General features: G+C 41.5%; 44 protein-coding genes (2 of these 44 running past the window's edge). 19 read left to right on the plus strand and 25 right to left on the minus strand.

What is annotated here, in order from left to right:
- The 7 genes in view from DBR40_RS14065 to DBR40_RS14095 are tightly spaced (at most 51 nt apart) and all read right to left on the minus strand, a layout consistent with a single transcriptional unit that may run on beyond the window.
- A protein-coding gene (locus DBR40_RS14065; protein ID WP_124560382.1) for a sensor histidine kinase crosses the window boundary here: on the minus strand, positions 1-1,041 show its 5' portion. The gene continues 225 nt to the left of window position 1, outside the view; the window shows 1,041 of its 1,266 coding nt (coding positions 1-1,041); the start codon lies at positions 1,039-1,041; the stop codon falls past the left edge of the window.
- Positions 1,025-2,398 (minus strand): sigma-54-dependent transcriptional regulator, encoded by a 1,374-nt coding sequence (locus DBR40_RS14070; protein ID WP_124560383.1) that lies wholly within the window; start codon positions 2,396-2,398, stop codon positions 1,025-1,027. Before DBR40_RS14070 ends, DBR40_RS14065 begins: the two co-directional genes overlap by 17 nt.
- Before the next feature lie 20 nt (positions 2,399-2,418).
- Entirely contained in the window at positions 2,419-3,603 is a 1,185-nt protein-coding gene (locus DBR40_RS14075; RefSeq protein ID WP_233603892.1) for an ABC transporter permease, read from the minus strand.
- An 18-nt stretch (positions 3,604-3,621) separates the two neighbouring features.
- A complete protein-coding gene (locus DBR40_RS14080) occupies positions 3,622-4,857 on the minus strand; it encodes an ABC transporter permease (RefSeq protein WP_124560384.1) in 1,236 nt (411 codons plus the stop codon).
- A 9-nt stretch (positions 4,858-4,866) separates the two neighbouring features.
- Positions 4,867-5,532, minus strand: coding sequence for an ABC transporter ATP-binding protein (locus tag DBR40_RS14085; protein ID WP_124560385.1), 666 nt, complete (start codon positions 5,530-5,532; stop codon positions 4,867-4,869).
- A gap of 51 nt (positions 5,533-5,583) precedes the next feature.
- The gene (locus DBR40_RS14090; RefSeq protein WP_124560386.1) at positions 5,584-7,044 is read right to left on the minus strand and encodes a TolC family protein; all 1,461 of its coding nucleotides are present in this window, start codon (positions 7,042-7,044) and stop codon (positions 5,584-5,586) included.
- A 3-nt stretch (positions 7,045-7,047) separates the two neighbouring features.
- Positions 7,048-8,295 (minus strand): efflux RND transporter periplasmic adaptor subunit, encoded by a 1,248-nt coding sequence (locus DBR40_RS14095; protein WP_124560387.1) that lies wholly within the window; start codon positions 8,293-8,295, stop codon positions 7,048-7,050.
- 251 nt (positions 8,296-8,546) lie between these two features.
- Here DBR40_RS14095 and DBR40_RS14100 point away from each other — a divergent pair, with 251 nt between their 5' ends.
- The gene (locus DBR40_RS14100; protein ID WP_124560388.1) at positions 8,547-8,810 is read left to right on the plus strand and encodes a CBU_0592 family membrane protein; all 264 of its coding nucleotides are present in this window, start codon (positions 8,547-8,549) and stop codon (positions 8,808-8,810) included.
- On the opposite strand, the gene DBR40_RS14105 is transcribed toward DBR40_RS14100, so the two are convergent.
- Positions 8,778-9,404, minus strand: coding sequence for a TetR family transcriptional regulator (locus DBR40_RS14105; protein ID WP_124560389.1), 627 nt, complete (start codon positions 9,402-9,404; stop codon positions 8,778-8,780). The genes DBR40_RS14100 and DBR40_RS14105 overlap by 33 nt on opposite strands.
- Before the next feature lie 190 nt (positions 9,405-9,594).
- On the opposite strand from DBR40_RS14105, the gene DBR40_RS14110 reads away from it, so the two are divergent.
- The 4 genes from DBR40_RS14110 to DBR40_RS14125 are packed head-to-tail and all read left to right on the plus strand — an operon-like array spanning position 9,595 to position 16,816.
- Positions 9,595-12,807, plus strand: a complete 3,213-nt coding sequence (locus tag DBR40_RS14110; RefSeq protein ID WP_124560390.1) for a SusC/RagA family TonB-linked outer membrane protein — start codon at positions 9,595-9,597, stop codon at positions 12,805-12,807.
- Between the two features lie 36 nt (positions 12,808-12,843).
- Positions 12,844-14,634, plus strand: a complete 1,791-nt coding sequence (locus DBR40_RS14115; protein ID WP_124560391.1) for a RagB/SusD family nutrient uptake outer membrane protein — start codon at positions 12,844-12,846, stop codon at positions 14,632-14,634.
- A gap of 4 nt (positions 14,635-14,638) precedes the next feature.
- Positions 14,639-15,559 carry a metallophosphoesterase family protein gene (locus DBR40_RS14120; protein WP_124560392.1) on the plus strand — a complete coding sequence of 307 codons (921 nt, stop codon included), beginning with the start codon at positions 14,639-14,641 and terminating at the stop codon, positions 15,557-15,559.
- Between the two features lie 18 nt (positions 15,560-15,577).
- Complete coding sequence (locus DBR40_RS14125; protein WP_124560393.1) at positions 15,578-16,816, plus strand: alkaline phosphatase family protein; 1,239 nt, start codon at positions 15,578-15,580, stop codon at positions 16,814-16,816.
- 84 nt (positions 16,817-16,900) lie between these two features.
- Here the strand turns inward: DBR40_RS14125 and DBR40_RS14130 are convergent, their stop codons facing one another.
- Genes DBR40_RS14130 through DBR40_RS14160 form a run of 7 tightly spaced genes read right to left on the minus strand, consistent with a single transcriptional unit; the run spans position 16,901 to position 23,832 of the window.
- The gene (locus DBR40_RS14130) at positions 16,901-18,250 is read right to left on the minus strand and encodes an alkaline phosphatase family protein (RefSeq protein ID WP_124560394.1); all 1,350 of its coding nucleotides are present in this window, start codon (positions 18,248-18,250) and stop codon (positions 16,901-16,903) included.
- Between the two features lie 4 nt (positions 18,251-18,254).
- On the minus strand, positions 18,255-19,466 hold the full coding sequence (eboE, locus tag DBR40_RS14135; protein WP_124560395.1) for a metabolite traffic protein EboE: 1,212 nt from the start codon (positions 19,464-19,466) through the stop codon (positions 18,255-18,257).
- A complete protein-coding gene (locus tag DBR40_RS14140) occupies positions 19,463-20,638 on the minus strand; it encodes a 3-dehydroquinate synthase (RefSeq protein WP_124560396.1) in 1,176 nt (391 codons plus the stop codon). Before DBR40_RS14140 ends, eboE begins: the two co-directional genes overlap by 4 nt.
- Positions 20,639-20,666: 28 nt before the next feature.
- The gene (gene eboC, locus DBR40_RS14145) at positions 20,667-21,551 is read right to left on the minus strand and encodes a UbiA-like protein EboC (RefSeq protein WP_233603893.1); all 885 of its coding nucleotides are present in this window, start codon (positions 21,549-21,551) and stop codon (positions 20,667-20,669) included.
- Between the two features lie 4 nt (positions 21,552-21,555).
- Positions 21,556-22,542, minus strand: a complete 987-nt coding sequence (locus DBR40_RS14150) for a TatD family hydrolase (protein WP_124560397.1) — start codon at positions 22,540-22,542, stop codon at positions 21,556-21,558.
- 27 nt (positions 22,543-22,569) lie between these two features.
- On the minus strand, positions 22,570-23,427 hold the full coding sequence (locus tag DBR40_RS14155) for an EboA domain-containing protein (RefSeq protein ID WP_199748345.1): 858 nt from the start codon (positions 23,425-23,427) through the stop codon (positions 22,570-22,572).
- 27 nt (positions 23,428-23,454) lie between these two features.
- Complete coding sequence (locus DBR40_RS14160) at positions 23,455-23,832, minus strand: transmembrane 220 family protein (protein WP_124560398.1); 378 nt, start codon at positions 23,830-23,832, stop codon at positions 23,455-23,457.
- A gap of 235 nt (positions 23,833-24,067) precedes the next feature.
- Between DBR40_RS14160 and DBR40_RS14165 the strand changes: the two genes are divergently transcribed.
- Positions 24,068-25,948: a gamma-glutamyltransferase family protein gene (locus DBR40_RS14165; RefSeq protein ID WP_124560399.1), complete on the plus strand. Its 1,881-nt coding sequence runs from the start codon at positions 24,068-24,070 to the stop codon at positions 25,946-25,948.
- Between the two features lie 2 nt (positions 25,949-25,950).
- Here DBR40_RS14165 and DBR40_RS14170 read toward each other — a convergent pair whose 3' ends face one another.
- The 4 genes from DBR40_RS14170 to DBR40_RS14185 form a co-directional block, all read right to left on the minus strand.
- Positions 25,951-26,433, minus strand: coding sequence for a hypothetical protein (locus DBR40_RS14170; RefSeq protein ID WP_124560400.1), 483 nt, complete (start codon positions 26,431-26,433; stop codon positions 25,951-25,953).
- A gap of 346 nt (positions 26,434-26,779) precedes the next feature.
- Positions 26,780-27,868: an acyltransferase family protein gene (locus tag DBR40_RS14175; RefSeq protein WP_124560401.1), complete on the minus strand. Its 1,089-nt coding sequence runs from the start codon at positions 27,866-27,868 to the stop codon at positions 26,780-26,782.
- 122 nt (positions 27,869-27,990) lie between these two features.
- Positions 27,991-28,602, minus strand: coding sequence for a hypothetical protein (locus DBR40_RS14180; RefSeq protein ID WP_124560402.1), 612 nt, complete (start codon positions 28,600-28,602; stop codon positions 27,991-27,993).
- Between the two features lie 15 nt (positions 28,603-28,617).
- Positions 28,618-29,367 carry an AAA family ATPase gene (locus DBR40_RS14185; RefSeq protein WP_233603894.1) on the minus strand — a complete coding sequence of 250 codons (750 nt, stop codon included), beginning with the start codon at positions 29,365-29,367 and terminating at the stop codon, positions 28,618-28,620.
- A gap of 182 nt (positions 29,368-29,549) precedes the next feature.
- Between DBR40_RS14185 and DBR40_RS14190 the strand changes: the two genes are divergently transcribed.
- Positions 29,550-30,446: a LysR family transcriptional regulator gene (locus tag DBR40_RS14190; RefSeq protein WP_124560403.1), complete on the plus strand. Its 897-nt coding sequence runs from the start codon at positions 29,550-29,552 to the stop codon at positions 30,444-30,446.
- 70 nt (positions 30,447-30,516) lie between these two features.
- The gene (locus DBR40_RS14195) at positions 30,517-31,467 is read left to right on the plus strand and encodes a YeiH family protein (RefSeq protein WP_124560404.1); all 951 of its coding nucleotides are present in this window, start codon (positions 30,517-30,519) and stop codon (positions 31,465-31,467) included.
- 580 nt (positions 31,468-32,047) lie between these two features.
- On the opposite strand, the gene katG is transcribed toward DBR40_RS14195, so the two are convergent.
- Positions 32,048-34,312, minus strand: a complete 2,265-nt coding sequence (gene katG / locus DBR40_RS14200) for a catalase/peroxidase HPI (protein WP_124560405.1) — start codon at positions 34,310-34,312, stop codon at positions 32,048-32,050.
- Positions 34,313-34,662: 350 nt separating this feature from the next.
- Between katG and DBR40_RS14205 the strand changes: the two genes are divergently transcribed.
- Both DBR40_RS14205 and DBR40_RS14210 read left to right on the plus strand, forming a co-directional pair.
- On the plus strand, positions 34,663-35,352 hold the full coding sequence (locus DBR40_RS14205; protein WP_124560406.1) for a DUF4397 domain-containing protein: 690 nt from the start codon (positions 34,663-34,665) through the stop codon (positions 35,350-35,352).
- A 213-nt stretch (positions 35,353-35,565) separates the two neighbouring features.
- A complete protein-coding gene (locus DBR40_RS14210) occupies positions 35,566-38,202 on the plus strand; it encodes a TonB-dependent receptor (protein ID WP_124560407.1) in 2,637 nt (878 codons plus the stop codon).
- A 115-nt stretch (positions 38,203-38,317) separates the two neighbouring features.
- Here DBR40_RS14210 and DBR40_RS14215 read toward each other — a convergent pair whose 3' ends face one another.
- Together DBR40_RS14215 and ligD are read right to left on the minus strand one after the other, a co-directional pair.
- On the minus strand, positions 38,318-39,088 hold the full coding sequence (locus DBR40_RS14215) for a Ku protein (protein ID WP_124560408.1): 771 nt from the start codon (positions 39,086-39,088) through the stop codon (positions 38,318-38,320).
- A 241-nt stretch (positions 39,089-39,329) separates the two neighbouring features.
- On the minus strand, positions 39,330-42,020 hold the full coding sequence (gene ligD / locus DBR40_RS14220) for a DNA ligase D (RefSeq protein WP_124560409.1): 2,691 nt from the start codon (positions 42,018-42,020) through the stop codon (positions 39,330-39,332).
- Between the two features lie 651 nt (positions 42,021-42,671).
- On the opposite strand from ligD, the gene DBR40_RS14225 reads away from it, so the two are divergent.
- The 3 genes from DBR40_RS14225 (at position 42,672) to DBR40_RS14235 (ending at position 46,026) form a co-directional block, all read left to right on the plus strand.
- Positions 42,672-45,113 carry a sugar-binding domain-containing protein gene (locus tag DBR40_RS14225; RefSeq protein WP_124560410.1) on the plus strand — a complete coding sequence of 814 codons (2,442 nt, stop codon included), beginning with the start codon at positions 42,672-42,674 and terminating at the stop codon, positions 45,111-45,113.
- Positions 45,114-45,246: 133 nt separating this feature from the next.
- Positions 45,247-45,615: a response regulator transcription factor gene (locus DBR40_RS14230; protein ID WP_124560411.1), complete on the plus strand. Its 369-nt coding sequence runs from the start codon at positions 45,247-45,249 to the stop codon at positions 45,613-45,615.
- A 69-nt stretch (positions 45,616-45,684) separates the two neighbouring features.
- The gene (locus DBR40_RS14235) at positions 45,685-46,026 is read left to right on the plus strand and encodes a hypothetical protein (protein WP_124560412.1); all 342 of its coding nucleotides are present in this window, start codon (positions 45,685-45,687) and stop codon (positions 46,024-46,026) included.
- Between the two features lie 73 nt (positions 46,027-46,099).
- Here the strand turns inward: DBR40_RS14235 and DBR40_RS14240 are convergent, their stop codons facing one another.
- From DBR40_RS14240 to DBR40_RS14250, 3 genes are all read right to left on the minus strand, one after another.
- Positions 46,100-46,453 carry a hypothetical protein gene (locus tag DBR40_RS14240; protein ID WP_124560413.1) on the minus strand — a complete coding sequence of 118 codons (354 nt, stop codon included), beginning with the start codon at positions 46,451-46,453 and terminating at the stop codon, positions 46,100-46,102.
- A 65-nt stretch (positions 46,454-46,518) separates the two neighbouring features.
- Entirely contained in the window at positions 46,519-46,752 is a 234-nt protein-coding gene (locus DBR40_RS14245; protein WP_124560414.1) for a hypothetical protein, read from the minus strand.
- Between the two features lie 27 nt (positions 46,753-46,779).
- A complete protein-coding gene (locus DBR40_RS14250) occupies positions 46,780-48,651 on the minus strand; it encodes a chloride channel protein (protein WP_166211366.1) in 1,872 nt (623 codons plus the stop codon).
- A gap of 189 nt (positions 48,652-48,840) precedes the next feature.
- On the opposite strand from DBR40_RS14250, the gene DBR40_RS14255 reads away from it, so the two are divergent.
- The 6 genes from DBR40_RS14255 to DBR40_RS14280 form a co-directional block, all read left to right on the plus strand.
- Positions 48,841-49,542: a Crp/Fnr family transcriptional regulator gene (locus DBR40_RS14255; protein ID WP_124560415.1), complete on the plus strand. Its 702-nt coding sequence runs from the start codon at positions 48,841-48,843 to the stop codon at positions 49,540-49,542.
- A gap of 204 nt (positions 49,543-49,746) precedes the next feature.
- Positions 49,747-51,273, plus strand: a complete 1,527-nt coding sequence (locus tag DBR40_RS14260) for a PAS domain S-box protein (RefSeq protein WP_124560416.1) — start codon at positions 49,747-49,749, stop codon at positions 51,271-51,273.
- A gap of 587 nt (positions 51,274-51,860) precedes the next feature.
- Positions 51,861-52,934 (plus strand): RICIN domain-containing protein, encoded by a 1,074-nt coding sequence (locus tag DBR40_RS14265; RefSeq protein ID WP_158674053.1) that lies wholly within the window; start codon positions 51,861-51,863, stop codon positions 52,932-52,934.
- A 338-nt stretch (positions 52,935-53,272) separates the two neighbouring features.
- Positions 53,273-53,905, plus strand: coding sequence for a class I SAM-dependent DNA methyltransferase (locus DBR40_RS14270; RefSeq protein WP_158674054.1), 633 nt, complete (start codon positions 53,273-53,275; stop codon positions 53,903-53,905).
- 297 nt (positions 53,906-54,202) lie between these two features.
- Entirely contained in the window at positions 54,203-57,508 is a 3,306-nt protein-coding gene (locus DBR40_RS14275) for a SusC/RagA family TonB-linked outer membrane protein (RefSeq protein WP_199748347.1), read from the plus strand.
- Between the two features lie 22 nt (positions 57,509-57,530).
- Positions 57,531-57,671 carry the 5' end (the start) of a RagB/SusD family nutrient uptake outer membrane protein gene (locus DBR40_RS14280; RefSeq protein WP_124560419.1) on the plus strand. The gene runs 1,638 nt beyond the window's last position, so only the first 141 of its 1,779 coding nucleotides appear in the window; the start codon lies at positions 57,531-57,533; its stop codon lies off the right edge, out of view.

A 57,671-nucleotide genomic window follows, 5' to 3' on the forward strand; every position in this document is an offset into this window, starting at 1 on the left:
CAAAATAAATCCACCGTTTTCAATTGCTTCAATTGCATTTTTTATAATGTTAATCAACGCTTGCTCCATTTGTTCTACATCGGCCATGATCAGGTATGGTTGATCAGGGAGGTTGAATTTAAAGCTGACCTGTTTTTCATTTGCCTGAAAAAACATGAGTTCGGAAACCGATTTAAGTAGGCCTACGATATCAATCTGTGCTTTTTTGGCCATGGGTATTTTAACCAGATCGGCAAAATTGCGCATAAACATATTCAGGTTCTGGTTCCTGTCGACTGCAATTTTAAGTGCGCTCTTCAACTGGTCGTCGGCTTCGTTTAGCCATAAATGCTGTTGAGCCAAAGCAGTGTTCATGATGGAATTTACCGGACCAACGGTGTTGTTTACTTCGTGCGCCATCATGCGGATAACCTTACTGTAAACATTTTTTTCGGCCTCAAAAATTTCAGCGGTAACTTCCTCCATCATTACAAAAATACGCTCAAAACCCCGGTCCATAAACCTCGATTTTTGAATCTTAAAGGTATGTAAACCATCCATACGGATCGTTCTGGCAGTTCCGGTGTCCATATCCTGAATATGATTCGATAACAAGCCTGGATTAACCTGCAACACCGCTGTGGCTTTGGGGTTAATCTGCTTAATCTGTCCATCAAAATCAAGCACAATAATGCCTGTTGGTGAAGTCTGGATAAGTTTTTCAAGAAAAAAATGCTGTTCCTGTTGTCTAGTGCGTTCTTTCCGCAATTCATCTATCATGCGGTTATACACATCCACCAGTTCATCTACCTCTTTTTTGCCTGTAAATAAAAATTTGACGTTAAAATCCTGGTCTTTTATGGCTGAAATACCCTGTCTTAAATAAGTAAGCGGCAGGATAAGCTGCTTGTAGAGATTGAGCGAAATTAATACCGAAATGATGATAAAAACCTCTGTAAGCATGAAAACAACCTTATTATCCTGAAAGATAAAAAAGCTCATGACCAGGCAAATTAGGTGCAGGATAACCAGAAACAGGATGTATTTAGTCTTCAGTTTCATTAAACGGAATTTGATATTTTTCCAGGCGACGATAAAGTGCATTTCGGGTAATGCCCAGCGATGCAGCGGCTTTGGTAATCCTGTTTTTATGGAAATTCATGGCTTGTTTAACCATTTCTGCCTCCATTTGGTCGAGAGTCATGGTGCCCACCCCCGGAAGTTTTACCTGTTCGTTTTTTAATGGCGATAAATTTAACTGGGCTTTGAAATCCTCTGGGCCCAATTCTTCGTTTCTGCTAATTAAAACCGTTCTTTCGACCAGGTTTTTTAACTGGCGGATATTGCCAGGCAAAGGCAACCGCTGCAGCCAGCGCATGGCCGCCCCTGAAACCGTTAAATCGGGGCGGTTATAAATTTCTTTCATGTTATTGATAAAGAAATTTACCAGCAAGGGGATATCTGTAGCGCGTTCCCTAAGCGCAGGCAAATGAATGGTAATTAAATTAATACGGTACAAAAGGTCTTCCCTGAAAAAGCCTGCGTTCACCATTTCGTTCAGGTTTTTATTGGTGGCGCAAACTACACGGGCATCAACGGTTTTGGTACGGCTGCTACCTAAAACCTCGTAAGTTCTATCTTGCAGTACGCGTAATAACTTTACCTGACTTGCCGTTTCCAGATCGCCGATTTCATCTAAGAAAATGGTTCCTTTATTGGCCATTTCAAAGCGGCCTACCCTATCAAAGCGGGCATCAGTAAAAGCTCCTCGCACATGACCAAACATTTCACTTTCGAATAATGAGGCAGAAATACCACCCAGATTTACCTTAACAAAAGACTTTGCAGCACGCATACTATTTTCGTGTATGGCCTCTGCAATCAATTCCTTTCCGGTACCGCTCTCGCCGGTAATCAAAACCGAAGCGTTGGTTCCGGCTACACGACCAATGGTTTCTAAAATATTCAGCAGGCCTGTATCTTCGCCAATAATTTGTTTAAAATTGTATTTTTTATCCAGCTCCTTGCGTGTACGCGATAGTGGCTGTTGCTGGTTGAGCTGAAGCAGGGTTTTTACCGACTGGAGCACATAATCGTTATCCCAGGGCTTATTGATAAAATCGTTTGCGCCAAGCTTCATTCCCTGTACTGCCAGTTCGATACTTGCCCAGCCCGTAATCAGGATGATTGGAACCGCTGCATCAAAATTTCTGATTTTTTTAAGCAGTTCCATCCCTTCTTTTCCCGAGGTATCGATCGAAAAGTTCAGGTCAAGGATAATGAGTTCGGGACTTTGCGTTCTAATAATTTCAAAAGCCTTAACCGCTTCATCTGCGATAAGCACTTCATTTCCTGCACTTTTTAACAGCAACGAAAGCGAAGTCCTTACCGCAATATCATCATCAACAATTAATATCATATACGAAGTTAAGATAAGTATTATTCTTCATGCAATGCAATAGCAGGATGAATACCTGCAGCTTGTTTGCCGGGATACAATGAGCAGGCAAAAACCAGCAGATAAATAAACAAAATGGACAGCAGCATGGCCACGATATACACACTTGCCGGAATATTGAAAACGCTGAGCAAAGGAAACTGAATGGCAAAAAAGCAGCCTATTATCAACGACATGGTAGCCAAAATCATGGCCTCCATCACCAATTGATACGATACGGAACTGCCACTAGCCCCTATGGCACGTCTCAGGCCGATTTCGCTTTTTCGCTTATTGATATTGTACCATAGCACACCGAATAAGCCCAATGCCACATTGATAATGAGAAAACCAGCAATGATGATAAAAATGACCATCGGAATAATGGTAACTTCATTTTTAGCATCGCGCATTTCGCTCAGGTGCTGTATTTCAACCGAATTTTTCATGGTGTTGGTCATGATTTTATACAGTTGGCTTTCGAAAGTAGCATCGGCACCATCGCGCACTTTAACGAGGATGTTGTGGTTATTTCGTAAGTATCCGGTATCTAAGCGGCTAAACATAGCATTGCCAGCTGGCCAGAAATCGCCGTTTGCTTTGATATCCTGTACCACACCAATCACTTTCATTTTCTCTTTATCTTCGTAATCGCCAATGAGTTTACCTATGGCATTCCCCTCGCCAAACATCTGCTTCTTCAGTGTTTCGTTAATGATGAGGTTTTTGTTTTTGGTTACGGCATCTTCTGGTAAAAACCATCTGCCTGCAATCAGGGTAATGTTCCATACCTTTTTATAATCTGCTCCTATTACATAATTGTTTACATAACCGAAACGCTTCCCGTTTAAATGCAATCCAGTAGTCATGGTACTGTTAGCGTATGGAAAATTTGAACCAGAATAGCTTACCTCTTCAATCTGGGGCATAGCCTTTAGCGAGTTATACAAATTATCGTAAAAGATGCTGAGCGAATCGCGGTCTTTAGTTAACAAGCCGTTATCGTAACTGATTGACCATACTTTTTTATAGGCAAAGCCCAGTGGTTTGCTGTAATTCTGGTAATAATAGGTAAGGAAAGAAAATACCGCGAATATCACAATAAAGGAAACGAGTATTTCGGAGAGGAACAGGAAATTCTGTTTCCGTTTGTTCCATATTAATTTAAATAAATGTCTGAACATCATAATAGCTTCTATTTGGGATTATTGCGCTTTAAGTGCTTTAACTACATTAAGTTTCGACATTCTCCAGGCAGGGTAAACGCCAGAAATTAAACCAAAAAATATGCAGGCAATAAAACTGTAAAACAATACGGTAAAATTCATGCTGAGGCGCATGTTTGAAATGATATTTGCACCGTTGATGAGGTAAATAGCCAGCAATGAAAGTACAAAACCAATCAGGCCACCTAAAAAAGTCAGGATCATATTTTCGACGATAAACTGGTAAACAAGGGTTTTAGAAGAAGCCCCAAAAGCCTTACGCACACCAATTTCTGATGAACGTTCCATAATGCGGGTAACGTTAATGTTTACCAGGTTAATGGTTGGCAACAACAAAAAGAGCAATACAAAAATACTCATGATGGAAACCACCCTGGTCGTACCGTTATTTGCACCATCGCCTGCTATCCTCCGGGTCATTGAAGCAAAAAAGGGATCTGCGTTGCTGTACACCTTATCAAAATCTTTGGGTACTGGTACCCTCCGCATCATTTGTTGAAATTCCTTTTGCATTTTAGGCACATCAGCTTTGCTTTTGGCGAGCAATACCGCGTTATATGGTCCCATTAAATCGGGTTTATTGTAATTTTCAGTCGATACGGTGTATGGCAGATACATATCGCCGCTTAAGCTGTTCACCGTTTTAGATACATTGGCCACTACGCCAATTACTCGATAATTAATGTTATCAGCCGATATATACTGTCCCACCACATGGGTTACATCGCCAAAATAGTCCTTTCGGGTTTCTTCCGAAATAACGGCTACCTTATCAGCATTATCGATTTCCTTTTGTGAAAAGGGTTTACCTTCCAAAAAGCGATATTCGAGTACATTCCAGTAATCGGCATTGGTGTATTTATAGGCAATAACTATCTTTTTATTGTTTACGTAAGCGTTTGATGCTTTGGGATTAGATGAAATCGCCATTTTATCTACTGTTTTCAAGGTTGAAACATAATGTTTGAAAAAGTAAAAAGATACGTCGCTACGGTTCATCCAGCCTTCTTTGGTATTTTTATATTCCATGCTACCCACATAGAGCGAGCGTTCGCGTTTCAAATCGGGATAATCGGGACTTAAAACTTTATCCATAAATGCAGTAGTAACCATTAAAATAGTTAGCGTAAAACTGATTCCGAATAAGCTGATGAAGGTGAAAAATTTCCTCCTTTTGAGTACAGCTATGGCGATTTTAAAGTAGTTTTTTAACATAGCGGTATTTTATTGAACCTGAGAACCATCGAAAAGGCGAACCAAACGATGTGTTTTGTGTGCCATATTTTCATCATGCGTAACCATCACAATGGTAGTACCCTCGTTCTGATTGAGGTTAATCAGGATATCCATAATCTCATTCCCCATAGCACTATCTAAGTTACCTGTAGGCTCATCGGCCAAAATAATTTGCGGATTACCTACAATTGCTCTGGCAATGGCAACGCGCTGCCGCTGACCACCGGAAAGCTGCGTAGGAAAATGTTTTAAACGATTGCTCAACCCTACCTTTTCTAAAGCTGCAGTAGCCAGTTTTTTCCGCTCTTTAGCTGATGAGTTGCGGTACAACAAGGGTAATTCTACATTATCAAGCACTTGTAAATCGTTAATGAGGTGGTAGCTTTGAAAAATGAAACCCAGTTTTTCGTTACGGAACCGGGCCAGTTTCTGGTCTGAATAACTGCTGATATCCTGACTATCGATCTGTATATTGCCTTTTGAAGGTTCATCAAGCAAGCCCATAATATTGAGCAAAGTACTTTTACCACAACCAGAAGGCCCCATAATGGATAGAAACTCGCCCCTGGCAATGTCGAGGTTAATGCCATTTATGGCCAGCGTTTCTACCGTATCAGTGCGGTAAACTTTTTCGATGTTCTTTAAGCGTATCATAATGTTTGATATAAAATGGATGATGTAAAATGTAAGGTTTTAAATATTTATTTAATAGGTGATTTTTTTATTTTGCTCAAAATCGTAAAGGGATAAATAGCGCAGTTGGTAATATGCGGCCCAGAAATCGCGCAGAGAAGAAACGTAATCGCGTTTGGCACGGTCGTTTTCCTGGAAAGCAATGCTGAGATCGGTAATACTCAAATTTCCCAATACGTAGCGCTCACCGGCTATTTTGTATTTTTCTGCAGCAATTTTTTCGGCTTTATCCGTCAGTTGTATTTGCTCTTTCATCATATTAAAAAGGGTAACCTGTGTAACAATCTGCTGTTTAAAGGTTTGCTTATCCTGCTCAACGGCATAAATGGTAAATTGCTCATTGGCCTGTGCAGTTTTGGTACGCGATTTAGACCTGCCCCAATCCATTACCGGAATAGAAAGCTGCAACTCTACAGATTGCTGGTTTTTGGGCGAACGATACACATCAAAGGCATTTGTTGCCGCATTTGAATAACCCAAATTAGCTCTCAAAGTGGCTTTCAAGCCATTTTCGCCTTTGGCCTTAGCTACATCCCTCCTGGCTTCGGCCAACCTGCGTACAAATGCAATGGCATCCGAGCGGTTTTCGTAAGCCTCGCTCAGTACCTTTTCTGAAGCTACACTCATTTGCGCAACCACGGCCGGCATATTCAGTTTGATCCGGTCATCGCCCTCAATGCCGGTGTAACTTCTTAGGTTCAATGTTGCAATTTCTACATCGCGCTTGGCTGTACCTACCGCCTTTTGGGCATTCAAAACTTCTAATTGCAGCTGTAAGATTTCATTTTTAGAAATTTTACCCAGTTCAAATTTGGTATCTGCAATGGTTAAAATTCTCTGGGTATTGGCGTAATTCAGTTCGGCAATATCGAGGTTAACCTGCCCCAAAAGCAAATCGAAAAAGTATTCGGTTACGGTAACCGATATTTTCTCCTGGGTTTCTATAAAAGCCTGCTTGCTTTCGTTAAACTTCAGGGGTTCAATTTTTTTGTCCCACTTTAAAGCATTAAACTGCAACAAGGGTTGCGTATAGCCCAAACCGTACGGAATACCATTGTAAAGCACGTTTTTACGGTCGAAATCATCGAAACGCTGCAATTGTGTAGTGCCGTAAATGGTACCACCGGTTGCTGCAATACTTTGGCTAAAATTTAAAGTAAGCGATGAATTATCGTAGTGTACAGGCTGAAAAAGAATGCTTCCGTTGGGCTGCTGCACCTGGGTATAGGTTTTGGTATAGCCAGGCAATACACCTTCTAAGGCTAGCTGAGGCTGGTAATTGGATTTAAATGTGCGCCACTCCCAATATTTGGTTTCTTTAACCGTAATGGCCTGCTTGGCAGCAATGGAATTGGCTTTAGCCATCGCTACCACCTGGGGCAAGGTTAACCTTAGCGTATCGTTTTTAGGGAAGGCAAAAACCCCGAAACCGATCCACCACAACAAAGGCATCATTAAAAACTTCTTTGTCATAACTTAATTGCTAATGGTTACTGTTTTAACATTTTTGTACTCACCCATATCTGAAGTAATTACTTCGTCACCAGCTTTTAAACCACTTAAAATTTCTACATAATCGAAGTTACTCAGTCCTGTTTTAACGGTTCTGCGTTCGGCAATACCATTTTTGAGCACAAAAATTTCCTGCAGGTCGGTGCCGTTAAATGCCGGACCATTGGCCATCCTCAAAACGCCATTACGTGTAGCTGTAACCAAAAAAACATCTACTTTTTGGTTTGGTCTTAACACCTTGCTATCTTTTTGGTTCAGCTGGATATCGAACGAAACAATTGCATTGTTTACTGCAGGTGAAATATTGACAATTGAGCCCCTTAACTGCGTATCGCCTATACGAATAATAGCCGTCATGTTGTTGTGGATTTTATCCAATAAATTATCAGACATACTACCAGCAACCTTAAAACCACTTAAATCGGCAATGCGAACCAATGCATCGCCTTCGTGCACTGCTGATCCAATATTTTTATTTACCCAGGTAATTACACCCGGTCTTGTGGCAATTAAATCGGCCAGATCGAGCCTGCGTTTCAACGCATCGAGGTCATTTCGTTGAATAGCCAAAGCGATTTCTGCCTCCCTGATCTCAATTTTCATCGTTTGCTGTTTGCTCCTGATTTCATTTTCGAGCTGTAACTTTTCGAGTTCGGCAACTTTAAGTTCCAGTTCGGCACGTTCTACATCTTCTTTTGTACCACCTCCTGCTTTAAGCAATCTTTTGGCCGAAGAAACTCCATCGGTAAGGTTGCTGATCCGCAATCGCTTGATGCTATTATTGGATTTGATATCGTAAAAACTTTTCTCGAGATCGAGTTTCAGCTTGCGGATCTCGTTTTGTTTCGATTCCATCTGGAACTGAAGTTTATCATAATCTGTCTGACTCACAGATTTATCGAGGGTTAAAATCGACTGGCCTTTGGTAACCTTATTACCGGCATCCATTAAAACTTTTTTAATCGATGCATTAATCGGACTGGTTAAAACTTCTTCAAATTCGGGCAGTACCTCACCGGTAGCGTTAATGGTATTTTCGATGATACCAACTTCTACCTTTGCTGTAGTAATATCGGCAAGGGTTAAAGCAGGTTTAAAATAAAACCTAACCCACCAAATGCAAGCTATAATTACCAGCAGGATGATACCGACAATCAGGTATTTTTTCTGCTTCTTTTTCGCTAAAACTTCTTCGGCAATGAGTGTGTCCATCTAAATATTTTTAGCACATCCATTACAAGCACAATACCAAAGTTAAAACACTGAAAAACAATTATTTGAAAATTATTCAAAAACAAAAAATGCCCGATATCGAACATTTTGTTTCATATCGGGCAAAAAGAGTTGGATGAGTTTTTTAAGAATACTGCATTTTAACATACAATCATTATTCTCCAATAATGTATTTAAATAGCCTGCACTGCTAAGGGTAATTTGTTATATTGGCCGCAATTTTTAGCGATATGACAAAATTAATCATGACCTGTATAGGCTGGCTGGGAGTACTATTTTGTACTTTAGGCTACCTCTTATTAAGTTTAAAAGTAATAAAAGCAGAATCGTGGACCTTTCAGTTACTTAATGTTGTGGGCGGCCTGTGCCTGGCACTAACTGCACTTGATACGAGCGACCTGCCTAATGCAGCGGCCAACCTGTTGTGGATGACCATTGGCGTTTATGCGCTTGGCCGACAGTTAACCAGCAGAAAGCGCACCAACGAGGCTTAACTGTTCTATCCCCAAAATCTGATAAGCCTTATGTTTATAATAGCCAAGCCTTTCGGTATAGGCTTTCTTATCGCTTTCCAACGAGAGGTAAAAGTATGCCCCATCTACCAGTACGAAAATCAGATCTGCCGTAGTTTGCGGATTTTTAATTGAGGTTAATCCTTTTGCATTACAAACCTCAATCATATCTGCCAATCCTTTGCGCAACGAGTCCAGTATTAATTTATATTTCGCTTTGATCTTTTTCTCCCTAAAAGCCAGCGCGTAAAAAGTATAAAACAACCCATCATCAAAAAGCAGGTTCCATTTTTTAGAAAACAACATTTCTACCGTTTTCTGGAGGTCTTCCAGTTTCGGTTCGCCTTTATCTTTAATGGTGTAAATAAGTAAATATCGTTCCAAAATATAGTCGATCAGTGCATAACTGAGGTCTTCTTTAGTTTTAAAATAATGAATAATTAAACTTGGGTTAATATCCATTACTTTGGCAATTTTGGCTATAGAGCTATTTTCGTAGCCTTCCTTTTTGGCAACTTGATAAAATACTTTGATGATTTCCAGTTGCCTTGTCTCTTTTAGGCTTTTCCTTCCCATACTGCTGTTAATTTAATGGGGCAAACTAACCAAAGTAGTAGAATTCCACAAATTTATTTTTTCAAATAAATTAAATGAATGTTCAATCAATATATTAATTTAGTTTTAACTTAACCTTAATATGATATGTTCAATTTAGCGGCCGCCAAAAAACAACTATCACATTTAAACCAAACAATTATCAAGCAAAATGAAAAAAAAACTATTATGGATTTTTGCGCTGCTGATTTTATCGGCCAGCGCCTTTGCCCAGGGTATTACCGTAAAAGGGGTAGTCTCTGATGCAAAGACTAAAGAAACCCTCCCTGCCGTAAACATTTCGGTAAGAGGAACAAATCAGCACCTCGCTACTAATGGCAATGGTGCTTATACAATTAACGACCTGAAGGCAAATGCTATTCTGGTTTTCACTTACATTGGCTATAAACAGCAAGAAATTGCATTAAACGGGCAAACAAAAATAGATGTAGCCCTAATGCCCGATTACGCTAACCTGGATGAAGTTGTAGTAGTTGGTTTTGGCACAAAGAAAAAAATCAACATTGCCGGTGCAATCGATCAGATTTCGGGCAAGCAACTCGAGTCAAGGCCGGTAACTAACGTACTGCAAGGTTTGCAGGGAATTAGCCCGGGTTTAAACATTACCTATGCCGGTGGTGCGCCAGGCTCGCTACCCAATATCAATATCAGGGGATATACTTCAATTAACGGTGGTTCTCCATTAATTGTAATTGATGGTATTCCGGCTACAAGCAACGACGATATGTTACGCTTAACCCCTTCTGATATTACGTCGTTTACCGTATTGCGCGATGCAGCTTCGTCTGCTATTTATGGTGCCAGGGCAGCTTTCGGTGTAATTTTAATCACCACCAAACAAGGCGCTGCTGGTCGTAATGTAATTAGCTACAATACTTACCTGTCATGGGCCAAACCAACTTTATTGCCTAAGCCTGTAACCGACCCTTACATTTTCTCGAGGGTACTGGAAACAGCAACAGATAACACCCCATGGGATTATGTTAATTATTCTGACGAATACTACAAGTGGGCTAAAGAAAGATCAGACAACCCATCCATCGCTGATACGCGCCTCGATCCGAAAGACCCTACAAAATGGGCTTATATGGGTAGTAACGATTGGTACAACTATTTTTTTAACAATCAGAGTTTATCTAAAAGCCATACCCTTACTTTTTCGGGCGGTGCTACTGTAAATAACAAGCCTCTAACCTATTATCTATCGGCTGATTATGCTAAAGATAATGGTTTAAACAAATTAACGGCCGATTACTGGGACCGTTATGGCTTAAGATCAAAAGTAGGTTTCTCACCAATTTCATGGCTTAAGATTGATAATAACCTGAATATTTACGAAACCAAGCGGGCGTTGCCAAACTCAAGCATTACCGACCTTTATTACCTGATGCCTACCGATGTGGCTACAAACCCCGATGGTACCTGGGCCAATACATCAGCCGGGAGGTTGGCAGCAAGATTGGTAGATGGTGGAAACAATCTGCAGAATATGTTCGGTTTCCAGAACATTACGAGTGCAACTGCCCTCTTTTTAAATGGCGACTTACAGGTAAATGGCGATGCTTCGTTTAAACGGGAGCTTTGGAAAAACCATTCCGACGCCAAAAGGTACAAAATCGGTTACGGTCCGAACGACATCCGTGAAGAAGGTGGAAATGGTTCGGTAAGCGAAAGCAATGGCTACTTGTATTACAACGCTTTTAACTTATATACCACCTACAAAAAAACAATTGGCGATCACTTTTTTAGTGCCATGGCGGGTTTTAACAGTGAAAACTACCGTTATTCTACAGTATATGCCTCAAGAGAAACACTCCTCTCCTCATCATTACCATACCTTTATCTAACTAGCGGTACTGCTTCTGCATCTGCCGGATATTCTGCATATGCTACCACCAGTGCATTTAGCCGGTTAAACTATACCTATAAAAACAGGTATATATTAGAAGCTACCGGTCGATACGATGGTTCATCGCGTTTCCCTGTTGAAAGACGCTGGGGATTCTTCCCATCGGCTTCTGCAGCCTGGATAGCCAGTAACGAAGAATTCTTTAAACCACTGTCACCAGCATTTAACACTTTTAAACTGCGGGCTTCTTATGGCGATTTGGGTAACCAGAACGTAGGCGATTTTGATTACATCCAATCGTTGGCCACAGGTACCACAAGCTATCTGATTGGCGGTGCTGGGCAAAACCAAATCATTAATGGCGCTCCAGGATTAAAAGTAGATCCGCAAACCTATACCTGGGAGAGGGTATCGACCCTAAACCTGGGTACTGATATCGGGCTGCTAAACGATAAACTTTCCTTTACTTTCGATTACTACATCCGCGATACAAAAGGAATGTTAGCTAATGGACAGGAGCTACCGGGTGTAATGGGAACCCCACCACCACGTCAAAATGTTGCCAATCTGCGTACCAAAGGATGGGAACTTTCGGTATCGTACAGAGACAAATTTATTGTTGCAGATAAACCTTTCAATTTCGAAACCAAAATATTCCTTGCCGACTCTAAGGCCAAAATTACCAAATTCAAAAACGACCAGAACTTGTTTTCAAACCGTTACTATGAAGGACAAACCCTTGGTGAAATATGGGGACTGGAAAACGATGGTGTTTTCCGCAGTAAAGCGGAGATTGCCGCTTTAGATGAATCAGCCATTATTCCATGGGGTGCATTATCTATTGTAGAAGGCTGGCCAAAATATGTAGATCAGGATGGCAATAAGAAAATCGAACGTGGCTTAAGCGCCAACGATCCGAAAGATTTAAAAATAATCGGTAATAGTGCCGACCGCTATACCATTGGTGCAAACCTGAATATGGACTGGAACGGTTTTGATATTTCGGTATTCTTACAAGGGGTATTGAAAAGAGACTTTTATCCGCACCACTACCTTTTCTGGGGGCCATATCAGCAGCCTTATGCAAACGTATATCCATGGAACCTTGATTTTTACCGTGGCGCAGCAGATTCTCCCGAGCAACGTGCAAAACATTCGGCGGCTTATCTGGCAGCTGGCCTGGCCGATGCCAATACCGATTCGCAATACCCTGTATTACAATCGTGGCTTGCTGATGCCAACTACGGTGCTGGATTGGATATCCCGCAAACCAAATACTTGTTAAACGGTGCTTACCTGCGTATCAAAAACGTATCATTGGGTTATACCTTCCCTGCTAAATGGACTAAAAAAGTAAGCATTAGCCGTTTGCGCTTATTTGTAACGGCCGATAATCTTTACGAATTCTCTACAATCAAGAAATTTATCGATCCTGAAGCAGTTAACCAGGGCCCATCAGCCTGGGCTTACCCATATCAACGCAGATATGCTGTTGGTCTAAACTTAGATTTTTAATCCTTTAAGATCCACCTCATTTCAAATCATAGCAAAATGAAAAAATACATATATATATTGTTTATTGGCCTTGCCGGTACATTTGCTGCCTGTAAAAAAGGCGAGCTTGACCGCTTTCCGCAAATATCCATTTCGCCCAATCTTTTCTTTAATACAGAAGCAGATCTTTCCCTTTATGTAAACGGTTTGTTATCGCAACCCGATCGCAACAGTTACCTGAACGATCAGAGTACCGATAACGTAGCCACTACAGCCGCTGTTGAGGTTAAAAACATCATGTTAGGTAGTGCGAATGCCCAAAACATTACAACCGGCTGGAGCTGGGGCAGATTGCGTAACATCAATTACTTTTTAGAGAATTTTAAGAAAGCACAGGTTACTGGTGCGATTAAAAACCATTATGCCGGTCTTGCCCGTTATTATCGTGCAGAGTTCTATCTCGATAAAATAAAGCGCTTTTCGGATGTACCCTGGTACTCGGGGACTTTAGAGCCTGGGGATGAAGCACTCTACAAGCCTCGTGATCCGCGTGCGCTAATAGCCGACAGCATTATGGCTGATTTAGATTTCGCCTATAAAAATGTTAGGGAAAGTGTACCTGTTGGTACCCCAGGCAAATGGGCTGTGGCTACTTTATACACCCGTGCGGCTTTATACGAAGGTACTTATCGCAAATACCATAGCGAATTAAACCTTAGCGGTTCTGCCAATACATTTTTACAAACCGCTGCCAGGGTTGCAGGCGAAATTATAGCAGCCAAAAAATTCAGCATTTACAACACTAACCGCCCTGATCAGGATTATGCAACTTTATTCGCGAGCCAGGATTTAACCGGAAACAGTGAAGTGATTTTAGCCAACATTTTCGACCTGAGCAAAAGTAAAGGACAAAACGTAAACGGGGTGGTATTTGGCGATTATGAGCAAGCTCCGGCCAAAGACCTCCTGCTTACCTACCTGATGAAAGATGGTTCGCGTTTTACTGATATAGCCGGTTATGCGCAAAAGAGTTTTGTTGATGAGTTTAAAAACCGCGATCCCCGCATGTCGCAAACGATGGTATACCCGGGCTGGACCAGGGTACCTGATGCAACGCCTTACATCCAACGTTTAAACAAAAACTTTACTGGTTACCACCAGCTAAAAGGTTATGTAAACAGTACTGATAACAACATCTTAAATGGTGTCGATTTCCCGGTTTACCGTTATGCAGAGATCTTGCTTAACTATGCGGAGGCACTTGCCGAACTGGGAACGTTAACACAATCAGATTTAGACCAATCGGTAAATTTACTGCGGAAAAGAGCGGGTATGCCAAACCTTGACATGGGAGTGGCAAACGCGGGACCGGATGCTTTTTTACAGCTTCAATACCCTAATGTTACAGCCAATGCAGGCGTAATCTTCGAAATCAGGCGTGAACGTAGAGTAGAATTTGCTTTCGAAAACTTAAGATATGACGATCTGATGCGTTGGAAAGCGGGTAAATTATTAACCAAAAGTCCCGAAGGCATGTACTTTGCCGGCTTAGGTAAATATGATCTTACCGGCGATGGTGTAGATGATATTATTTTAATCGACAGAACTGCTACCGTTCCGGCAGAAGAACAAAAAGAGAAAAATTCATTGGGTGTAAAACTGGTATATTACCGTGCCGGAACCATTGGAACTGATGCTACTGTGTACCTGAAAGCTGGCAACAGCGGAGGTAACATTGTAACTGAAAGTGTGATCAGGAATTTTGAAGAGCCTAAATTCTACTACCGTCCTATTCCACAAAAAGAAGTTATCCTAAACCCTAAACTTAAACAGATTTTTGGCTGGTAAAACCATGGATATAAAAAGAAGAACATTATTAAAAACTGTAGGATTGACTGCCGGTGCATTAGCAACCGGCAGTCTTCCTGCTTTTGCTACAGAAAATGTAAGCGAAAACAAAAAGGATAAAAAACTGGCACTTAGTGTGGCACATATTACCGACGTACACATCCGTCCCGGCGATAATGCTCCTGAACGTTTTAAGAGTTGCTTAAAACAGATTATCAGCAAGCATAAACCTGATTTTTTCTTAAACGGAGGTGATTCTATTAACGATGCCTCGTACGATAATGTAGTACGCGATCAGGTTACCGAACAATGGGCCATATGGGATGACTGCCTTAAAGGTATAGAAAAACATGAGGTTTACAGCTGTATTGGCAATCACGATCCCTGGTGGAAAGCACCGGCAAAGACTGATGAAATGTACGGCAAAGATTATGTAGTTAAACGCTTAAAGATCCCAAACCGTTATTATAGCCTTTCGAAAAAGAACTGGCATTTCATTATTCTGGATGGTAACAACAGCAAAATATCACTTGATGATGAACAGTACAACTGGTTGCGGCAGGAGCTGGAAAAATTACCAGCGGCTACCCCTACGGTAATCATGTCGCATTATCCTATTTTGGGTACCACACAGGTATTGGTAGGTGGAGGTCATTCGGATGCCAAAAAGCTAAAGGATCTTTTCTATAAACACCGCGATAAAGTTAAAATCTGTTTAAGTGGCCATAACCACCTTTCCGATCATACCGCATACAACGGTGTGCTTTATTGTTGTAATGGTGCAATGAGTGGTTTTTGGTGGGGTAAAGGCGATGCCGAATCAGCTGGCCCGGGTTATTATCTGGAAACGCCTCCGGGATACGCCATGTTAAAACTATATACTGATGGCACTGTAGAAAACACCTATTATCCTCACTCCTTTTAACATTTAAGCTAAAAAAATATGAAGCGCTTAAAGATTGTTATTTTTACTACCTGCATGGGTTTATCAACCATTGTAAATGCACAACAGCGTCAGCAGAAAGTGGTTTACATCATCGCTGATGGCATTCCTGCAGATGTGATAGAACGTGAAAACCTGCCTAATTTTAAAAAGATCATCACGGCAGGTGCTTACTCACGCATGCATGTGGGAGGCGATAAAGGCACCTATAACGAAACACCAACCATCTCGGCTGTAGGCTATAACAGTTTACTTACCGGTACCTGGGTAAATAAACACAATGTGCTTGATAACGATATTAAGGCGCCTAACTACAACTATCAGCATATTTTCAGGGTGTTCAAAAACCAGTATCCTTATAAAAAAACAGCTATATTTTCGAGCTGGACCGATAACAGAACGAAATTGCTTGGCGATGGACTTGCTGCTACCGGCAACTTTAAGCCTGATTATGCTTTTGATGGCTTTGAACTGGATACTGTACGCTTTAAGCACGACAAAAAATCGGCTTATATGCATCAGATTGATGAAGAAGTTATCAAACAGGCTGCCCATACCCTGCAACAAAATGCTCCGGATCTTTCATGGATTTATCTGGAATATACCGACGATATGGGGCACCGCTATGGAGATAGTCCTGAGTTTTCTAATGCCATAGCACTGCTTGATGCGCAGGTAGGGAAAATTTGGGATGCAATTAACTATCGCCAGCAGAAATTTAAAGAAGACTGGTTAATTATCATCACTACCGATCATGGACGCGATGAGAAAACCGGGCGTGGTCATGGTGGGCAATCAGACAGGCAAAGATCTACCTGGATGGTTAGCAATTACAAAAATCTGAATACCTATGCGCAGTATTTTGATCTGGGTGTGGTAGATATTATGCCTTCGATAGCCCGTTACCTCCATGTACAGCTACCCGAAAGTGTTTTACAGGAAATTGATGGAATACCATTTATCGGTCCTGTTTCTTTGGCTAACCTTAAAGTCAATCCTATGCAGAAACACCTCGATATTAGCTGGAAGGCGCTCGAAAAGAATGGAAAGGTAAAAATATGGCTGGCTACCACGAACGAATTTAAAACAGGTGGGAAAGACAATTACCATTTACTGGCGACTGTGGATCTCAACCAACAGCACTATTTTGCCGATTTGAAAGATTATTCGTCTACCTTTTATAAAATTGTTGTAGAGGGCGCGAATAATAGCCTGAACAAATGGATTACGGTTAATTAGGAAAAAAGTATCAAGTATTGAGTTTCAAGCAAGTCTAATCGATCTTCAATACTTGATACTTACTACCTGATACTAATAACTCCCCTACAAAGTCAAACTATCCCATATCACCTGGTAAACATCTACCGGCGTTAAAGCTTTATCGATCTTGTTAGGCGTAACCAATACGGGCTTGAATTCTTCTTTGGTGTTTATCCTTCCGTGCGATCCTTTAATTAAGGTAGCATCCAGCGGAATCACATCCATCACGTACCTGAAGCCTGCCTTTTTTCTCAGTAATTTATAACCTGCACGTAATTTTGAGGTCATAAACATTTCAACCGGATCGTAACCTGGTTTTTTATGAATATCAACCACCCTGGCATAGTCAGGAGCTTTGGCATCATCTAACCAGAAATAATAGGTAAACCAGCTGTTTTCATCGGCCATGAGTACCAGGTCGCCGGAGCGTTCGTGGTTAATGTGGTGCGTTTGTTGTGCTGCTTTATCAAGAACCAGTTCTATACCCGGAACGTTTTTAAGCAAAGCTTTTACCTGTTCGGTAACCGATTTATCATTAATGTATACGTGCGCAATCTGATGGTCGGCTACTACAAATGCTTTTGAAGCACCAGCATCGAGCAATTCCAAACCACGTTCTTCACGGATTTGAATCAAACCATTCTCCCTGAACAAACGGTTAAGGTGAATGGGGTTATTTACCGGTGCAATACCATACTCGGAAAGTAAAATTACGCGTGCACCTTTATTTTCGTAAAAAGCAACCAAATCGGCAACCACCTGATCTATCTCCTGCAATTCAGTACCGATTTTAGCTTCATCCGGACCAAACTTCTGTAAGCAGTAATCCAGATGCGGCAAATAGATCAGCGTTAGTGTTGGGGTGTGCAGGTTTTCGGTTTCCATAGCTGCATCGGCAATCCATCGGGTCGATTTAATATTAGCCCCTGGCCCCCAAAACTGGAATAAGGGGAATTGCCCTAATTTCGTTTGCAAGTGATCGCGTAGTTCAGCAGGTTGCGAATAACAATCGGGAAGTTTACGTCCATCGGCCAGGTAATTTGGTCGCGGGGTTACCGAATAATCAACAGTCGAATACATATTGTACCACCAGAACATATTGGCACAGGTAAAATTAGGATCTTCCTGTTTGGCTTTATCCCAAATCTTTTCGCCCTGAACAAGTTTGTTCGATTGTTTCCAGAACTTTACTTCACTTTCTGCATGGTCGTACCAACCATTGCCAACAATACCATTATCTGCAGGGTATTTCCCTGTCAAATAAGCCGATTGTGCAGAAGTAGTAACTGCAGGCAGCAAAGGTGCTATTGTGGTTAAATGTTTTTCAGCAATATATTTCTGTAAGAAAGGTGTATTTGCGCCAATAACTGACTTAGATAAGCCTACAATATCGATTACAACTGTTTTATGCATGTTTTTACTGTGCTAATGTGTTTTTTACCCAATCGAGTTCGCGGATAATAGATTCGTTTAAAGGTGCCTTCAATTGTGCAGGCAGTACCTCCCAGGTATAAGTTTCTACCTCGAGATGATTGGTAAAAGGATTGTTCTTTTGTAATGTTAACACTGCACTGATATCGGCCTGGGTAGATTGAATTAAACCCATCTCCTCCACAAAGATTGGCACATGGAAATGCGCGCGCCACTCTTGTACCTCTTGCCTGCCAGCATCGGCCAATGCATTTGACAAATCAGGATAGCGAATTAAACTTCCATCATTCTTTTGTGCAATTACCTGATGCAGGTAAACCGGTTCATCAAAACCAGCAAGTGCATTTAATACTGCTGTTCTGTCGGCACCAGCTTCAGGCAATTTTGCCTTTAAAGCGGCACTGATCTGAATCTTACCAACTTGAATACCTTTTTCCTGTAGCTCCTGTACAATTGCAGCATGCGGTTCGTAGCCGATGGCAAAGTGACAAACATCGTAACACAGGCAAATGTGCGTTTTAATTATTTCTACAGCCTTTTCGGCAGTTAAACCAGCCTGTGCTGCAAATGCAGTTTTTCCGGCTGGTAAAAGTTCGTTTTCATACCAGTCGATAAATTCAGGACCAGATTCAAGAAAACCATCTGGTTCTGGTTCAATATCCAGGTGAATTAGTTTTCCGGTATTTTGGTATATTTTATTCAGCGCCTGGGCTACAGCCAAAACATGACTTGTTGCTTTAACTGTTGCTACCTGTCTTTCCGAATCCGCTTTAAACCAGGGTTTGTAACTCAATGGCGAGGTAGAAATACCCCCATCCATATTATCCGGAACCAGTTGTGCCAGTATTTCAGCTAAACGTAAGGTATAATCCAATCGTTCTGTTGTAGTCCAGTCGGGTGCATGTACCTGATCTTTAACGCGGGTATGGTGAAAGCCTCCATAAGGGAAGCCGTTCATGGTAAAAACATAAGCACCCTCAGCATCCAGCCATTGTTTAAATGCTGTTAGCTGTGCTGCTTCAAGTAATTCTATGCTGGCCAGATTAGAAAGACGCAAGCCTATGCCCATGGGTTCATCGGGTGATAAAGCTGCCTTTAGCTTTGGAAAGCTATCTTTCAGTACTGCAAAATGTGCTGACCAGCTTTCGCCGGCATATATATTGGTACAAAAGGTTAAATGACCTGAACTTAGTTTCATAACGCAGTAGCAGTTGAATGTGCAGCAGCCTGATTTTGCAACGATTCGGCCGCTTGTTTTAAGATTACAGCATCTATTTCGTGAACTTCTTCTCCTTTACCCAGCGCAGTAAGCAAGGTGATGGTAAGTTGTCCACCCAGGTGTTCTCTAAACTCTTCTAAACCTTGTAAAATAGGGCTATTATCGCCTTCTACCTGAAGTAATGGATGCGTTAATTCAAAGCCTAAAGCCTGAATTACCGCAATAACTCTTTGGGAATCTGCAGCACTTATTCTACCCGATAAGTTTGAATATACCGCATCTAATGCAATACCCATCGCCACTGCTTCGCCATGCCTGATTTCGAAATTGGTTAAATACTCGAGTTTATGTGCACTCCAATGACCAAAATCAAGCGGACGAGCTGATCCGTTTTCGAAAGGATCGGCACTACGGATGTGTTCCAGGTGTAGTTTGGCACATTTCCAGATCTGATAATTCATGGCTTCCCTATCGCGATGCGCCAGCGCTGTGGCATTGGCTTCCAACCACTCAAAAAATTCCAAATCTTTTATCAGGGCCACTTTAATCGCCTCGGCAATGCCCGAACGCCAATCGCGATCAGACAGTGTATTCAAAAACAATTCGTCGTTAAACACTGCAACAGGCGGAGAGAAAGTACCCAGAAAGTTTTTCTTATTGAAATAATTGATACCATTCTTAACTCCAACTCCCGAATCGTTCTGAGAAAGTACTGTACTCGGAATGCGGATATGTTTAATACCCCTGTGCGCAATGGTTGCCGCATAACCCACCATATCCAGCACGGCACCACCACCAATAGCTGCTACAAAAGAATGCCTGTCGATACCATGGGTATTGATGGCTTCTAAAATCCGTTCGAGATATTGGGTATCATTTTTAACCAGTTCGCCACCCGGAATTACGATAATATCCTGAACAAGTTGCGTTTGATTGTACTTATTAAAGTATTGCTTTATTTCAGCAGTTAAAGCTGTATGCGCTTCAGCTACCCCTTCATCAATTACAAAAAGGATCTTTTTTATGGTTACAGCCGGATTAAGCTGGCTTAGAAAATCACTGAATAACTTATTTTCGACAGCAAAAAGTGCTGAGGTAAAGAAAATATTATAATTGTATTGTACAGTAAAGGATTGTTGTAAATGTTCCATAATAATTGGATAATCAGGTTAAATCGGATCAGGTTACGGCAAATAATTTAGAGAGCCACATCGAAACGGGTAGCAATGCCGCAATTACAAAAGCGAGGATCAATGCATCGAAAGTTACCGCCCAGGCGGCATCCATCAAAATTAAGGATATTACCCCAGCTTTAACCGCTGCACCAATGTTTTTACCAATTGGTTGCTTAATGGCTTTAAACAATGGTTTAAAAATCATAAAGGCAAAAGGCAATAAAAACAGCAGCGACCACCATAACCTGTCGTTAATAAAAGCAAAGTAAGCAATGGCACAGATTACGATGCCATATAACAAAGCAGCCAGGTATAAATTCTTAGCCGTACCGCCATGCACCTCTCCACGACTGGTCATCGTGATCGAGAAAATATAAATTACCGGAATAATGGCCAGGTAATAGTGACTGTAAAGCATTTCGGGTACAATACTTAAGCCTAACAAGAGGTTAAAACCACGGCATAGCCCCATGTTTAAAGGGCCAAAAAACGAATGATGCTTGCCAAATTTATTGTAAAGCAAAGCAAATATAGCCACTAAAATCGCTAACGTACCTGAATCTACACTGTTCAAAAAAGCCAGACCAATAGCTGCCAATAATAACAGGCTGCCTAAAAGCGTGGCATTTTGCAGGCTAATGATTCCGCTTGGAATAGCCCTTTCCGGACGTTCTATTTTATCGAGTTCGGCATCAAAAACATCGTTAAAAACAATACCTCCTGCGTAAAGGCAGGCAGTAGATGCGCATAAATAAAAAACAGATAACCATGGAACGGCAAAACCCGCAGTTAAAATACCAGAAATAGCAATACCAGCTAAAATATCGGCTACAGAAGTAACCACATTTGCCGGGCGCATGATGCGCAGGTAAACGATTATTTTTTCCAAGATACTAACTAATGATTATTGACGATTTATCTGTACGCGGTTGTTGTCCGCCACGTAAAATGGTATTGCCTTCAAATTTTACAGATTGATCGATACTTTGTGGCGCATTAAAATCAGCTTCATCAATCTGTCCGCTTTGGGCAAAGGCTGTAATCGCATTGCGGTACGTTACCATTTCGATAGCTTCGTTGCTTAAACCACGCATTTTCATTAAAGCTGCAGTTTTAGGCACAGCCAGCGGATCGCTAATGCCCCAATCGGCAGCTGAGTTAACCATAATGCGTTCAGGACCATATTGTTTTACAATCTCGACCATGCGTTCGTTACCCATTTTGGTAAAAGGATAAATTGTAAAAGCAGCAAAAAAACCTCTGTCTAATACTTCTTTTACGGTTTCTTCATTATTATGATCGATAATGATGCTGTAAGGATCTAATCCGTGCTCAATAGCAATATCCATGCTGCGTTGCGTACCTTTTTTCTTATCGCGGTGAGGCGTGTGGATTTGCACCGGAAGGCCGGCTTCTTTTGCCAGTTCCAACTGTAATCGGTAATATTTTTCTTCTGCAGCAGTTTGGTCATCAAAGCCTATTTCGCCAATACCTACCACACCTTCCTTATAAATAAACAGTGGCAAAATTTCCATTACCTGCTCCGACAGACTTTCGTTGTTGGCCTCTCTCGAGTTTAAACCAATGGTGCAATAATGTTTAATACCAAACTGCGATGAACGAAATCTTTCCCAACCGATTAAACTGCTGTAATAATCCCTGAAACTATCCAGACCCGTACGCGGCTGCCCCAGCCAAAATGCGGGTTCTATTAATGCAACTACTCCTGCATCGGCCATCGCCTGGTAATCGTCGGTTGTTCTGGAAGTCATGTGAACATGTGGATCGAAGAATTTCATGCCACTTACCACACTAATATCAAACGCTTCCGGCTCTCCCATCATCGCTTTATCTCTTTCAATTGAATTACTGCAACACATATGTAATCTATATTTTTCTTTCTAATGTTAAAATTTATCCCAGTTTAAACTGCCTTCTGCTAAAACGGCTTTAAGCTCGGGAAAAGTATCAATATAATCTTTTGCCGGTTCATAATCAGAAGCAGCAACTGCCAGTGCAATAGCGCGTTGTTCTACCTGATCGTAATGTTGTAAACCGGTTTTTAATACTTCAAAAATCTCCTCATTGGTAAACTTACCTACCAGGCGCCACAACTGCGGATTTACTTTACGTCTGGCAGCCCAACGTTCTTTAGCATAATCGGTTAAAGTTAAAGAAAGTTCGAGATTGGATCTCTCATCTAAGCCAACAATGAGGTTAATATTTTTCTCGGTAAAGAATGCTTTTAATACCAGCTGGTTCCAGGCTGCTTCATCGAGATATTGCGCAGGATAAGGATTGTTTTCCATAATGGCCTCCAATACCGAACCGATATTACTGCGGATGCCTTCGGCACAACGCTTTGCCCAAATTGCAGGAAAAGGTAAAAACGGAAGCGCCGAATACAAAGCTACAGCTTCGTTCATTTCTGCAGATAAGAATAACTGATCGATCGCAGCATATAACTTATCCCGATCGGTAGCTGGTAAATTTCCCAATAACCAAACCCTGCAAACCCTGTCGATACTCCATTGGGCTAAGTAAGCTAATCCTGCATCTTCCAGTGCCACTAACTGCAATGCTGAAAGCTGAACAATAGCTTTCCCGGTTTTGCGCGGGGCCATTACAAAGGCCTTTCCAATACCGTTTATCTGATCAGGCGTTGTTTCCCATGCTTCAAGCCAGTTCAGTCCTTCGCCTGTTAGGTTGGTTTTAATAATATCAAGTAACAGTTTATTGGCTGTTACCACATCACATGCTTTCATCTTCACGAAATTTAGGATCAATGCTTTTTAGATGGTGCCTGTGGCTACCAGATAATCAATCAGCAGTGCCCCGGTAATAATCAATAAGCCAAAAAACTCTCTGGTTTGTTCGATATAAGGTTTTGTAGCCTGCATGCTCTCTACCAAACTAGGCCTTTTATATTTCATCACCCAATCGCGCACGCCATCTTTTGCAAAAAACAGGATAGCTGCATAAACAAGATAAAAAGCCATTAAGAACAAGTAAACCAATGGATAGTACAGACCAAAAACAGCTAAGCCACAACAAATTGCAGCGCTTAAGTAAATAGATACCCACAGGTAAGGATCTTCATCGTTGAGGTTAACATAGGCAAAACCTATAAAGGATAAACAAAAGATACTGTTGAGAATTATTAAAAGCATTTGATTTTTAAAAATTTAAATCTAGTTAAATCGTTTTTTTAATACAACTGAAAGGACAAAGTTATTTAAACTCACTGTTTTTTAAACCTAGATTTGTAAAATTATAGTCTCTTTTGGCGTTGGGATTGGGCTAAACGGCTTAGGTCTGTGATATACAGCCTGCTGACCACATATTGTAACAAACATGTTTGCATTATCTTGCAGGCTTGAATCGGTCTTTTTTTACCTTAGTTTTATGAAAAAGCTTGTTCTGTTTCTTTTATGCGGCATGGTAACTGCACGCACCATAGCCCAGCAAACCCAAAAACCCATGTTGTATGGCAGTAACTGGATGGCCATTACCGGAAAACCGATGGCGGCAACTGCCGGATCGATGATTTTCCAGCAAGGGGGCAATGCTGTAGATGCAGCCTGCGCCATGCTGGCCGCTACCTGCACCATGTGGGATACGCTAAGCTGGGGAGGCGAAACACAAGCACTCATCTACAATCCTAAAACGGGTAAAGTAATTGCCATTAACGCTATGGGGATTGCGCCAACAGGTGCAACAGTCGATTTTTTCAAAAGTAAAGGTTACAATTTCCCGCCTGAATATGGTCCGCTGGCAGCTACAACACCTGGTACACCTGGTGGATTAATTTACATGCTGAGCCAATATGGTACCATGAGCCTAGGGCAGGTATTGGCTCCATCCATGCAGATGGCGGCAGGTTATGCTATTGAAGCACAGGCAGTCAACAGCATTGAGCGCGATAAAGAACGCATTAAAACCTGGCCATACAGCAAAAAAGTATTTCTAACCCATCCTGACGAAAAACGTGAAGCACCCGCAGGAGGAGAAATTTTTGTTCAAAAAGACCTGCTTAGCACCTTAACCAAAATGGTTGAAGCCGAAAAAGAAGCCCTAAAAAAAGGAAAAAGCCGTAAAGAAGCTTTAATGGCCGCGTATGATCGTTTTTACAAAGGCGATATTGCCCGTGAGTTTGTAAGAGGCAGCAAAGAACAAGGCGGCTTAATTACCATGGAAGACCTGGCCAAATGGAAACCCGTTGAAGAAGCGCCCTTAACTACCAATTACAAAGGTATTGAGGTGTACAAATTACAACAATGGACTCAAGGACCCATGCTTTTGCAGGCCTTAAATATCCTCGAAAATTTTAACCTGAAAGAAATGGGTTACAACAGTCCGAAATATATCCATACGGTTTACCAGGCGATGAATATGGCCTTTGCCGACCGTGATTTTTACTATGGTGATCCCAATCAGGCACCTACAGAACCCATGAAAGGCTTATTGAGTAAAGATTATGCCAAACAGCGCGCGTCGTTAATTCAATTTGAAAAGAACGACGATAAAATTGGTCCTGGAGATCCCTATCCTTTTCAGGGACAAAAGAACCCCTACCTTAATCTGTTAAAAAGCCGTGGTTTTGAAATTGATACAACCAAACGCAACTTTGCCCCGAAACATGATTTAGGGAACTATACGCCAAAGGAAGTATATGAAGACCGCTTATGGAGGGGAACTACTTCTATTGAGGCTGCTGATAAAGAAGGTTGGGTGGTTTCGGTTACACCAAGTGGTGGCTGGTTACCTGCCTGCATTGCCGGCAATACGGGCATTGGCATGAGTCAGCGTATGCAAAGCTTTGTCCTAGACTCTACCCTAAACCCTTTTAATGTAGTAGCGCCGGGCAAACGACCAAGGGTAACCCTATCGCCATCATTATTTTTAAAAGACGGCAAGCCCTATGTTTCGGCAGCTGTACAGGGTGGCGATACGCAAGACCAAAACCTGTTGCAGTTCTTTTTAAATATGGCAGAGTTTGGCATGACGGTGCAAAAGGCGACCGAAGCCGCTAACTTTAACACTAACCAATTGTGGCTTTCGCTTGGTGGAAGCAAAACCGCAGACAGGGCACCAAAAGCAGGACAAATTTTACTCAACAGCAATACGAAAGAGGAAGTACGCACGGCCTTAAAAAATATGGGGTATATACTCAGTTTTGGCGATCGCACCAGTGGACCAATTAATGCCATTTATTTTGACCGTGAACACGGAAGTTTATGGGGTGGCTCGAGTAACCATGGCGAAGATTATGGCATTGGCTGGTAGCTTCAATCTTTCCAGCCGAAGCTATAACTAGCTTTAACAGGATGGGCGGTAAGTTCGAAATCTTCGCTAAAATCAGCGTTAAAAAGCTTAAAACTTACCGGCCATTCATCATTAAGCATAGTAGAAACAAACTTTGAGAATATGGTTACAAAACTTCTGAAACTCACCGCCTCTTTACAAATGATCAGGTACTCATGATCTGATTTAGTAACCACTTCGGCAATTACATTTCCCCAGCGCGACAAGAGCTTTGCAGGCAGCTGATGATAGTGCTGCGATTCGATCATTTTACTGATACCCTGCAACAAGGCATCAGATAATGGATTACCACTCAATTGCTGCCATTTACCATTCCACTTTTCTAAACTCCCCAATAGTTCTCCATCTTGTACCAAACGCCATGGCTCGTTCTGCGCAAACTGAATAAGCTGATAATGGCCTGATTTTTCATCATTTTGCGTAAAGAAATAATCTAACTCGATCATAATTATTTTGTAGGGACAAACAAACCTACAAAATAAATACTAAAAATAATAGTATTTCTATCAGAATCTTTTCTCCCGAAAACGACCACCTTTCAAATCCAATTCATGAATTTTAAACCACTAAAAATACTAATATCGTTAGTTTGAGAAAATGAATCTAACTGGTCACTATCTTAATTGCATCAACGCGTTATTAAAATTACAAAAGCTTAAAACTATTCAATTTATAATTCTTATAATCAAAATATTATAAAGTTTAATTAAAATACCAGATGAATACAAACAAGAGAATAATTACCAGTCAGAAATCGATATGATGATTAAAAAAAGGTGAATATTTGGTGATTTAAGCTTTCTTAAACATGATACTTTTAAGGTATTTCCGTATAGGAAGATCGACAAAAACAAGTATACCATAAGCCAGCAAAACCAGTGCAAATGTGCCTGTAGGAATGAGCCATTGCATAGTTGCCATAGTGGGCTTATTCACTTCGATATAACTTAAAAAGAGCCAAAGAAAAGGGTAATGGATTACATAAAGCGGATAAGAAATATCGCCTGAGGATTTGCAGATTTTGGCCAGCTTTGGTTGCAGTGTAGCGCCTGCCCCCAGGGCCACTAGAAAAGGAAAATAAATTATTATCAGAAGCGGATCGATAATGGAATTTGCTTTGGAAAAAGGGACAAGAAAAACCGCCAGAAGTAAAATCCCCATTGAAACGAAACCCAGTTTTGAACGAATAATCCATTTAGAACGGTACACTAAAATTCCGGCAAGGAAAGCATACAAAACCCTGATGCCCCCGCCTAAAAAATTATCGCCACCCCACCCTACGCCGAGGTAACCTGCCTTTTGCGCCTCAAACCCTAGCATTACCGCAGCAATTGCGGTTAGGAACCACAGTACCTTATTGGGCAATTTAATGAGCAGCACCGCATAAGCAATGTTGGCAATATACTCCCAAAATAACGACCAGGTTGGCGGATTGAGGTGAAAGAGATTAAAATAACGCTCCTGCACCAGCGGATAAGGCACCATAAAGCATGAAGAAAGAAACATAATAAAGGTTTGCCCAAAACCATAAACCGCCTGAAGATTACTAAATGGATCGAAAATGAAGGCAAACACCCCAATAACGGAACCGATAATTACGAGCGGATGCAGGCGGATGAACCTGAGTTTTAAGAAAGGAATAATACCCAGATCTGCTATTTTGTGATCGTAAGCATAGGCAATAACGAAACCAGAAAGGCAGAAAAAGAAATCGACTGCCAGGTAAGCATGTGCAATAAAGTTGTCTTTGTAATCGGGAGTAGCAAACTCCATAAAATGAAAAACGACGACTGCTACCGCAGCCAGTCCTCTGAGACCATCTAAAATTTCGAAATGCTGTTTGGTTTTTAACAGGCCATTTGGTGTAGTACTTAAGTTCATTGTGTTGTGTTGAACCACAATGATAATATTTTATCGAATGAACTTAACGGCAACGTTCCAAATAGAGACAAAACCAAGAAAGATTGAGATTCTTTAGCTAATCTCCGCATTCAGTAAAAAAGCTAAGCCATCATCTGCGGCACATAGCCAACAGCAAACATATTTACAAAGGATTTAGGCGTTAATACAGCTATTTTATCCAAAACGGGAAAAGTAACAGCCTTCTCGTAACCTGCTGGTGTCCACAGGTGCAGTTGTTTTTCTTTAATGAGGTAAGGATTATTTTGATAGGACACAAAAGTTCCGTCAGGCAACGCATCCAAACTTTCGTGGTAATAAACTTTAGTTTTATCGGCTGTGATTCTTTCCTGATGGAGGATATTATCAATTTCCGTTACCGCAGTTTTTATGTTGAACTGATACCCGGGATTGCCTTTTAGCCAAAACAATTTAAAACGCTGGTGATCTGCATAGCGACATTGAAAGCAAGGCCTGTGTCCGGCTGCAAAAGCAGTGGCCTCGTCTAAAAAGAAAAGCTCAGTCCAGTGATTGGGTTGCATTACCTCGCGGTGCCTGCCCCTAAATTCGAGCACACAGGTTATCCATGCTTTAACCTTAAACTGGCGTACAATTTCTTGAGTATTGTTGTGGATTACCCCACGGTTGCCCAGCCAGCTGCCTCTATGCCTGGTTTTAATAATCTCACCAAATGGATTTACCCGGTTTTGCAACATACCTGTGTTTGAATGCTAATTGGCCAGTATTTGGGTTTCTTCTACTTCGCTTAAAGTTGTTTGCAGCTCAAATTCACTGATTAGCACATCTTTAACCAGTCGATAAGCATGATCTTTGGCTTCGGCAAAGGATATACCATATTTGCGCTCAATGATCCGGATATGCTCTGGAAAACGCGAAAGCAGTTTATCGTAGTAAGCATCCAGCACTGCGTCGCCAGGCATGGTAAAGCTTAACCTAAGTTGAAAACGCCTTAACAAAGCCGGATCGATGAATGATTCGTAATTGGTGGCACAGATTAACAGCGTATTTTCAGGGAAATAGTCAATCATCTGGATCATGGTATTAACCAGCCTGTGCATTTCGCCAACATCTTTGTCGCCCTCGCTCCTTGCCTTACCTATCTGATCAAACTCATCCAGAAAAAGAACCGCTTTCTCCCTTTTGGCCTTATCGAAAACCATTTTAACATGCTGGGCGGTTTCGCCTAAGCGGGCGCTGATTACATTACTGAGATTAAGCACAAGCAGGTTCTTACCCAGTGCAGCCGCAATGGCTTTAGCTGTAGTAGTTTTACCACAACCCGAGCTACCATGCAACATCACTTTATTATTAACCGGCAATTCGTACTGGCGCAGCTGTTCTATGTAACTATGCTCTCTGATCAGCTGGTTAAGCATGGTTCGATTATATTCGTCTAAAAACAAATCGTTTAACTGGATCTGTTCTTTATCGCTTATAATCAGGTCGGTTATGTTCATCATCCCTTTTAGGTGTTATTGTGCTGCAAAAATAAAAATAAGCACGGATTTAATCGTAAACTGCAATAAACAGGCTAAGTATTTACATATCTTTAGCATATCAGCCAGCCTTTGGGTTAATTTACATGACTAAATCACATATTTCGTTAATTTAGCAGACTGCAAAAGCATAATCCGTATTTTAGATGTTTGACTTTAGACTGAAGGTTTTTTATATCGTGGCCAAGCGGCTTAATTTTACCAGGGCTGCTGAAGAATTATTTATTACACAACCCGCAGTTACCAAGCATATACAGGAGATAGAGGCTTTTTATAAAACCAGGCTTTTCGACCGTAATGGAACGAAAATTAAAATTACCCAGGCTGGCAATATCCTTTTGAAACACGCCGAAGCGCTAATAAACATCCACCGTAATATTGATTTTGAGCTTTCTACTCTCGCTAAAAACATCAAGGGAACACTTCGCATGGGAGCAAGTACAACCATTGCCCAATATTTTTTACCTAAATATCTGGCTTCTTTCCGACAGCAATTCCCTGATATAACCGTATCGCTTAAATCGAACAACACCGAAGCGATAGAAAACCTGTTAATTGAAAATAAAATTGACCTTGGATTGGTTGAAGGGCAATCTAAACGCCCGCACATTAAATATACGCCATTTGTTCAGGATGAAATTGTACTCTGTACCAGCAATACTAATCCGATGGTCAAAAAAACCACTATTAGTCTAGGTGATCTCCAGAAACTACCCCTGGTTTTGCGCGAGCCGGGTTCTGGTTCGCTTGAAGTAGTGGCTGCTGCACTGAAAAATGCAGGTTTAAGTTTATCGCAACTCAACAGGGATCTGGAACTGGAAAGTGCCGAAAGTATAAAGGCTTATCTCCTTAATACGAATGCTTTCGCTTTCCTGTCTATCCATGCCATACTCAAAGAGCTTAAAAGTGGTGAGCTAAAGGTGGTTGATGTTAAAGGGCTCGATATTACTCGTGTATTCTATTTCATTACGCAGCAGGGCGATACGCCCGACTTGCAGGAAATCTTTATCAAACACCTCGCCTCTCATAACCTTAAGTTATAACAGATAGCAATTATTCATTTCTAAACTCTCACTGGCTTACCCATCTTTGTCGTGTAAAAACAACAAAATCATGGATAATAAAATATTGAATAAATCGGTCACAGTTAGGGAAATCATCTTTTTTGCTTTTCTTTTATTGTGTCTGATGCCATTTATCTCTTCTCCTGTTGCACTTTTAATGGGAATTGTTGTGGCGCAATCTATCGGCCACCCTTTTTTACACCTTAACCACAAGGCTACACATATCCTGCTGCAATTTTCAGTAGTTGGACTTGGTTTTGGCATGAATGTAGATTCGGCATTGCAGGCCGGCAAAAGTGGTTTTACCTTTACCATCTTATCTATCTTAACCACACTGGTTATGGGCTATCTACTGGGCAGGCTTTTAAAGGTAGACCGCAAATCGTCATTTCTGATTACAGTTGGTACAGCCATTTGTGGCGGCAGCGCCATTGCTGCCATTTCTCCGGTAATTAAAGCGCAGGAAAAACAAATTAGTGTTGCATTAGGCACCATTTTTATCCTCAATGCCGTTGCTTTATTTATTTTCCCGCTTATTGGTCAAAGCCTGCAACTCTCGCAACAGCAGTTTGGGATTTGGAGCGCCATTGCTATTCAGGATACCAGCTCGGTAGTAGGTGCAGCCAGTAAATACGGCGCAGAGGCATTGCAAATTGCCACTACAGTTAAGTTAACCAGGGCCTTATGGATTATTCCGATTGCTGTACTTAGTTCGTTGTTATTCAGGAATAAGGGGGCTAAAATCAAAATCCCTTATTTTATTGGTTTGTTTGTAATGGCTATTGTGCTGAATACGTATTTGCCTTTTGTAAAAATTATTGGAAGTCAAATCGTACAGCTTTCTAAAGTTGGTTTAACGCTTACTTTGTTTCTGATTGGCTCGGGATTATCAAGAGAGGTATTTACTTCAGTTGGTTTTAAACCCATTTTGCAAGGGCTGGTTTTATGGATATTGATTTCGGCACCGGCGTTGTTGGCTGTGCTGTATTTGTTGGGTTAAGTTTTTTCGGGATCGTCATTTGCGAAAGCGGGAATCTTAATGCTAATTATTACGTTGTTTTTTACCATGTAAGGCATTTAAGAGCATTTAGATTTACAGGACGCCTATCTGCTTTTATGGTTAAGAAAAGTGAGCTAGCATTGTTTAACGAAGTTATTCCACTTACCTACCATTGACGCCAGAATAGAAGAATCGTCATTTCGACTGGAGCAAGCCAGTTTTTCACTGGCAGCGGAATGGAGAAATCTATAGAGACAGATTTCTCGGCTACGTTGCACTACTCTCGAAATGACGACCCCTGAGGGGCTGTCACTCAAATTGATTTTTATACAATAAATTAACTCTCCGGATGACAATGGCACATAAAAATATACTTTTTACCACCTAAGACATTTAAGGGCATTTAGGCTTATATGAAACTTACCTGCCTTATATGGTGAAGAAAAATAAACTAATACTGCTTAAAAAGTCCTTCGACAGGCTCAGGATGACAATGAAGTAAGTAGTACCTAATCGTATACATAAAAAAAGGATTGCCGCATGCAGCAATCCTTCGGTATTTACGACTAATTAAAAACTGTTAAGCCAGATCAAAACGATCTAAATTCATCACTTTGGTCCAGGCGGCTACAAAGTCTTTAACTAATTTCTGTTGACCATCAGTGCTGGCATAAACTTCGGCAATTGCCCTTAGTTCTGCATTTGAGCCAAATACCAAGTCGGCACGGGTAGCTGTCCATTTGGGTTGTCCGCTTTGGCGGCTGCTACCAATATATAGTTCTCTATCCTCAGAAGTGGCTTTCCAGGCCGTATTCATATCCAACAGGTTCACAAAGAAATCGTTGCTTAGCTGACCAGGATTTTGAGTAAATACACCATGCTTAGAACCATCAAAGTTGATATCGAGCACACGCAAACCACCAACTAGCACGGTTAATTCGGGCGAAGTTAAAGTTAACAAATGCGCTTTATCAATCAACAGCTCTTCTGTAGCCACAGGTACTCTTGGATTGCGGTAGTTACGGAAACCATCGGCAGCCGGTTCTAAATAGCCAAACGATTCTATGTCTGTTTGCTCTTGTGAGGCATCCATACGGCCTGCAACGAACGGAACAATTACGCCGTTTGTGGCACGCTCTACTCCTGCATTGCCAGCCAGTACAATTAAATCGGCCAGAGAAACCTTTTTATTATCTGTTTGACCAGCATTAAAATCTTGCTGAATGTTCTCCAAAACGCCCAATACTTTTTGTAACTGGACCGGATTATTTACCTTCCAATCTTTTTGTGGTGCCAATCTTATGCGAGCGCCATTAGCGCCACCGCGTTTATCGGAACCCCTGAAAGTGGCTGCTGAAGCCCAGGCAGTACCAACCAATTCCGAGGTAGTAAGGCCTGAAGCCAAAATTTTAGATTTTAGTGCGGTAACGTCACTTTCGTTAACCAAAGTGTGATTTACTGCCGGTATCGGATCTTGCCAAAGCAATTCTTCCTGTGGCACATCGGCACCAAGATAGCGCTCGCGCGGTCCCATATCGCGGTGTGTAAGCTTATACCATGCTCGTGCAAAAGCATCAGCAAAAGCATCAGGATTTTCTAAGAAGCCTCTTGATATTTTTTCGTAAGCCGGATCGAACCTTAAAGAAAGATCGGTGGTTAACATGGTTGGCAAATGTTTCTTTGCACTATCATAAGCATCAGGTATAACGGCTTCTGCATTTTTAGCTACCCACTGGTGTGCACCTGCCGGGCTCTTGGTTAATTCCCACTCGTATCTAAATAAGTTTTCGAAGAAATTATTGCTCCATTTGGTTGGCGTGGTTGTCCAGGTTACTTCCAATCCGCTGGTAATGGTATCTGCACCTTTACCCGATCCGAAACTACTGCTCCAGCCAAAACCCTGACTGGCAATATCAGCTGCTTCAGGTTCTTTACCCACATGATCGGCAGAGGCTGCACCATGGGTTTTACCAAAAGTATGTCCACCTGCAATTAAAGCAACAGTTTCTTCGTCGTTCATGGCCATGCGACCAAAAGTATCGCGAATATCTTTGGCTGCTGCGATTGGATCAGGGTTGCCATCTGGTCCTTCGGGATTTACATAAATCAAGCCCATTTGTACTGCAGCCAGTGGTTTTTCTAAATTACGCGAATGGATATCACCATCGGCATCATCGTCGGTTACCACTACGCCATGTGCTTTATCGGCACCATCAGAGCCATGTGCATAGCGTAAATCGCCGCCTAACCAGGTTGTTTCTGCACCCCAGTAAACCGATTCGTCAGCTTCCCAGGCATCTTCGCGACCTCCGGCAAAGCCAAAGGTTTTAAAGCCCATTGATTCTAAAGCAATATTGCCGGCGAGAATCATTAAATCGGCCCATGAAATTTTATTACCATACTTTTGTTTAATTGGCCAAAGTAACCGACGCGCCTTATCTAAGCTCACATTATCAGGCCAGCTGTTTAAAGGTGCAAAACGCTGTAATCCGGCTCCTGCACCACCTCTACCATCACCCACACGGTAAGTACCTGCGCTATGCCAGGCCATACGGATAAATAAACCACCATAGTGACCGAAATCTGCAGGCCACCAATCCTGCGAATCAGTCATCAAAGTATGCAGATCACTTTTCACAGCTTCCAGATCTAAGCTTTTAAAAGCCTCGGCGTAATTAAAATCAGGATCAGAGGGATTTGATAAAGCTGAATTCTGACGGAGAATATTAAGTTTTAACTGCTTTGGCCACCAGTCGTTATTTCTGGTACCGCCACCACCTACATTGTTTTTCATGCTGCCGTTATGGAACGGGCATTTGCTGATATCGTTCGGGTCTTTTTCCATCTTTAATATTATGATTTGTTAGTTTAAATTTATGAACTGATATAAAATTAAGGGATTCCTGTCAATAATCACAATCACATAATTCTATGTGCAAATAGTTAAAATCTATTACCTTATGGAAGTGCCTCTGCCTGTACACATTCGCATAAACCCTTTGGTAAAAGTTTGAAGAAAAAACAGATGAGATACCATCAATTCCGCTAACAACTCCATTTAAGCCTTTAGCAGGTAAAATTTAAACCAAAGATTATCAGCATCTAATGCGCCCATAAACCAATCCAATCTGATTCCTTGTAGCAAAAAGATACCCGTACCCGTTTCTATGGCGAAACAAAATCCCTATCTCTATTATGAAAAAAACAGTAAATTATTTGAAGTATGTCATGGCTATAAGCCTACTAGCCCTTAGTTTTACTTCCTGCAAAAAGGACAGCAAAACTGATCAACCTGTAGCTACAACCGCTACCCTATCGTTCAACAACGGCCTCGATCTTACAGGTAAATTCGACTTCTACGTTAATGGCATTAAAAAAGCGAGCCTGGATGCCCTGCCCCACAGCGATTACAACGAAGTACCTGAAGGAAAATTAACAGTTAAAGTAAGCAACACAGGTTCGTCAGCTACACTTGCCAGTGCCGATTTTACCCTTACCGCAGGTCGCAATTATTCGGTATTTATTTGCGGTACAGCAAGCGCGCCCACGCTGGTTTTAACCGAAGATAACCTTAACGTGCCCATAAAAGACAGTGGAAAAATCCGTTTTGTTAACTTAAGTCAGGGCGCAAAGGGGCTTGATTTAAACGTGCGTGGAAAACAGCCTGTATTTAGTAACCTGGCTTATAAAAGCGCTACCAATTTCGAAAACATGGCGGTAGCTGCCGAAGTTGACTTCGACTTACGCGAAACCGGAAATAACCAGGTGCTCAATAGCCTTGAAAAGGTAAAAATCGAAAACGGAAAGATTTACACCATTATTGCAACCGGCGACAGAAGCGAAAATAGCGCCAATGTTAAAATGACCGCTATTACCAATAAATAAAGGACGTGTAGCTTATTCGAAAAGCCTAAAAAAAGAAAATCGTCATTGCGAGGAAGAACAGCTGAAAAAGGCATTTCGCAATGACGATCCTCTACTCCTGTGCATCACATCTTACTTTATCATATATCCTTTACAGAACAATCGGTAACATGTTGATTACGCGCCACAGCTTTTAAAAGCCTGTAGTGTACCTTTATAGCACACAAATGTATTATGAAGTTTTTTATTAAGTCGGCCTGGCTGCTGCTCCTGCTTGCAGGATTTTGCTTAAACAGCTTTGCCCAAAATTATTCGGTTAGGGGCATCGTGCTCGATACTGCCGGCCAGCCTTTACCCGGAGCTGTAGTTAGAATTAAATCGAAAACCGATAGTGTTGGCATCTCAGCCAATCCGGATGGCACCTTTATCATTGCCAAAATTAAATCCAAACAGTTTACCTTATCGGCTGCCTTTATTGGTTACGATACTTTTACCAAACAGTATCTGATAGAAAAGGGAAATAGCCTTACTATCGAAAACATTAAACTAAAGCCATCTTCCAATACGCTCGATGCTGTTGTGATATCGGGTGTTCCCCCAGTAAAAGTAACAGAAGATACGGTGAGTTTTAATGCCAAAGCCTTTCCGGTGAGAGAAGGTGATGCTGTAGACGAAGTACTTAAAAAACTGCCTGGTGTAAAAGTGGATAAAGATGGTAATGTAACGAGTCAGGGTGCGCCCATAACCAAAATACGGGTTAATGGAAAGGATTTCTTCGGCACGGATGTGGCAACTGCGATTAAAAACCTGCCGGCTGATATTATTAAAAACCTGCAATTTATTGATGACTATGGTGATCAGGCTAAATTAACCGGCATTAAAACCGGCGAACCCGAGAAAATCCTGAACCTGACCATCCAGGAAGATAAAAAGAAAGGATATTTTGCCCGTGCTTCGGCGGGTGTGGGTAATGCCGACCGCTATAACACCAGTATAAGGGGTAACAGCATGAAAGGCGAAAGACAACTTTCGTTTGATGCGACCTCGGCCAATGCCAATATGCGTGGCGGCGGTGGCGATGGAGTAACGACCAGAAACGCAGTTGGCTTAAACTTCAAAAATGAGTTTAGCCCTAAACTTTCGCTTGATGCCGGTTATAACTTTAACAACGACCGCAATAATACCATCAGCACCACTTACACGCAGAACATTTTACAAGATGCCGGGCAAAACATCAATCGCCTCGAAGATGCACAAAACAACAACAAGAGCGATAACTATAGTCACTGGATGGGCGGTAACCTCGAGTATAAAATTGATACGATGAACTACCTGAAGATTTCGCCAAACTTTAACTATAATACAGGCATAGGTAACAGTACGGGTGGATCGTTGGTTACACAGGATACATTATTTACGCGCCGCGAATCGACCAATGCAAACAGTTCGAATAGTTTTAGTGCCAAGGCAAATATTTTTTATAACCACAAGTTTGCGAAAAAAGGGCGTAACCTGAGCAGCTGGAGTAACATTAACTACTCTAACGGGGGCAATAACAGAAATGGGTACAACCAGTACATTAATATGCATGGCAGTAAAACCGATTCGTTAATCCAAAACCAATTAAACAATCAGGATAACAATAACTTCGGTTTAAATGTTGGCGCATCGTACATGGAGCCTTTATGGCATAAAACTTTTATCGAGCTTAACTACAGCTGGAACCGTACTTCGACCAACAATGCAAAAGAAACATACGATGTAATGGCTGGTAGTCAGGTTTTCAACCCACAGCTAAGCAATATTTATGATTATCAGTTTGTAACCAACAAAGTAGGTATGAACTACCGTTACATTGGCGAAAAGTTGAATTATACCGTTGGGATTAATGCCCAGCCGGCTGTTTTAACCGGACAGAACCTGAGCCATAATGTTAAAACCGAGAACCGCACTTTTAACCTGATCCCATCGGGTAGGTTTTCTTATAAATTCTCAAATCAGCAGTCGCTTGATGTAAATTATTGGGGCAGAAATAACCAACCAGGTTTTCTGCAGTTACAACCAATTACCGATAACTCGAACCTGCAGAATGAAATTACCGGAAACCCCGATTTGAAACCGGAATTTGTACACAGCGTTAACGCCCACTACAAACTGGCCGACTGGAGTGCAGGTAAAGTGATTCTGGCTAATTTCAGATATGAACGAACTGACGACAAAATTGTAACCACCAAAGCGCGTGTACCCGGTACAGTAAATCAGTTAACAAGCTACACCAATACCGATGGCTACTACACTATACAAGGTGATTACAACATCAGTAAACCGCTATCGGCTGAACGGAAGTTTACCATCGGGTATTCGGGTTCGGGACAATTGAACAACAACATTTCTTTTACCGACAATAGCAGGATTGAAGCGAAAAACATTTCGTGGCGACAAGAACTGGAGTTCAGGGTAGACCTGAAGGACATTACCAATTTCGAGATAGAAACCTCTTATTCTCAAAACCTAACCAGCTACACCAACACAACTTTGAGCAACCGACAATCGAACCGCTTTGAGTATGGCATTGAAGGCCGTAACTATTTCTTTAAAGATCTTACCCTGGGTTACGATTTCAGCAAGCAGATTAATAATGGATTCAATAACGGAGCCGTTCGCAATCCTACCCTGTTACACCTGTCGATGGAGTACAAATTTATGAAAAACGATATGGCAGCTATCCGTGTAGAAGGATTTGATCTTTTTGATCAGAATTCGGGCATTTCGAGAGATGTATTTGATAACGTAATTGTCGACAGGCAGGTAAACCGCCTTGGTCGCTATTTTATGTTATCGTTAATTTACCGGGTACGCAAGTTTGGTTAATTAGCCAGCCTGAAACCTGATAGCAATCTTAATATATTGTAGCCTGCCTTTATGGTAGGCTACAAATGTTTACGGGGAGCTGGTCTCACCAAATTGCATCTCCATGCATTTAGTCTTAAGCTCCTTTTTTTGCTCCTAAGCTTTCCATTAACTGCTCGTAAAGATCATCGCTAACTGCCTTTTGTGGTTTCATTTTCTTTACTGTAGCCCGCTTACCTTTGGCCTTGGCTTTAATAATTTTAAACAGTTCGTCGCTATACTCGTCTTTAAATGCACCTAAATCAAATGCCGAACTGTACTGTTTAATTAAGGCCAGTCCAACATCCATCTCTTTCTTAGTGATATTGATGTCCTCTACCTTATTAATTTCAGATAAGCTTCTGATTTCTTGCTGAAACCGGATTTTGGTAACCACGATAACATTTTCCATTGGGTGTATAACGCAGAGATTTTCGGTATTGCGCAATACAAAACGGGCTACTCCTGCTTTTTTCGATTTCACCAATGCTTTTAAAAGTAAGGCGTATGCTTTTTTACCCTGCTTTTCAGGTTCTGTATAATAAGAAGTTTCGTAATATATAGGATTAATATCCTGGATATCGACGAAATTCTCGAGTTCAATAATCTTCGTTTTCTCAGGGGCTGCTTCTTCCAAATCATGTTTATCTAAAACAATGTAGCGGTCTTTCAAGAAGTAACCTTTCACAATTTTATCAAAGGGCACCTCTTTATGTGTTTTTTCGTTAACGCGTAAAAACCTGATTTTTTCATGGTCGCGCTCATCCAGCATATCTAAATCTAAATGACTGTTTTGCACACCAGAAAATAACTTAACGGGGATATTAACCAGCCCAAATCCAATTGAACCTTTCCAGATCGATCTCATAATTATATTTTAAGCTTCAATACTAACAGTCAGGCAAAGCCGATTGTTTTGAGTTGTGGATTAGCTACAGATTAAACGATCGTCCTCCTGAACTTGTTTCAGGACCTCCCGTTTTAATGGCTCTATTTAAGGATGAAGAGATGCTGAAACAAGTTCAGCATGACGCACCAGGGCCATCTGTATCGGTCGGTGTGGACACCAACCGATAGCGTTAGGAGGTGCAGAAGACCGATAGGAAAAACTACTGAAATTGCTGCTTAGCTTTTTGAATGGCTTTTTTCAGATCGATCCCTTTGCCGAGCACACCTTTAAAAAGATCGCCTTTTTCCTTTAATCTAGCCATGGTATTAAAAATGCTAAAATCTTTCATCTTCAAGCCTGGCTTTACCTCATCCCATGCTAATGGCGTAGAAACAGTTGCACCAGGCTTTGGCCTTACCGAATACGGGCCAGCAATAGTCGCGCCTGGGCGGTTTTGCAAAAAATCGAGATACATTTTCCCTTTCCTGGCGGCAATACTACGCTCAAGTGTCGTAAATTCGGGCAAAGCAGCATGAACAGCCTCTACAACAATGCGGGCAAAAAGCTGGGTTTGCTCATAGGTGTACTTCGCTCCCATCGGAATATAGATGTGAATGCCTGTCGATCCGGAGGTTTTAGGAAAACTGGGAACGTCAATAGCATCAAGCACTTCCTTTACCTGCAACGCTGCAACAATTACCTGATCAAAATCCTGTTGATCGGGATCGAGATCAATCACACAATAATCAGGATAATCGGGCTTTTTAGCCCGCGAAAACCAGGGATTGATTTCAATACAACCTAACGATACCATCCATAAAAGCGTTGCCAGATCGTTACCTAGCAGATATTCCTTTTTTTCTCCATCGCCGGTTGAGTAAGGAAAAGTTTTAGCCCAATCGGGTGCCTTGTCTTTAACATCTTTCTGGTAAAATGGCTTGCCTTTTATGCCGCCCGGAAAACGGTTTAACGATTGTGGCCTATCTTTTAAATATGGCAACATGTATTCGGCAACATCGGCATAATAATTCAGCAAATCGCGCTTGGTTATCCCCTCACCAGGCCAGTAAACTTTAGAAAGGTGATTAAACTCGAGGGTTTTCCCTTTTATTTTAATTTCCTGTCTATCTCCTTTAGCATTCAACAATTCGCTTGAATCCATTTTTGATACCTCTTTATTCACTAATTTTTTATTATCATCTAGCTCAATAATCTCTTCAGTAGGTCCTGCTTTTTCTCTTATTACTTCTCTAGCCTTTTTATCTTCGCGCATGCCCTTGAATGAGGGATGCCTGAACACACCTTCACTGGTGATTTCGATAAATTCAACCTCAGCAACCAGTTCAGCTTTCATCCAGGTAATTTCTGCATCAGGCTGCATGCGTTGAAATCTCGAACGCTTATTTACATCCGGAACAACTTCGAACGGACTCTTTTTGCTAATGTAGGGCTCGAACATTTTCATCATCTGTTTTTGTTGCTGATCTGAAAATCCTGTACCTACCTTGCCGGCAAAGCTTAGTTTTCCTTTTTTGTACACGGCCAGTATAAGCGAGCTGAAAGATTTGGAAGTATCTTTGTTTTTGGTAAAACCTGCAATAATCACCTCCTGTCTTTTGTTGATTTTTATTTTGAGCCAGTCTTTAGACCGGTTGTTTAGGGTGTAAACAGAAGATTTACGTTTGGCCATAATTCCCTCCAGCCCTATCTTTTCGGCAGCCTTAAAAAACTCAATTCCACTGGTATCAAATACTTTAGAAAGACGGATACGATCATTAGTTTTAGGCAATATCTCCTTCAATATGGCCTGCCGTTCTACTAAAGTAAGTGCGGTAAGGTCTTTGCCTTTGTACCACAAAATATCAAAAACACAATAAATCAGCGTTCCATCGGTTTCGTTCCTCCAGTTTTGAAGCTGGCCAAAGTTCGAAACGCCCTTATCATTCAATACCAGTACCTCTCCATCTAAAACTGCATTGAGCTTCAACGATTTCAGCGTCTCGTATATGGGATAGAATTTTTCGTTAAATGATTTTTTATTTCTCGAAAGCAGCTCTACATCATGTTTGTTCAAAAAAGCAAGCGCCCGGTAACCATCCCACTTCACTTCGTATTGCCAGTCTTCATCATCAAAAGCGCTATCAACCAAAGTGGCCAGCATGGGTTTTACGTTTTTCAGCATAGCCAATTTAGGTGCATTTCGAAGCAGCTTGGCAACATCAGGTGCCACATCCTGCCCTTGATCCAAATCCTTATCTTTTTTATTCTTAACAACTTTAGCTAATTTATCAGTACTCAGCTTTTGCTCCTTCCCCGATTTCCATACTTTTTCACTCGTTTCTTCCATTACTGCCAGGGTTTTCCCCGACAGTACAGATTCATCCAGCTTAGTAATATCCTTTTTAGAAGCATATTCGTCATCATGCTTAATCAGCAGCCAGGCATGCTCGCCCATGCCTTTGGTTTTTACCAGCGCAAACTCCCCGTTTAATTTCTGGCCGTGCAAACGCACTTTAACCGAACCTTTAGCCAGCTCTTTAAGCAAATTATTCTCCTGTGCTTTCTTCCCTTTAATATCGGTTATGGTTTCGTACCAGCCCTGATCCCAAACAATCACAGTTCCGCCACCATATTCTCCTTTCGGTATAATCCCTTCAAAATTGCGGTAATCGAAAGGATGATCTTCTACCATCATGGCCAGGTGTTTAATCTTAGGATCCAGCGAGGGGCCTTTAGGTACTGCCCAGCTTTTCAAAACACCGCCCATCTCCAAACGGAAATCGTAATGGAGCCTGGAAGCATCGTGCTTTTGCACCACAAACATCAACCTTTTACTGTCTTTACTTATCCCCGCCTTAGGTTCAGTAGTCTTTTTAAAATCCCGTTTTTGATTGTACGCCTGTAAACTCATACTCTTTTGCTTAAACCAAATATTAAATTGCCATTAAACCGAAACGGCTTATCAAAGAAACCTTTTCGATCAAATAATGGTTTTTAAAATCTGATAATTCGAGCCCAGGTTAGCGCCTAATAATCTACATAGCTAAAGTAAAAATTGATTTCAAATTATTTTTTTACTTTTTTTCATCAAATGTCTTCTTAATGTCATTTGAAGTTTATATCTTGAAAACCTAAACTAAAAACTTCATGGATGACAGAACCAACCTAATCATCGGCGTATTCTCACTACTTTCTGGTTTCGGTATTTTGATCGAATTACTTCGTAACAAAGGCCGAGAAAGGCGGTTTTAAGTTTAAAGGGCCGAATAGATTTTTTTATTCGGCTCAAAAAACACTAAATTTTAAACACCGATCTACTCATCACTGGTTCAGAACTTCTCCTCTCTCTCTTAAAAACATCAACACGCTATAGGCTGTAATCTATCCAATACAAATACCCTTTTCGAGGTATTATTACCCTTTTACAGATAAATCAACTATAATTCATTAACCATCAGATCACTTGCTTTAAACAGTAAAATTGTATTTTAAATTTTAAACGTACATATAACGCTTATTATTTATATCTTCATGCTTTAACCAGGTCTAAATCCATTCTACAATGAAAAAATATGCTTATCCAGGTTTTTATTATTCAGCTGTAACCGTCTTGTTGATGCTTATTGCACTAAAATCAAGTGCACAACAAGCATTTAATGGCAATAAGGAGCTGTTTGATTATGGATGGAAATTTAATTTGGCAGATAAATCAGATAACTTCAGTACACCTGAATTTGATGACCGAAACTGGCGCGCGCGCGATTTGCCACACGACTGGAGCATTGAGGGCAGAATAGATGCAAAAAACCCAATGGGTAATGATGGTGGATACTTTCCGGCAGGCATAGGTTGGTACAGAAAAGCCTTCTCTATACCAGCGAACTGGAAAAATAAAAAGGTATCTATTTATTTTGAAGGAGTTTACATGAATGCTGAGGTTTTTATAAATGGCAAATCGCTTGGTGTTTACCCTTACGGATATTCTTCATTTACCTACGATCTGAGCCCATATTTGAAATACGGCACTAAAAATACCATAGCGGTTCGCGTAGATAACGCGCAACAAAAAAATTCGCGCTGGTATAGCGGATCGGGGATTTACCGCCACGTATGGCTCATGAGCAAAGATCCTGTACATTTCGATCAATGGGGTATTTTTGTAACTACGCCAACGGTAAGTGCCAGTAAAGCTATTGTTCGGGTTGAGGCTAAGCTAAATAACGATACCGACCAACCTAAAAACGTGGCAGTATCCATCTCAGTTTTTGATAAAAGCCACCGCAAAGCCGCAACCAAAACCATACAGGTTAAATTGCAGCCCCGCAGTTCCAACAGCATAACCGAAAATTTAGCACTGAATAATCCGCTTTTGTGGGATATAAAAGCACCAAACCTGTATTACGCAATAGTTGAGATTAAGGATAATAAAAAGCTATTAGACAAAGAAATACAAAATTTTGGTATCCGATCTATAAAATTCAGTCCAACGAAAGGATTTGAGCTGAACGGCAAAACAATAAAGCTAAATGGTGGCTGTGTGCACCACGACAATGGAAGTCTGGGTGCGGCAGCCTTTGACCGCGCTGAGGAAAGAAAGGCTGAGCTGTTGAAAGCAGCAGGTTTTAACGCTATACGTACTTCCCATAATCCACCCTCGCCGGCTTTTTTAGATGCCTGCGATAAGCTTGGTCTATTGGTTATTGATGAAGCGTTTGACGGATGGCGCACCGGAAAAAACAAATATGACTATGCTTTATATTTTAACGATTGGTCTGAACGCGATATTGCGGCAATGGTTAAACGCGATCGCAACCACCCCGCCATCATTATGTGGAGCATTGGCAACGAGATTATTGAGCGAAAGGAAGCCAAAGCAGTTGAAACAGCTAAACTACTATCGTCCTATGTAAAGAAACATGATCAGACCAGGCCAGTAACTTCGGCGATGACCACCTGGGATAAAGACTGGGAAATGTTCGATCCGCTAATGGCAGCCCACGATGTGGCCGGATATAACTACCAGTTGCACCATGCAGCTGCAGACCATACGCGGATACCCTCACGTATAATTGTACAAACGGAATCCTATCCGAGAGATGCTTTTACCAACTGGGAGCTGGTACAGCAAAACAATTATATCATCGGCGACTTTGTCTGGACTGCAATGGACTACCTTGGCGAATCCGGAATTGGGCGTTATTATTATCCCGGCGAACTGGAAGGACAACATTGGGAACGTGATTTATTTCCATGGCATGGTGCCTATTGTGGCGACATTGACCTAACCGGCTGGAGGAAGCCAATTTCGCACTACCGAAGTATGTTATACAATGACAACGAGAAAATTTATATGGCAGTAAAAGAGCCGAATCCGGCTAATGGTGTAATTAAAGAAACCATGTGGTCGGTTTGGCCATCGTGGGAAAGCTGGACCTGGCCAGGCTGCGAGGGCAAGGAAATACAGGTAGAAGTTTACAGTAAATACCCTGCTGTACGGCTGTATCTGAATAACAAGCTGATTGGAGAAAAAACAACAACCGTAAAACAACAATTTAAAGCAACCTTTCCCCTGGCCTATCAGCAAGGCCAATTAAAAGCTGTTGGAATACTAAATGGCCAGGAAAAAGAAGCTGTTATTTTAAGTACCAGCGGTCAAGCTGCACAGATAAGGTTAAAGGCTGATAGAAAAAGGCTTTACGCAAATGGGCAGGACCTTTCTTTTGTTACAGTAGAAATAGTAGACAAGCAGGGTAATATCAGGCCTGATGCAAACCATAGCCTAACTTTTAAATTATCGGGAGCAGCAACTATCGCCGCAACAGATAACGCAGATCTTAAAGACATTACACCTTATACTTCTAATACTAGAAAGCCCTGGAACGGACGTGCAATGGTGATTGTGAAAAGCTCGGATAAAGCAGGAAACATTAAACTGCAGGTAAGTTCGCCAGGGCTTCCGGATGCCTGGCTAGAACTAACTTCGATCAATAAAGGGCGTAAATAAAAGGATATTATATTAGTGTGCAACAATTATACTACTCAAAAAATTCGTTTTGTAAGCTTTCTTTGACTATATTGTAATATCCTTAAAATATTCCCGACGGACATATGGGATCTATCTTTTTCGGAGGACTGCCATGAAAAAGATATTTCTTCACGAACCCGACCTGGCTATTTTCGAAATTATTAGCCTTATATTAGCCGATGAGGGTTGCCAGGTAAAAACGCTTCCATACTGGGATGGTGACCTAGCTACCGCTGTGGTGAGTTATGGTCCCGATCTGATTATTATGGATTGTTTTCAGGACCTTCTGCGGCCTGCCCGGTTATGCAGAGTTATACGTACTTTGTGCCCTCAAACCGCACTCATTGCCTCTAGCTGTAATACAGATATAGACCTTACTTACCGAAAAATGGGCTTTGATACTTATTTGCGTAAACCTTTTGATATAGCTCGACTTATAACAATCGTTAACCGCTACACTCCTGTGGCTGCAAATTGTTAAAAACCTAAAATTGGTTAAATCATTTAGATATCTTAAGGCTTATCGCTCAAAAAATAAAAATGGATAGTAATGATTGTTTCAGGATTGTTAAATTTGCCGCCTGAAAGAACCAACCTGTTATTGGCTGGGATACCAATTATTACGCATTATAAAATGGAAGAAAACGATTTTGTTGCTATCTGGCTGGAAGAAACCGGAAACCCTGCTATCGAACGCTTATCGCAGCTAAACCTTGCTGTTGCTGCAAAAACTGCAGCCGCAATTGCCAATAATGAGTTATCAGAACAAGATCTGGCCATTGCATTGGATGTTAACCCTGATGAAATTAAAAGATGGCTTACAGGCAGACATACCTTCAGCATGACGATCATTACTGAAATAGCTGCAAAATTGGAGGCATATACAGGTTAAAACCGAAAAATACCTGAGCAGTATACACTCTGGTTCGGTAGGATAATTGATCGAAGTGAATCTATGCTTTAAACTAGCTACTCTTTGAACGAAAAAGAAACGTTTTAGTAGCTTTCAGCATTTTCGAAAAACCAACCAAAATCTCATCAACTGTCCAGTAGCGTTGCTGTTCTGCGTTTACCAACTGAATTCCTTTTAAACCAAAGGGCTTAGTGGTTACTGCCAATACCCTGATATGGGTTTCGTCGCCATCGTTATAAACCCTGCAGGATATCTCTTCATCAATATGATATTCAATATCTGTTGGCCACGGACCAGCCACACCCCAGGCGGCGGTATGGGCATCATCGGGGCTAAAGGTTAAAGTATATCCTTTGGCTTTGAGTTGCGCTATGGCTTCTTCAAGCGCATTATTGTCCGCTATCATATCATTTGGGCTGATTAATACTTTGTAAACCTGTTAATTGAAAGTTGCAAATAGCCCCATTACGATTAGGCTATCCTCGACTTTTTCTGGTGCCAGGTAGCAATATTAAAAATAAGCCCTAGTGCAATCAGCAGGCCTCCAGTAAATTCTGGCCAGGGAAACGAACGGATTCCATTGATGTTGATGGTCCAGGGGTGAGAATCGACCGGATTGATTGCATTTAGCTGCCCTCCTGTTAATAAGGTAACGACCAGCAACACTGAGCCTCCAATCATCAGGTAATAACTTGTCTTTTTCATATTCTTTAATTAAATAACATTATACCATTAAACTCTCCGGTCGGCCATCATTTTTTTGCCCTTCACAATCATCTTTTTGGCTTGCCTATCCATCGAAAGGTTTCTGCCAATCCTGCTCTCCTTCTCCTGATTTGTGCTGTAGGCCCTAACAATATCTTTATAGCTTAACAATCCCTCGAATGATGTGCCGTCTCTACCACTAACCACTGCCACAAAATCATTCCCTGTGCTGTGCATTAATTCTAAAGCTTTCCTAACGGGTTCGTTTCCTTTAATCTGCTCATCTTCTGATTTGATAATAGCTGTGATACTGGCCATATCCTCTTTTACCCATTGAAAAATATCCAACACTGAAATCGTGCCCATATAAGCTCCTGCTGTATCCCGCACCGCATATTGGTTTTCTTTAGGCGGATTTGCCACAAAATATTTCCGCACCTCGGCAATGGTATTATATGAACTGATAAAAACCGGACTACGATCCATCACCTCTGTAACGCGTAATTTTAACAGCAGATCGGGCTCATAGCTATCTGGTGTATGAATTCCCCTGCGGGCAATTTTCTCGGTCATGATGGTATTCTTCATTAAAAACACAGAAACGAGATAAGCACCAGAGCAGGCACCAAGCAATGGTAACAGCCCTTGTATTTGCTGGGTAGATTCGAGTGCAAAAAGAATACTGGTTAAATAAGCCCTCGAAGCACCGGCAAACATGGCCGACATGCCTACCAACGCCGACATCGGAATACTGATAGCTAAAGCTGGAAAAGCAGCATGCAGCAGGTAACCCAAAGCTGCGCCGGTTGCACCACCAATAGTCATTAAAGGTGCAAGTGTTCCGCCCGAAGTTCCGCTACCCAAAGCAATAGCCCACGAAATAAATTTAAACAGGCATAACGAAAGAATAACCGAGATGGAGAGTTGCCCGCTTAAGAGCGAAATGATATTATCGTAACCTACACCCAATGTACGCGGTGCGAAATAGCCCACAACACCAACTGCAAGCCCACCTATTGCCGGCCACCAGGTCCAGTGTAAGGGCAAATGCTCAAAGGCATCTTCGACAAAATAAACCACCTTAGTAAGCCCCAGTGATGCGAGCCCTACCAGAATCCCGATGAGACTGTAAATACCCAACGCTGCATTTGACGGTGCCGAAAGCACAGGCATGGGAAACACAGGTCCTGCTTCGAAAAGCAGATGGTGTCCTGCCGCTCCTGTAATACAGGCAAGTGCCACTGGTATAATTGCCCTCGGAGAAAATTCGAACAATAACAGTTCGATGGCAAGAAATACCGCGGCAAGCGGTGTACCAAAAATGGCCGACATGCCCGCAGTTGCCCCTGCAGCCAGGATAATTTTACGTTCAACAGGGCTTACAGTAAATAACTGCCCCAGCGTAGAGCCCAATGCGCCACCGGTAGCGATAATTGGTCCTTCGGCCCCAAATGGCCCGCCAGTACCAATTGCAATTGCAGAAGATACAGGTTTTAATATGGCTATTGAAGGTTTTATTTTACTTTGATTAGTAAGTACCTGCTCCATGGCTTCCGGAATACCGTGCCCCCTAATCGCTTTCGATCCGTAGAAGGCCATAAAGCCTACTATTACCCCGCCTATAACCGGAACAATGATCACCAGTAAACCAAGGTGGTTATCGGCAGGACTATGAAAACTGAAATCAAACTGCTGGTAAAAAGAAATATTGGTTACCAGGTTAATTAGCGATACCAGCACTTTTGCGATGAAAGAGATTCCGATGGCTACACCAACCGAGAGCATGGATATAAATAAAAGGCGCTTTTTTGAGCTTTTCTCTTTGTGCTTACCCATTTTAAACTTACCGAAAATGCCAAGCGCCGGCGATATTGGTATGATATTTTTTATCTTATTCATTTCATTATTTGAGAATGAGACAAAAGTAGAAATAAAAAATAAGAACAAAGCATAAAATATATTTTAAACAATATTAATAAAGAATCAATAAATAAATTAATACAATTTTATATATTATTAAATATGTTTTAAAATATTAAACACTGATAAATTAATAATTGTATTTTTGCCCTTAGCAAGACCCTGAAGATGAAAGAATGCAACAATGCCTGTGACCTAAAACGCTGTTACCTGTGCAGTCGTGTAATAGCGGACTGGCTGCCTGCGGTTTCCCAGCAGAAGAAAAACTTCCAGATCAAAAAAGGCGAACAGCTTTTTTCAGAAGGAGATGCAGTAAACGGTATCTTTTTTGTTTACTCAGGAACAATTAAAGTGCATAAGAAGTGGGATAACGAAAAGGAACTGATTATACGCTTCGCCAGATCGGGCGATGTAATTGGCCACCTTGGATTAGGCAAAAACCCCGTTTATCCGGTTTCGGCTACTGCGTTAGAAGAGGCAATGGTTTGTTTTATCGACCTCCAGTTCTTTAGATCGAGCCTACGGGTTAATCCGGATTTTACCTACGAGCTTATGCATTTCTTTGCGGCCGAACTTCAGGAATCGCACGAGCGGATGCGCAACCTGGCCCACATGTCAGTAAAAGGTAGAATTGCTAACGCCATCTTATCCTTACAATCTCAGTTTGGCACCGATACTTCGGGCGCTATAGATATTGATATTTCCCGTCAGGATGTAGCTTCCTACTCTGGCACTACATACGAAACGCTTTTCAAGATTTTTACAGAATTTAGTAAAGGCGGTAAAATTTCGGCGCAGGGCAAACGGATCAGTATTCTTGATACTCCCTTCCTTCAGCAAACTGTAGCAGCTGATAACCAGAAAAACTGATCTGCAAATGATAAGCGAAAGCATTAAAACCGCATTCATTTTTATCCGAAAAATCAGCCGTCTGACCTAAAATTTCGGTTCAGGGCAAAACGCATATAGTATTCTTGTTACAAAGGGGTAAAACCACCCGGTTTTTTAGGTCATTATGGCAACAGATAAACCGGCAATATAAATATTACCTATATTGTTTACTCATAACACAACATGATAGAATCTAATGATATTGCCGCAGTAATAAATGAACTGGAAAAACTTGCATTAGATCTCAATCTCGACAATGAAAAGTTGTTGCGTTTAAATGCAGTATTAAAAACAGCGGAAGAAAAGAACGCCATACTCCAATCCATCAACGAATCTTCCGATGATGCCATCATCAGTAAAAACCTGGAAGGGATTATTACCAGTTGGAATAGTTCAGCATCACGCATTTTTGGCTATACTGCCGAAGAAATGATTGGCGTTTCTATACTCAGGCTTATTCCTGCCCATCTCCAGCATGAAGAAACCGAAATCATTTCCAAACTACACCGGGGGATCAAAATAAATCACTTTGAAACCAGAAGAATGCGCAAAGACGGCAGTCTGGTAGCTGTATCACTCACCATATCGCCCATTCTAAATTACAAAGGAGTAATTATTGGCGTATCGAAAATTGCGCGCGATATTACCGACCGCCTTTCTGCCGAAGTAAACAGCAAACGACTGAGCGCTATAATCGAATCATCAGACGATGCCATTATTAGCAAAGACCTCAATAGTATAGTAACCAGCTGGAACGAATCGGCAGTAAGAATATTTGGTTACAATGCCGAAGAAATGATTGGGCAATCGATTCTCAAAATCATTCCTCAGGATCGGCTTGATGAAGAACCCAAAATCCTCTCCCAGCTTAGTCAAGGAATCAGGGTTGATCATTTTGAAACCATCAGGCGCCGCAAAGACGGCAGGCTAATAGATGTATCGTTAACCATTTCGCCCATTAAAGATAGTACTGGCCGGGTGATTGGTCTTTCAAAAATTGCGAGAGATATTACCGAAAAAAAGCAAGCCGACAAGAAAAAGGAAGAATTTATCGGTCTGGTAAGTCACGAGTTAAAAACGCCCCTAACCTCTTTGCGTTCTTATGTGCAGGTTGCACTGTTTAAGGCAAGGAATGAAAAAAACGAATTTATCGATAAAGCGCTTTCCAAAGCTGAGATACAAACCAAAAAAATGGAAGCCATGATCAGAGATTTTCTAAACATCTCTAAAATGGACGATGGTCAGCTCAGGTTGAACTTAAACCCATTTGATTTACCAGCACTGATTAACAATTGTTTAAGTGATGTAACAATTACTACCTCTAAGCACCATTTCAACTATATTGGCGAAGCGCATGCAATGGCCATTGGCGATGCTGAAAAGATTTCACTGGTGCTGATTAACCTGATTAGCAACGCTGTAAAGTACTCGCCTGAAGGCGGGGAAATAAGCATAACTTGCCAAAAACAGGATAAAGCGTTCACCGTGAGCGTGAAAGACAACGGAATTGGCATCTCGAAAGAAGAGCAAAAATTCCTTTTCAGAAAATTCTACAGAATCCAGTCAGAACAAACTAGAACCATCAGTGGTTTTGGAATCGGACTTTACCTCGTATATGCCATACTCGAACTTCATGGCACTTGTATTAGGGTAGAAAGCGAAATCGGAAAAGGATCAACATTTGTATTCCAAATCAAGACTGCAGATTGATATCATTCCCTTAAACAATTTCACTTATACAACGGAGCATTCCTGCCAGCAGAAACCTCAAAGTTCACAACCAGGCTAACTTCAAAGCCTATTCATTGTTATTTCCAATCAACTGGGAATAACAATCTATTCTACCTCAAGCGTTTTACTTGCCTTCCGGATAATAAACCGCAAAAAATAAGAGTTTGCCCCCTCATTTTGATCATATTCCCCCTCTACTCCGCATCTTTTTTGTAGTTAATTTGTTCGAACCAAGTATAATAAAGAATGCAATCCGGCATTAAGCACTTGCAGCGCTTAACTATGGTATCGCATTTAACATTAGCTAAATAACTACTCAAAAGCACCTATGAAAAACCTAAATGATGCGCAAAAATCTCTTGCAAACAACCGACTGAACTTTAAACCTATTATTAATAGCCTCAATTATTCAGCTTGAACATTTGGCTACTATAAAATCCCCTAAACTGTCATTATAGTCTTATTGATAAGCATAGAAGGACTCCGTTTAACCGGAGGCATATGCCTTCTTTAAATTAACCAAACGAACATTCCATATGCATGTTCACTCAACCCTACTCAACATTATGAAAACTAAACCTTCTATCCTACGCTTACTCAGTGTATTTATGCTTGGCATCGTCCTCTTTTCGGGCAGCTGTAGAAAAGACAATCTTCCGGATGCAACTACATCATCCCTTTCTTTAAAGGGCAAACTGGCAGCAATACCACCTAACGAACCACAACTTACCGTGGCTAATGGTACTTTCTATATTGTAAACCGCAAAAGCGGAAAGGTACTCGATGTAGGTGCATTTCAAACCGCAGATGGTTCTAATGTTTCTCAATATGCAGGTACTGGCGGCACCAACCAAAAATGGACTTTAACCTCGCTTTCGGGTGGCTATTATTCGATTATTGGTGTACATAGCACAAAAGCGCTTCAGGTAGACCTAGCTGGCACTGCAGATGGTGATAATGTAAACATTTCTACCAATACAGGCGCCAATAATCAGCAATGGCAATTTACCTCCATTGGCAATGGTTACTACCGCATTATTAATCGGAACAGTGGCAAAGACCTTGATGTAGCCGGCCAATCTATTGATAATGGCGCAAATGTAGACCAATGGACTTACTGGGGAGGCGAAAACCAGCAATGGTCGTTATTAACGGTTAATGCTGGTGGTCAGTTAAACTGGACGCTAAACAGCACAGGCGTACCAGCAGATGTGGTAACTCGCATTACCAATGCCATGAACGATGCCTGCGCCAGGTACAACGCAGGTGGCAACTGGCCTTCGCGCACCCTTACTGTACAATATAATACTGGTGTAGCTACTGCCGATGGCAGCACAAACGGCAACATCCGCTTTGGTGCAAATACCAGCTACCAAAACGTTCGTACTGCTATGCACGAAATTGCGCATACCTATGGCGTAGGCCTTAGTGGCGGGTGGACAACCAATACCTCAACCGGTGATTTTCTGGGCACCAATACCGTGGCACTGGTTAAAATTTTTGACGGTACCAGTGGCGCCATACATACAGGAGGTGGTCATTTTTGGCCATACGGTTTAAACTACGATAATGAATGGAGCGAAACAAATGCTTTCAGGCACGTAAAACTAGTTTACGCCATGCGCTCAGACGGCATGTAACCACACGCATTCTTCAACAGACTATAATGATATCGCTTATCAAAAAACCTGGGTACACATCTTTTTGTGCGCCCAGGTCTTTACAATGAGCAAAATGCTCATGGGTAAATTTGCTAAATAGCCAGAGCAGCGACCGTTGCTGCAGATGCGCACCGAATCATTAGCAATGTGCGAAGCAGATAAACATACCCGCACAAAAAGATTCTGACATTCTTTTTTACGTGGTTAACTTGCTATCATTCACTTGGATTTAACGTTCCAGCTAAGGTAGTTATCCTGCTATTTTTCATAACTTTATATTAATGGGTGCAAATATGGTATGCTAAATAAAGATGATGATGAAAACAGTAAAACCTGAAGAGGCTTTTGATAAATCGGCTAAAATATATGCCCAAAAGTTTATGAATGTTAGCTTGTATGCTGAGCCATTTAAAGTGTTTTGCGACAACATTACGCCCGAAGATGCCAACATACTGGATATCGCCTGTGGTCCCGGAAACATTAGCAAATATTTGCTTAATCTGAAACCTGCATACCGGATTTTGGGAATTGATCTTTCCCCAAACATGCTAGAACTTGCCCAAATCAACAACCCAACAGCACAATTTCAGCTCATGGACTGCCGTGAAATCGCTACTCTTAATCAAAAATTTGACGCGATTACCTGTGGCTTTTGCCTGCCCTATTTAACACCCGAAGAAGCTATTGATTTAATTGTAAATGTATCCGCTTTATTAAAACCAGCTGGTGTTTTCTATTTAAGCACCATGGAGGAAGATGAAAATAACAAGTCGAGATACCAAATATCCAGTACTGGCGACCGGGTGTACGTACACTATCATCGCGAAGATTATTTAACCAAAGCCCTTGGGCAAAGTGGCTTTAATACTCTAAGTTTAAAACGCTATGATTCTCCGGATAAGGATGGAGTAACCATTACCGACCTGGTATTGGTTAGCAAAATTAAATAAGCTTATTTTTCCCTACCAGATTCATCACAATAACGCCCTATTTTCCATCTAACACCTAAAAAACACCTTACAAGTTATTTAATTTTTGCGCTTTCCAGCCCGCGAACATAAAACCTATTGCCTTTTGCATCAAAATCCCGCCATTCTTGTAAAAACAAGGCAAACGCCATCAAAAACAATCCTCAATAGTTAAAGTAAATTAATATTGGGTTTATATAAGCCCTCTAGCTTTGCGCCATTAAAGGAACCATAGAAACTAGCTAAAACGCTTTAGTTTCAAAACTAATTATTAAGCTAATGAAAAAAAACTTAACAGCCATGCTGAGGTCGGTGCTGTTTGCTTCGGCAACTGCATTGCTTACCGCAGTACCTGGCGCACCTGCCATAGCCATGGCGAATCTACCCAATCTTCCTGCTGCTTTAAAAAATCAGGAACAAGGAACAATTAGTGGAAAGGTGGTTGATGAGAAGGGAGATCCCCTTCCCGGCGCCAGTATCCTCGTAAAAGAGTTAAACAAAGTTGCGCAAAGCAATCCGGATGGAAGCTTTAAATTAATCGTTCCAACGGGCACTTATACCATCCAAATCAGTTTTATCTCGTACACCACCGTTACTTTGGGTAAAGTGCAGGTAAAAGCAAGCGAAAACGCTCCTTTAAATATAACCCTAAAAGGTGAATCGGGAAGTTTAAATGAGGTGCTTGTTGTGGGTTACGGAACCCAGAAAAGAGAAAACGCCACGGGTGCTGTAGATCAGATTACTGCGAAAAAACTCGAAAACAGACCCATTACCAACCTTACACAAGGTTTACAAGGCTTACTTCCCAACCTGAATTTAAAAATGATGGATGGGAAGCCTACGCAATCGCCAAGTTACAATATCCGTGGTACTACTTCTATCGGACAAGGTGGTAGTGCTTTAATTCTAATTGATGGCTTTGAAGGCGATCCAAGCTTACTCAATCCCAACGATGTAGAAAGTGTATCTATTCTTAAAGATGCCGCATCGGCAGCCATTTATGGTGCAAGAGGGGTATTTGGTGTGGTGCTTATTACCACTAAAAAAGCCGAAAAAGGTCGTACCAGTGTAGCATTTTCAAGCAATTACGCCATTAAAACCCCATTACAGGTTCCTGATTTCGTAACCGACGGCTATACATGGGCTAAGATGTTTGCTGAGGCATTTGTAAACGGCGATGGTGCTTTCCCGCAGAATGCAAATAAAACACAGAAATTTTCGCAGGCCTATCTCGATGAATTCAAAAAAAGATCGGAATCGGGTCAGCCTTACAACCAGATAGAGATAAACCCGACCACAGGCGAGTACACCTATTATGGAAGTACGGATTACTATGCCGAGCTGTACAAGAAAAATACGGCAGCCACAGAAAATAACCTTTCGGTAAGTGGCGGTGGCGATAAGGCATCGTTTCTGGTATCGGGGCGTTTCCTTAATCAGGACGGGCTATTTAGGTACAACACCGACGATTACGACATGAAAAACATCCGTGCAAGAGGATCTGTACAGGTTTTTCCGTGGTTAAGCATTGAAAATAACGCCGATTACTCGGTTATGAATTACCACAACCCGATCAACGTTGGTGAGGGAGGTGGAATATGGAGAAATATTGCCGACGAGGGTAAGCCTACCATGCCAATTTTCAACCCGGATGGTTCGTTAACTTTTGCTGCAGCTTATACCGTGGGCGATTTTATTTATGGAAAAAACGGGATTGATACCCGTCGTCAGGTTTTTAGAAATATAACAGGTTTGAGAACTAATTTCTTTAACAACAAGTTTAGGGTAAATGCCGATTTTACCTTCCGCAATACCAATAACAACATTGAGCAAAAAAGAGTTCAGGTTCCATACAGCAATACCCGCGGGGTTACAGCCTATGTTGGTACCACCACCAACGATCTTTTGTTCGATCAGCGCGAAACCCAGTATCTGGCAACCAACATTTACGCCGAATACGAAAACAGGTTTGGTACCGACCATTACCTGAAAGCTATGGCGGGTTACAACTACGAACAATCTACCTATAACCGTATTGCAGTACAGCGAAACGGAATTATTTTCGAAGATGCTACAGATTTGAACCTGGCACTTGGCCAATCTATTACTACTGGTGGTGGTTACGAACAATGGGCTATCCTGGGTGGTTTCTCGAGGTTAAATTATGCTTTTAAAGACCGTTACCTTTTAGAAGTTAATGCGCGTTATGATGGTTCATCTAAATTCCCTGCCGATCAGCGTTATGGCTTCTTCCCTTCTGTTTCGGCCGGATGGAGGATCAATAAAGAGCCGTTTTGGCATGTTTCTGATAGGTTGATCTCTGATTTAAAATTAAGGGCTTCTTATGGCTCACTTGGAAACGGTAACATCGCATCTTATGCCTTTCAGGAAATCTTTAACATCAGCCAGTCGGGCGTTATTTTAAACGGCGTTAGACCACAAACCACCCGTATCCCGAATGTTCTTCCCGATGGATTAACCTGGGAAACTTCGACCACCAGCAACTTTGGTCTTGATTTAACCATGCTTTCAGGCAGGTTAAGCTTTACCGGCGATGCGTACATCCGCAAAACGACTGATATGTTTACTTTTGGACTTACTCCACCTGCTGTTTTCGGAGCTGATGTACCCAAAGGAAATTATGCCAACTTAACTACCCGTGGCTGGGAGCTTTCGTTAACCTGGAACGATAAAATCGGTAAATCGAAGCCTTTCAATTACAATGTAAGGTTGACCTTATCGGATAGCAAAACAAAAATAGATAAGTACAATAACCCCGATAAATTACTGAGCGATTATTACGAAGGACAAACACTGGGCGAAATATGGGGCTACGAAACCGAAGGCTTCTTTATTGATGATGCAGACATTGCTTCGCATGCTAAACAAGATCCGCAAATGAGAGCCTCGCCCACCGGTAAATGGTTCCCTGGCGATATTAAACTAAAAGACCTTAACGGCGATGGCTTTATCAATGTGGGCGAAAACAAGGTAGGCAGATCAGGCGACCGGAGAATTATCGGAAATTCTGCTCCGAGATATCTGTATGGTGTAAGCCTTGGCGCCGACTGGCATAATTTTTCTTTCTCTGTTTTCTTTCAGGGAGTTGGCAAACAGCAGTGGTACCCGAGCACCGAAACAGAAATGTTCTGGGGCCAGTACAACAGGCCGTACAACAATATACCAACCTTCCATCTGGGCAATATGTGGACACCGGACAATACCGATGCTTATTTCCCCAGAACGATGTCGAGAGCAGCATCAAGCAATACCAACCGTACTTTGGGTGTGGCGCAAACGCGTTACCTGCAAAACGTGGCCTATCTCCGCATGAAAAACCTGCAGTTTGGTTACGCTTTGCCGGGCAAATGGATAAACCGTATAGGTGTTCGCAGTGCCAAAATATTTTTCTCAGGCGAGAACCTGTTTACCTATTCGCCAATGTATAAAATAGTTAAACATACTATCGATGTTGAAAATGCTGTGCCTTCCGATCAGGATTTAAACGCCGGCAGCACAAACGGAGATGGTTACAATTATCCTTTGATGAAGAGCTACTCTTTAGGATTGAACATTGGATTATAAATAGCTTGATAAAAAAATGAAGATGAAAAAATATTATATCTATATCTTACTGGCCTGCCTGGCTTTGGCAGCCTGTAAAAAACTTGATCAAAAGCCCGAATCAAGTGCAACAAAGGATGCGGTTTTCGGAACAGAAAACGGGCTTAAACTCTACACCAATTCA

The organism is Pedobacter sp. KBW01 (assembly GCF_003852395.1).
Taxonomy (GTDB): domain Bacteria; phylum Bacteroidota; class Bacteroidia; order Sphingobacteriales; family Sphingobacteriaceae; genus Pedobacter.

Excerpts from the sequence above, each read along its gene's own strand:
- DBR40_RS14070 (WP_124560383.1), bottom strand. The coding sequence starts at position 2,398 with ATGATATTAATTGTTGATGATGATATTGCGGTAAGGACTTCGCTTTCG.
- DBR40_RS14075 (WP_233603892.1), bottom strand. The coding sequence starts at position 3,603 with ATGATGTTCAGACATTTATTTAAATTAATATGGAACAAACGGAAACAG.
- DBR40_RS14080 (WP_124560384.1), bottom strand. The coding sequence starts at position 4,857 with ATGTTAAAAAACTACTTTAAAATCGCCATAGCTGTACTCAAAAGGAGG.
- DBR40_RS14085 (WP_124560385.1), bottom strand. The coding sequence starts at position 5,532 with ATGATACGCTTAAAGAACATCGAAAAAGTTTACCGCACTGATACGGTA.
- DBR40_RS14090 (WP_124560386.1), bottom strand. The coding sequence starts at position 7,044 with ATGACAAAGAAGTTTTTAATGATGCCTTTGTTGTGGTGGATCGGTTTC.
- DBR40_RS14095 (WP_124560387.1), bottom strand. The coding sequence starts at position 8,295 with ATGGACACACTCATTGCCGAAGAAGTTTTAGCGAAAAAGAAGCAGAAA.
- DBR40_RS14100 (WP_124560388.1), top strand. The coding sequence starts at position 8,547 with ATGACAAAATTAATCATGACCTGTATAGGCTGGCTGGGAGTACTATTT.
- DBR40_RS14105 (WP_124560389.1), bottom strand. The coding sequence starts at position 9,404 with ATGGGAAGGAAAAGCCTAAAAGAGACAAGGCAACTGGAAATCATCAAA.
- DBR40_RS14110 (WP_124560390.1), top strand. The coding sequence starts at position 9,595 with ATGAAAAAAAAACTATTATGGATTTTTGCGCTGCTGATTTTATCGGCC.
- DBR40_RS14115 (WP_124560391.1), top strand. The coding sequence starts at position 12,844 with ATGAAAAAATACATATATATATTGTTTATTGGCCTTGCCGGTACATTT.
- DBR40_RS14120 (WP_124560392.1), top strand. The coding sequence starts at position 14,639 with ATGGATATAAAAAGAAGAACATTATTAAAAACTGTAGGATTGACTGCC.
- DBR40_RS14125 (WP_124560393.1), top strand. The coding sequence starts at position 15,578 with ATGAAGCGCTTAAAGATTGTTATTTTTACTACCTGCATGGGTTTATCA.
- DBR40_RS14130 (WP_124560394.1), bottom strand. The coding sequence starts at position 18,250 with ATGCATAAAACAGTTGTAATCGATATTGTAGGCTTATCTAAGTCAGTT.
- eboE (WP_124560395.1), bottom strand. The coding sequence starts at position 19,466 with ATGAAACTAAGTTCAGGTCATTTAACCTTTTGTACCAATATATATGCC.
- DBR40_RS14140 (WP_124560396.1), bottom strand. The coding sequence starts at position 20,638 with ATGGAACATTTACAACAATCCTTTACTGTACAATACAATTATAATATT.
- DBR40_RS14150 (WP_124560397.1), bottom strand. The coding sequence starts at position 22,542 with ATGTGTTGCAGTAATTCAATTGAAAGAGATAAAGCGATGATGGGAGAG.
- DBR40_RS14155 (WP_199748345.1), bottom strand. The coding sequence starts at position 23,427 with ATGAAAGCATGTGATGTGGTAACAGCCAATAAACTGTTACTTGATATT.
- DBR40_RS14160 (WP_124560398.1), bottom strand. The coding sequence starts at position 23,832 with ATGCTTTTAATAATTCTCAACAGTATCTTTTGTTTATCCTTTATAGGT.
- DBR40_RS14165 (WP_124560399.1), top strand. The coding sequence starts at position 24,068 with ATGAAAAAGCTTGTTCTGTTTCTTTTATGCGGCATGGTAACTGCACGC.
- DBR40_RS14170 (WP_124560400.1), bottom strand. The coding sequence starts at position 26,433 with ATGATCGAGTTAGATTATTTCTTTACGCAAAATGATGAAAAATCAGGC.
- DBR40_RS14175 (WP_124560401.1), bottom strand. The coding sequence starts at position 27,868 with ATGAACTTAAGTACTACACCAAATGGCCTGTTAAAAACCAAACAGCAT.
- DBR40_RS14180 (WP_124560402.1), bottom strand. The coding sequence starts at position 28,602 with ATGTTGCAAAACCGGGTAAATCCATTTGGTGAGATTATTAAAACCAGG.
- DBR40_RS14185 (WP_233603894.1), bottom strand. The coding sequence starts at position 29,367 with ATGATGAACATAACCGACCTGATTATAAGCGATAAAGAACAGATCCAG.
- DBR40_RS14190 (WP_124560403.1), top strand. The coding sequence starts at position 29,550 with ATGTTTGACTTTAGACTGAAGGTTTTTTATATCGTGGCCAAGCGGCTT.
- DBR40_RS14195 (WP_124560404.1), top strand. The coding sequence starts at position 30,517 with ATGGATAATAAAATATTGAATAAATCGGTCACAGTTAGGGAAATCATC.
- katG (WP_124560405.1), bottom strand. The coding sequence starts at position 34,312 with ATGGAAAAAGACCCGAACGATATCAGCAAATGCCCGTTCCATAACGGC.
- DBR40_RS14205 (WP_124560406.1), top strand. The coding sequence starts at position 34,663 with ATGAAAAAAACAGTAAATTATTTGAAGTATGTCATGGCTATAAGCCTA.
- DBR40_RS14210 (WP_124560407.1), top strand. The coding sequence starts at position 35,566 with ATGAAGTTTTTTATTAAGTCGGCCTGGCTGCTGCTCCTGCTTGCAGGA.
- DBR40_RS14215 (WP_124560408.1), bottom strand. The coding sequence starts at position 39,088 with ATGAGATCGATCTGGAAAGGTTCAATTGGATTTGGGCTGGTTAATATC.
- ligD (WP_124560409.1), bottom strand. The coding sequence starts at position 42,020 with ATGAGTTTACAGGCGTACAATCAAAAACGGGATTTTAAAAAGACTACT.
- DBR40_RS14225 (WP_124560410.1), top strand. The coding sequence starts at position 42,672 with ATGAAAAAATATGCTTATCCAGGTTTTTATTATTCAGCTGTAACCGTC.
- DBR40_RS14230 (WP_124560411.1), top strand. The coding sequence starts at position 45,247 with ATGAAAAAGATATTTCTTCACGAACCCGACCTGGCTATTTTCGAAATT.
- DBR40_RS14235 (WP_124560412.1), top strand. The coding sequence starts at position 45,685 with ATGATTGTTTCAGGATTGTTAAATTTGCCGCCTGAAAGAACCAACCTG.
- DBR40_RS14240 (WP_124560413.1), bottom strand. The coding sequence starts at position 46,453 with ATGATAGCGGACAATAATGCGCTTGAAGAAGCCATAGCGCAACTCAAA.
- DBR40_RS14245 (WP_124560414.1), bottom strand. The coding sequence starts at position 46,752 with ATGAAAAAGACAAGTTATTACCTGATGATTGGAGGCTCAGTGTTGCTG.
- DBR40_RS14250 (WP_166211366.1), bottom strand. The coding sequence starts at position 48,651 with ATGAATAAGATAAAAAATATCATACCAATATCGCCGGCGCTTGGCATT.
- DBR40_RS14255 (WP_124560415.1), top strand. The coding sequence starts at position 48,841 with ATGAAAGAATGCAACAATGCCTGTGACCTAAAACGCTGTTACCTGTGC.
- DBR40_RS14260 (WP_124560416.1), top strand. The coding sequence starts at position 49,747 with ATGATAGAATCTAATGATATTGCCGCAGTAATAAATGAACTGGAAAAA.
- DBR40_RS14265 (WP_158674053.1), top strand. The coding sequence starts at position 51,861 with ATGAAAACTAAACCTTCTATCCTACGCTTACTCAGTGTATTTATGCTT.
- DBR40_RS14270 (WP_158674054.1), top strand. The coding sequence starts at position 53,273 with ATGAAAACAGTAAAACCTGAAGAGGCTTTTGATAAATCGGCTAAAATA.
- DBR40_RS14275 (WP_199748347.1), top strand. The coding sequence starts at position 54,203 with ATGAAAAAAAACTTAACAGCCATGCTGAGGTCGGTGCTGTTTGCTTCG.